Below are 57671 nucleotides of genomic sequence, written 5' to 3'. Positions count from 1 at the left end.
ACAGCCGATGTGGCATTGCTTGGACAAAAATTAAAACAGGCCTTTGATGCGCATCCATTGGCGAATAATAAAAAATTGCAGATCTGGTTTGAGCCGGGGAAATTTTTAGTAAGTGAATGTGGTTATTTACTGGCTGAAGTAAATGTGCTGAAACAAAATGGCGAAACGATCATTGCAGGAGTAAATACCGGATTGAATCATTTGATTCGACCCATGATGTATGATGCGTATCATCACATCAGCAATTTATCGAACCCAACAGGCGAAGAAAAAAAATACATGGTCACCGGGTATATCTGCGAAACAGATACGTTTGCGAGTGATCGTTTATTACCTGAAATAAAAGAAGGCGACTTGCTTTGCTTCCATAATGCAGGTGCTTATGGCTATGAAATGAGCAGTAATTATAACTCACGATACCGCCCGGCAGAAGTGTTGTTGAAAGATGGCGAAGCGATCTTGATCCGCAAACGGGAAAGCTTTGAGGATCTGTTGAAGAATATAACTGACTAATATTCACGTATTATTTTCTCCATTTTTTCTTTGACCTGCTTTGTTACCGCAGATGGAACTTTTTCTTTTAACCGCAACGTTTCATTTGCCCAAAACTTTGCCTTATTTACACTTCTTGTTGAAACATAAAAATCTACAAGCATTTCACGACTTTTAAAGCGGTTGGGCACTATGTAAACAGCCTTTAGTAAATGGTTTTCAGCCAGACTATCCAAACCATTCTCATGGTATAATTGACCTATTTGTCGATGCAGTTCATAATCGTTCTTAAACGTTACCGATTGTTTATAATAATAAAGTGCTGAATCAATTTGATTAACGGACTGGTATGCGTTACCCATTGCAAATAAAAAATCTCCATTATCCTTTAAAATTGAATAGCCCGAAAGCATTGAAGATAATGCTGCTCTTTTGTAGCCAACCTGTTGTAACTCTACAGCTTCTTTCCATTTCGTACGGGCACTGTACTGTTGATAAAATATAAACCCAATTAACAGCACTAAAATGCAAACTAATATAGTCTTTACCATTTTTGGCACTACTGCCCAACTCTGAAAATTTGCTAATTTAAACACCCAAGCATATAAACACCCAAAAAGTAGTAAAGAAGGTAAATAGAAAAAAGGATAAGAGAATAATGTAGCAATAAATAAAGCCCCGAAAGCAGCAACAATTCTTTTTTCGGGCAGTGAATCACTATCCCGGCTATTTTTATGTGCTTTTAAAAACGTATAAACAATTGCTAAAAGGATGCAAATAGTCAGCGGCACTCCAATTTCAATAGCCAGTTGAATCCATTCGTTAAACGCATAATAAACATTGTCTGCCAGCATAGTTTCCTTATTATCAAATCCATGTTGACGAAACCAGTTTGCCTGTTGCTCGTTGTAAGCAAAACGAAACTTACCCCACCCAACACCTTGTAACCAGTTGTTTGAAAGAACAGCCATACAATTTTTCCAGATAAACCAGCGCCCTTCTGTTGATTCAAATTTATAATACGAGAGAACCAAAAAAGAACTTGCTAAAAGCGCAAAAAGGAACAAAAGCGGCTTTACGTTATAACTTCGCTTTCGTGTAAAAAACAGTAAGTAACCTGCCCCAAATGAAAGAAGCGCTGTTCTGCTTTGCAGAAGAATGATTGTGATTGCTGCAAACAAAACCCATACTGCAAAAAAGAAACGCCTGTCTGTATTGGGTATAAATAAAAATAATATAGCCGCTACGGTAATCGCAAATAGAGCGCTATTGTAATTAATAAAAGGCGAGGTGGCAGGGTTTAATTGAAATGAATAATAGCAGCATATAATTACACATGCTGCTATTAAAAATATATTGCCCTTTTGGAGACTTAAACCCTTCACTTCTAAAGGCTATGAATTTGTACAATTACATATGTATATACAAGATGATTTCTACTACTTATTTAACCTTCTCTAATTCTTGAATGATATTTTTCATAACGATACTTAATTCAGGATATTTATTTATCGCCATTTTCAAGTTAGATATAACTTCTTCCTTATCGTCAATTCTATTAATTTTTAAGAGCCGACCAAATAAAACTTTTCCTTTATCTCCGCTAACAACTTTTTCACTAATGACAATCGGCTCTATATATCTAAAGCATTCTTGTCCTTTTTTTTGAAGCACTTTGATCTCAATATTATGAAAATTAAATCCCTGCAATAATTCTATTTTTTGTGAGTAGTACCCAATTGAACTAACGTTTAACGAAATTGGACGATAAGTAACAGGAACTGATATACTCAAATTTTGGCTATTCGAAACTGGTTTTACTATTTTTTTCTTATTACCAATTGTATCTAATTGAATTTCTAAAAACCAACTATTAATACTATCTGAAACCTTGCACTGGATGTACACAGAATCCCTACTTATATAGTTTTTTACATTATAAATTACTTCTGACCTCAACCTTAAATAATCGTAAGTAGTTTTTCCGAAAGATAATATTAACTCATTTGTTTTGCTAATCATCCAACGGCCTTCCCCAAAATAATTAGGGTTTACGTCCATAGCGTCACAATCAATTACAGATTGCCATAATGGCGAAAAGAAAATAAAAGTAGAATCTTGTTTAAGTAGATAATAACCACCTCCTACCCACTCAGAAACAGTTTGGCCAAAAAAATAAAAACCTGGTTTAAGCGAAGCTGATCTGTTTTTTTGAGCTACACATGCAGTCGAAAAAACAAAAAAGAATAGAATTACAACATAAGGTTTGATATGCTTCATTTCAAAATTTTTTATTTATAACTATTAATTGCAGGGTTTACCTTTGGCAGAATTATTAGAGGAATTTATTCCATTGATATTATTTGGATCCTTTTCGGCTGCGATTCTGTCTATAATTCGTCCTTTTTCACTTCCAGACAAACTCTGAAAAGCCTGAGAATCGGAACACCCAGACCATGCAAGATCATTAGCATAGCCAGATGGCAAATTAATGCCATTTTGAACTGCGAATGTGTTTATTGCATCCGCAATGAGCCCTCTATACATCGTTGCTATTGCTTGGTGATGAGCTGTATTTGTAGGAACTCCAGAATTATTTTGCAACCAATCAGCAAAAACGGTTGGGAAAAGATACCCATAGTTATCATAAAGTTGCCGTACATAACCTGAATCATTATTGTAAGTTCTAACTTCATTCATTAAATGAGCATGAAATACCTCATGAATAATGGTAGTTACAGTTGACAAATCAGTGGCATCACTATATAATGAGTTTATGTAAATACTAAAAGTTGAACTTTGCAAGTTTGAAATCGTCCAACCACCAGGAGCCGGAATAATGTCACCATTATTATTAGAAGTGTGATTTCGAAGCCCTGAACGTATAATGGGACTAAATTGAGGGTTTTTCCCAAAAAAGTCCCTTACTAACTTAGGGAGCGAACTCTGCATAGCTGACAAATCACTAAGAACAGAGTCAATGCAAGGTTTATTTGTGCTATCCTTAATCTCGTCATTCCAATTATCATCGAAATTACCGCCATCCCCAGGTGGATCATCTTCGCCTTGGCATCCAACACCGTAAACCAGACAATTACAGTAATCATTATCATTCCCCATTTGGATACATTCTGTAAAAGGATCAATTTCTTCCTCTTCACATGGTATATACTCCCAATTTTCGTCTGTGTACTCTTGCCATTCTGTACATGTCGGATCGCCGGGAGGCACATCACCCGATGACCCGTTGGTAGAAACACAATATTGTACAACTGTAGTTGTTATTACCCACCCACATTCAGAGGAACTACTCAGCAATTCAATACCAGTGTCGTTGTTTGCAGTCTTCTTAAACTTACTAATTTTAATTTTTCGGGTGTACTTCGCATTTTTAATTTCGAACAGATTGATCAGTCCGCCCTGCCAGTCCTGAACCATTAAAAAACCTTCAAAACTTCCATCGGGCTTCTTTAGATTATTGTCACTGATATCAAATTTTTTTGCTTTAAGATATTGTAAAGTGGGTATAAGAGTCACTATTCGTGTTGTGATAGCCCCATCTGTCTGTTTGAAAAAAAGCAATTTTGTTATGCTTCCTTCAGCAATCGTAGTTTTCTCCAATTTTGACAAATGCTGCATTCCTGGTAAAACGAGTGCTTTCTCTTCAAGCTGCAATGGCATTTCAACAACCTGTAAACTTCCCAAGCTATAATTGATTGCCTTATTCCAGTAGGGGTATTTTTTGTAGAAGGTCTTAGAAGTTTGTTGGCGTCCTATATACACCCCACTGGTAACAAACGGAGCTATTGCATTTTTATCACTTACAATAGTAAATGCATCACTTTTCTTAAATACACCATAATACCATTCTTTAGCATCCTCCACTTTAAATTCTTTCGAGGTCTTTCCAAAAAAATCATATTTCCGGCAAGCCTGAATAATAAAAATCATGGTAAGAAAACTAAGAATAAGCAGGAGTTTTGTTTCAGTTGCATGTTTTGATGTTTTCACAATTATACAGTAAACATATTAAAAAAAAATACTACAAAGCGGGTATAGCCGGATTCTTAACGTACAGGTAACTTATAAATCCACTTTTCATTCTTTTCGTACCTTGCCGCACTTAGCAAGGCTAAAAAACGATTGTTTGATTAACTATTACGTATGAACAAAGAAGAACTACGCCGGCAACAGGCATTGGAATATCATGCCAAAGGAAGACCGGGGAAAATTGAAGTAATTCCTACCAAAGAAGCCAAAACACAGCGTGATCTATCACTGGCATATTCGCCAGGTGTTGCGGTGCCCTGCATGGAAATTTTTAATAATCCCGAAGACGTTTACAAATACACAGCGAAGGGAAACCTGGTTGCTGTGATCAGTAACGGTACTGCCGTTTTGGGCTTGGGCGATATTGGCCCCGAAGCTGGTAAGCCGGTGATGGAAGGAAAAGGAGTACTCTTCAAGATCTTTGCAGACATTGATGTGTTTGATATTGAGATCAATGAAAAAGATCCGGAGAAATTCGTGCAGATCGTTAAAGCGCTTGAACCAACCTTTGGTGGTATCAATCTTGAAGACATTAAATCTCCCGAATGCTTTTACATTGAACAGCGGTTGAAAGAGGAAATGAAAATTCCGTTGATGCACGATGATCAGCATGGCACAGCCATCATCAGCGCTGCTGCTTTGTTGAACGCATTGGAAATACAAGGAAAGAAAATTGAAAAAGCAAAGTTCGTTGTAAATGGCGCAGGCGCTGCTGCTATGGCTTGTGTATTGTTATATGAAAGCTTGGGTGCCAAACACGAAAACTTTTTAATGTTCGATCGCAAAGGTGTGATCCATGATCAACGGGATGACCTTGATGAGAACAAGAAAAAATTTGCAGCCCATGTAAAACATCCTGACATGACATTGGCTGATGCCATCAAAAATGCGGATGTATTTATTGGTTTAAGCGTGGGCAATGTTATTACCGGTGAAATGGTGAAGAGCATGGCCAAGAAACCGATCGTGTTTGCTATGGCCAATCCTGATCCTGAGATCAGTTACGAAGAAGCAACAGCTGCTCGTGCTGATGTAATTATGGCAACAGGCCGCAGCGATTATCCCAACCAGGTGAATAATGTATTGGGCTTCCCGTACATTTTCCGTGGTGCATTGGATGTGCGTGCCACCAAGATCAACGAAGCCATGAAACTGGCGGCTGTAAAAGCATTAGCTGAATTAGCAAAAACGCCAGTACCGGATATCGTAAACATGGCGTACAACGAAAAGAATATTTCGTTTGGTGCAACTTATATTATTCCAAAACCACTTGATCCACGTTTGTTGAGTTATGTAGCTCCTGCTGTTGCAAAAGCGGCTATGGAAAGTGGCGTAGCACAGCACCCCATCACCGATTGGGAAAAGTATGAAGACATCCTCAATCATCGGTTAGGTATCGACAATCAATTGATGCGTGCAATTGGCAGCAAGGCACGCAAAGATCCCAAACGTGTGGTGTTTGTAGATGCCGAAAATGTGAAAGTGTTGAAAGCTGCACAATTGGCGTATGAAGAAGGAATCGCTTACCCGATACTGTTAGGTGATGAAAAAACGATTCGTGAAAAAGCAGACGCAAATGCGATTGATCTGGAAGGAATTCCTGTATTAGATCCAAAGAGCAAAGAGCAGGAAGAAATGCGCCAGAAGTTTGGTGAACAGTTTTTTCAGAAGCGCCAACGCAAAGGATTGAACCGTTACGAAGCGGCAAAAGCGATGAAAGAACGTACACATTTTGGCTGTATGATGGTGGAAACCGGCGAAGCAGATGCTATGATCAGCGGATTGAGTCGCAAGTATTCCGATACCATTCGTCCGGCATTACAAATTATTGGCAAAGATGAGAACGTTCGCAAAATTGCCGGTATGTACATCATGCTCACCAAGCGTGGACCGTTGTTCCTGGCTGATGCAACGGTCAACTTTAATCCACGTGCCGATGAACTGGCTGATATAACCCAACTCGTAGCAAAAGAAGTGCGTGCCTTTGGTATTACTCCACGTGTTGCTATGCTGAGCTATTCAAACTTTGGCAGCAGCGACAGCAGCGAGGCCAAGTTAGTAGCAAGAGCCAGAGAGATTGTGAAAGAGCGTGAGCCCAATCTTGTGTGCGATGGCGAAATACAACCGCTTGTGGCGTTCAACCGGGAAATATTAAAAGAAAATTATCCGTTCAGTGAATTGGTGAATGGCGAACCGAATGTGCTCATCTTCCCTAATCTTGCCAGCGGCAATATTGCCTACAACCTGTTGCAGGAAGTAGGAGATGCAGATGCCATTGGCCCGATTTTGTTGGGATTGAAAAAACCGGTGCACATTCTGCAGTTGGGAAGTTCAGTCCGCTCCATCTTTAACATGGTGCTCATTGCTGTAGTGGATGCACAAATGAAAAGCAAAGGCAACACACAGGAAACAGTAAAAAAATCACCGTGGTGGAAACGGTTTCGCAAGGTGAGCCATGAAATATAACTGGCAATAAGCAATTGCCAATAGGCAAATTATCAAAACAGTCAAATCTCAAGTTTGGGTTAACTTACAGTCCTGAACTTGAGATTTGCATTTTGAATTGTATCTTCAACGTCTGTAAATTTTATTGACTATTGACTATTGACTATTGACTATTGACTATTGACTATTGACTATTGACTATTGACTATTGACTATTGACTATTGACCATTGATATCACGCTATGGATTTTTTTACACACTTCGGCCGTTACCTTTTAATGATCAAAGGCATGTTTTCCAAACCGGAAAATATGCGCCTGTACTGGAAAGAGCTCATGCACCAATGCAACGAGATCGGTATCCGGTCGGTTGGTATTGTGGTCATCATTTCTGTATTTCTTGGAGCGGTAACAACGGTGCAAACGGCCTATCAGCTCATCACACCATTAATTCCAAAAACAGTTATTGCAGTAATTGTAAGAGATAATATCATTCTTGAATTAGCACCTACGCTTATTTGTGTGGTATTGGCAGGTGTTGTTGGTTCACGTATTGCTTCAGAGCTTGGCAACATGCGCATCAGCGAACAAATTGATGCGTTGGAAATTATGGGCATCAATACCAAAGCATACCTCATTATGCCAAAAATTATTGCCGCCTTATTGGTAGTTCCCTGTTTGGTTATTCTGGCGGCTGTGTTAGGTATCTGGGGTGGTAAAATGGCCGGCTCTATGTCGGGCATACTTCCTCCTGAAATTTATAACGATGGTTTGCTGGAAGATTTTATTCCATACAATGTATTTTTTGCGTTGAGTAAAACGTACACTTATGCGTTTATTATTTCCAGTATCCCGGCTTACTATGGTTATCATGTACAAGGTGGCTCATTGGAAATTGGAAGGGCCAGTACAAAATCAGTAATTGTAAGTTGTATTTTAATTTTATTGGCGGATTACGCATTGGCCGCTCTACTATTATAACAACATGATAGAGATCAAAAACATACACAAAGGCTTTGATGGCAAAACAGTAATTGAAGACGTATCAGCTTCGCTGGAAACGGGCAAATGCAATTTGATCATTGGCGCCAGCGGCAGCGGTAAAACGGTATTGATGAAATGTCTTGTTGGATTGTTTGAACCCGACAGTGGCGAAGTGTTGTACGATGGTGAAAGTATCACCAACATGAACGAAGAAGACAGGAAGCAATTACGTCAACAGATCGGCATGTTATTCCAGGGATCAGCATTATTTGATTCAATGACGGTGGAACAAAACGTAATGTTTCCGTTGGATATGTTCACCAAACTCAATCTCAAGCAGAAGCACGAAAAAGTAAATGAAGTGCTGGCAAGAGTAAACCTGACAGGCGCCAATGATAAATTTCCGGCAGAGATCAGTGGTGGTATGAAAAAGCGTGTAGGCATTGCACGTGCCATTGTATTGAATCCTAAGTTTTTGTTTTGTGATGAGCCGAACTCCGGTCTTGATCCCAAAACCTCGTTGGTCATTGATAAACTCATCAAAGAAATTACTATTGAATATGGCATGACGACGGTGGTGAATACACACGACATGAACAGTGTTATGGAAATTGGCGATAAAATTATTTTCATGCACAAGGGCCGTAAAGAATGGGAAGGCACCAACAAAGACATCATCTTCAGCAAGAATGAAGAATTGAATCAATTCATTTTTGCTTCCGACTTTTTACAGGATGCCAAAGACATGCGCATGCTCGAAGCCAAAGGAAAAATAAGCGACGACAGAGATATGGATAAACTGTTGAAGTAAACAGCCAAATCACTTGCGGGAGAGAAATAACAGAGCTTTTTTAATTGAATGATATGAAGTTAAAATACAAGCTTACTTATTTACTTATTTTACTTCTTCTTGCACCCGTACTTGCACATGAGTTTTGGCTGGAGCCGCAGCAATACATTTTTTCACGGGCCGAAGAGATCAATATCCGCTTCAGAGTTGGGGAAGCATTTACAGGCGACAACTGGAAAGGCAACCGTGATAAAGTGAATGAACTCAAATTATACTATGCCGATATTGTTGATGATCTGTCCGATGCATTAACGGAAGACGAAGGCGACTCACTTCAATTTTCCATACATGAAGAAGGAACGGCCATGGTTACGTTCAACAACATCAATTCGTTTATTGAACTGGAGGCAGAAAAATTCAATGCATACTTGGCTGAAGATGGTTTGCAATCAGCTATTGATTACCGTAAGCAACAAAACGAAACGGATTCCATGGGCCGTGAGTTATACCAACGTTCTGTAAAAACCATTGTGCAGGTTGGAACTTTAAAAACAGCCGTATATAAAAAGCAAACCAATCTACCGATCGATATTATTCCCCTCTCCCATCCCTATCAATTAAAAGATGGCGACACGCTCACTGTAAAAATTTTATTCAAAGGTGAGCCCTTGCAGAATACCAAAATCCGTACCTGGCATAAACTGCCAGGCACTGTAACCGATATTTCGATGATGAGTAATGAAAAAGGTGAGATCAGTTTTCCTGTAACTACAAGCGGCGAATGGATGGTAAGCTGTGTTACTATGATTCGCCTTACCGATGATCCCCATGCTCAATGGCAAAGCTATTGGGGAAGTGTAACCTGGGGTTATACAGGAAAGAATAAGAGTACGTCGGTGGCAAGATAATTTTTGATTGCAGATATGCGATTGTAGATTTTCAATGATCAAGCGTTTCAAATAGTCAATCAAGTTACTTTAACAAGCATTTACACTCCCAAATAAACCAATGGCATAAAGTATGAGGTGATATAAGAAACACTTTGCTTATGCTAAAACTATACGCTATACTTCTTTTAATTCTTAGCTCCTGTGCAACAAAGATCAGTTACGTTGGTGCAAAAACAAACCCGGTTGCTGCAACCGATGTATTCGTAACTGAAACGAATATTCAACGACCTTATAAAATAATGGGTAAGGGATTTGTAAAGCCTGGCAGCTTTGATCGAAACTTTGAAGAAACCATGCAGCGCAAATCAGTGAAGCAAGCAAAAAAGATTGGTGCAGATGCAGTGTTGTTTCTTGACTACGCTGTTCAACATCCTGTTGGAACAATCAGCTCAGTAATCAGAACCGATTCTATTGCCAATGGCAGTTATAGTGTTGGACAAACAACACTTGCCCCAACTATTTCATACGGATTTACAATTCTCTTTTTGAAGTATCTCGACTGAAATTACCGGATGACAGGAAGGCAAAAAAGCTTCAGCATAAAATGAGTTTTTATTCCAACCTTTCGGGGTTTAGATTTTTTTGTACCACATTTATGCTACCATCCCTTAGGGATTTTAAAACTTCGAAGATGTAACAGAAATCGCTGATCTATCTAATCTAATGCTGACGGGCTGCCGGATTGAAGCGGCACCGCAGCGAAGCGGAGGTATAGCGAAAAGCCGGAACAATTGTTCGTTTTTGTACTGCCGTTAAAAGCCCCAAATCTTACGGTTTAATTCCAAAATCCTAAAGCATCATCCCTTATCTTTGCGGCCTACTAAAGTATTTCACATGAGCATCCTCGTTAATAAAAATTCTAAAGTAATTGTGCAGGGTTTTACGGGAACAGAAGGCACGTTCCATGCAACACAAATGATCGAATACGGTACCAACCTCGTTGGTGGTGTTACACCGGGAAAAGGTGGTACAACCCATCTCGATCGTCCGGTGTTTAATACAGTAGAAGAAGCTGTACAAAAAGCAGGTGCGAATGTGAGTATCATTTTTGTACCACCGGCATTTGCTGCTGATGCAATTATGGAAGCTGCGAATGCAGGTATTGAACTGGTGGTTTGTATTACGGAAGGTATTCCCGTGCAGGACATGGTGAAAGCAAAAAACTATTTAGTTGGAACGAATACACGTTTGATCGGGCCAAACTGTCCGGGTGTAATTACAGCTGGTGAATGTAAAGTAGGTATCATGCCGGGCTTTGTATTTATCCCTGGCCGTATTGGTATTGTATCAAAAAGCGGAACGCTTACTTACGAAGCTGCTGACCAGGTTGCAAAAGCCGGCTTGGGCGTGAGCACTGCGGTTGGTATTGGTGGTGATCCTATCATTGGCACTACCACCAAAGAAGCATTGGAATTATTTATGAACGATGAGAATACAGATGCAGTTGTAATGATCGGTGAAATTGGTGGTGGTATGGAAGCTGAAGCTGCACGTTGGTACAAAGAGAATGCAAAGAAACCGGTTGTTGGTTTTATTGCCGGACAAACAGCGCCTCCCGGTCGTCGTATGGGACATGCGGGTGCAATCATTGGTGGTGCTGAAGATACGGCTGCTGCAAAAATGCAGATCATGACGGAGTGTGGTATTCATGTAGTAGCAAGTCCTGCTGACATTGGTAAAACAATGGCGGCGGTGTTGAAGAAATAATCGGAAGCAGATGTGTTTGTTCACCAGCAAGGTAACTGACACATAAGTATATTTTATAGCCCCGCAATGCGGGGCTTCTTTTTAGTAGTAACAGCACTGAGACAGACCTGAAAAGAGAACGATAAACTTTTATTACTTTAGTTTCATGGAAAGAGCGTACGAAGAAGACAAGCAGTTTGAAGGCGTTGATTATACCATCAAAAAATTACCCGTTGGTGATTACGAGAACTGCCACTTTACCAATTGCAATTTTGCAGAAACCGATCTTTCAAAGATCACCTTCATCGATTGTGTATTTGATAACTGCAACCTGAGCGCAGCAAATATCAACGGTACTTCTTTCCAGGAAACAAAATTTGTGAATTGCAAATTACTGGGATTGCATTTTGAAAACTGTAACAGCTTTTTGTTTACGGTACAGTTCGATCATTGCCTGCTCAACCTGTCGGGATTTTTTAAAATGAATTTGAAAGCATTTCAATTTATCCATTGCAGTTTACAGGAAGTTGATTTTACAGAAGCTGATCTTTCAGGTGCAGTTTTTCATGAATGTAATTTATTGGGAGCCATGTTTGACCAAACCAATCTTGAAAAAGCCGATCTGCGAACCGCCATTAATTTCTCTATCGACCCAGAACTAAACAAACTGAAAAAAGCAAAGTTTTCAATGACAGGATTGATCGGCCTGTTACACAAGTATGATCTTACAGTTTCATAAATCATTTATATGAACGAAGTACAACAAGCCTACAACAGTTGGGCGCAACAATACGACAGTAACGAAAATAAAACACGTGATCTGGAAGCAAAATCATTGCGGGAGACGTTAGCACCGCTCACATTTGCACATTGTTTGGAAATTGGTTGCGGCACCGGCAAGAATACGGTATGGCTTTTAGAAAAAGCAGCAACTGTTACGGCTGTTGATTTGAGTGAAGAAATGCTGAGCAAAGCAAAAGAGAAGATTACCGGATCTAATGTCAGCTTCGTACAGGCTGATATTATGCAGCCATGGACATTCGCCACCAAAGCCTACGATCTGGTTGGCTTTAGTTTGATTTTAGAGCATATCGAAGAACTGCAACCGGTGTTTGCAAAAGTTGCTGCTGTGTTGAAATCCGGCGGTTATCTCTACATCAGCGAATTGCACCCTTTCAAACAATACAACGGCAGTAAAGCAAGATTTGAAACAGCCAATGGAACACAGGTTGTAACCTGCTTTAATCATCACATTAGCGATTTTATAAATGCCGCAAAAACAACAGGTTTCGAATTAATTACACTTACAGAATATTTTGATGATGTTGACTCTAATAATCTTCCAAGATTGCTGACATTACTCTTTACCAAAAAACCTTAGCTGCAAAGGCTTGAATTTGGCAAAAATAATTTCTATCTTTTATAAAACTATTTCAATGCCACGGCTCCTGCTCATTCTTACATGTACTCTTCTGCTTCATTCAGCAACCCAAGCACAAACTTTCTGCTACTCGTCTTCTTTAATTGTAACTGAGCCTGTGAATGGCATGATTAAACAGCCACAATTAAAAAAACCGACATTCAAAGAGGTTCTTCTTAAAAAAATACTAGACCGTAAAATCAGGAAAGCAGCAGATGACGACAAAGCAAAACGTTTGGTTAACAAACTTGGCATCATGTCGCTGGTAGCAAGCATAGCGGCACCTCTTATACTAATCCTTTTGTGGGCTATCGGAAATTATGCGATCGTTCAGGTACTATTTATTCTTGCATTGGCCCTCATGGTCACTGCAACCATAACAGGAATCATCAGTCTTTTAAAAAGAAAAAAACTTGCCGATAAAAAAGGCACTCACAATATTCCGGCTATTCTGGGTATTATTTTTGGTGGAGGTTTGCTTCTGCTGCTTATTCTCATAGCAGCAACTTTTTCATTCAACTATTAAATAAGAAATCCCCCGGAATTGCCAGGGGATTCTTGTAATAGATGCTTCTGCTTAGTAAGTTTCAACAGGGTTAATCTCTGTACGTAGAAATATATCGTGTAAGTTCTGTTTTGCTGCTTCCGAAGTTAAAGACGTCGTTCACTACAAAATAGTTGCCTCTGTCGGAAGTATATCTGTAAGCGAACTTTGCCAACTCTAATCTTGCATTTTCAAAGCTGATGAGATAAGCCAGTTCACGCACCTGTTGTGCTGTAACACGGTTGTTGGGCAATATTGACCGCAGCAGATCCATTTTGTTTTTATCGAAGCTTTCACGTTCAATAGATTGTTTCAGCTGTTGAAAACGTTCATAGTTCATCGGTTGTCCCCAACTGTTGTTGTTGTCACGATTCCAATTATCATTGTCCCTGTTCCAGTTATCATTGTTACGATCGTTGTTCCAGTCATTGTCGCTCCAGGTATCATCATAACGATTATCCATGCGTTGCTCATCTGTAAATACTTTACCGAAACGGTTGATCACAATATCGGTATGTGTTCCCCTGCGGAGATTCACATTGCCGTTGTAGATCATTTCATCACGGTTGTTTCTGAATACACCTCGTCCTTGCTTTTGATTGATCCTGTAGATCTGGATGCGGTGATTACCCGGGCTGAGATTGCTGATACGGTACTCTTTGTTGGCCTGTTGTACCTGACGTCCATCGATCAGTACCCGGATGGGTGTGTTGCTCATGCTGGAAATACTCAACCTTGCTTCGTTGAGGTTGGCAAATGTTGCAGCACTTAAAAAGAGAAGAGAAATGAGGGTAAAAATTTTCTTCATAGAAACCTCCTTTGTTTTATTTAACTGATAGATGCCAAACAAAATGCCACGGCAATAAAAAAGCTGATAAAGATTCGTTAAAGGATTTTTGGTATCGGGACATCGCAGACGTCAGATACCTTGATTGGTGTACGTTAAAATGTCTGACGTCTTCGACGTCCTGACACTTCTTTATGCAATAACCTGTTTCTTTGCATCAAAGCATCACAGTAATTTTTTACCTTACATAAAATGAAACGCACATGTTGCTGAAACGTATTTTACTTGTTAACCTTTTTCTACTTTCATTCACAAGCATGTTACAGGCTCAAAATAAGTTCAACTATACAGCTGCCTGGAAAAAGGTAGATGATCTTGTTACAAAAAAAGGATTGACCGAGTCTGCATTGAAAGATGTGCAGCTGATCTATACTGCTGCAAAAAAGGAGAAGAACAACGGACAATTATTAAAAGCACTTCTCTTTCGTTTAAGTCTCCAACAAATGAAAGAAGAAGATGCAGATATCAAAACCATCAACGACATTGAAAAAGAAATCAGCACTGCTGCTGAACCGTTGAAATCAGTGCTCACCAATTATGCAGCAGAAGCATACTGGCAATACTTTCAGAATAACCGCTGGAAATTTTACGACCGCACCAATACTGTTGGTTATAAAAAAGACGATGTAAGCACATGGACCATTGATGATCTGCATAAAAAGATCAGCAGCTACTATCTTGCTTCGCTTCAAAACAAAAAAATCTTACAACAAACCAGGCTGGATGCATACGAGCCCGTGATCAACAAAGGCAATGCACGTCACCTGCGACCAACTTTATATGATCTCCTCGCACACCGTGCCATTGATTATTTTCAAAACGATGAACGCAGCATTACAAAACCTGCTGAAGCATTTGAATTGAATATGGCAGCAGCATACGATCCTGCTGCAGATTTTGTAACACGCAAATTTCCAACGAGCGATTCCATGTCGCTTACACAAAAGGCTTTACTGCTTTACCAGGAACTGATTCGCTTTCATCTCACTGATAAAAAAGCAGATGCCTTGATGGATGTTGACTTGTTGCGTTTGCAATTTGTACACCGCTATTCAACCCATGAAAATAAAACAGCGTTGTACAGGATGTCGTTGAATCATTTGCTTCATCAATACAATCAGCAACCCATCGTTTCGCAAGCTGCTTTTTTGCTGGCAAGAGACTATGCTGATTATGCTGCTACGTACGATTTTAAAAAACATAAAACAAACGATTCACTCAACCCACGCTATTATTATCAAAAGGCTATTGCGATCTGCAAACAGGTAATTGCACAAACTACTTTAACGGAAGGCAGAGCAAACTGTAACAACCTGTTACAGGAAATCGAATCAAAATCAATTTCTGTTACATCTGAAAAAGTAAATATTCCTAATAAACCTTTCCGCTCCTTGTTGCAATACCGCAACACTCCAAAAGCATGGTTTCGCATCATAAAGATTGATCCGAAAGCGTGGACCGATATGGAGAACCAACGTTGGGAAGATGCGTATTGGAAAAAATTAACCGCTTTACAACCTGCAACTTCATTCGCTTACAATCTGCCCGCAACAGACGATCTGCAAACTCATAGCACCGAAATAAAAGTAAACAGTTTACCGGTTGGCAGCTATTTGTTATTGGTGAGTGCTGATGAAAAATTCACACTTTCCAAAAATGTATTGGCGGTGCAGTTTTTTCATGTGAGCAATATTGCATGGATGAATAATGGAAATGCATTTTTTGTAGTGAATCGTGAAAGCGGTCAACCATTGCCGAAAGCCAACATCACATTGTGGGAGCAATCGTACAACTATGACCAGCGGAAAAATGTGGCGGTGAAAGCAGACAGCTATTCAACTGATGCCAATGGATTTTTCCGCATAACAAAAGCACCGGACAAAAATGCATACAACCGAACGATTGAAGTGACGTATCAAAATGATCAGCTTCATCTCGACGACCGTGCATACGCTTACGTGTATCGTGGTGAAAAAGAACCCATTGATGAAACAAAAACACGCCGTACATTTTTCTTTACAGATCGTTCGATTTACCGTCCCGGTCAAACATTGTACTTCAAAGGAATTGTTACAGCAAAAGATGCTGCAACCGGAAAACCTAAAACGGTTGTTGGTTTAAAAACAACGATTACACTGTATGATGCCAATCATCAGAAAGTTGATTCCATCAACGTAAGCAGCAGTGAGTATGGTTCTTATTCGGGAACCTTTGTATTACCTGTTGGCCGCATGACCGGTACTTATTATTTACAGGAATCTGCAACAGGTGGCTCAGTATATGTTTCAGTAGAAGAATATAAGCGACCGAAATTTTTTGTAGAATATCAACCCATCAAACAAAGCTTCCGTGTAAACGATCAAATTGTTGTTACCGGAAATGCAAAAGCCTATGCAGGCAATAATGTAGATGGCGCAAAAGTAAAATACCGTGTTGTTCGTCAGCCCCGACTCTTGTATCCATGGCTTAGCTGGAAATGGGGATGGCCGGTGATGCAGGAACAGGAAATTACACATGGCGAAATAACCAGTAAAGCAGACGGCAGTTTTGAAATTTCGTTTACAGCTATTCCTGACAAACAGGTACGTAAGGAATTAGAACCTGTGTTTGATTACAGGATCATTTCTGATGTAACTGACTTGAATGGTGAAACAAGAACCGGTGAAACAACCATAACGGTTGGTTATACTTCACTACAGCTACAAATCAGCTTACCGAAAGGTGAATTGCAAACAACAACGCAATTCAACAGCATCAATCTGCTTACACAAAACATGATGGGTGAGTTTGTGAAAAGCAGCGTTACAGTTCGCATGTATCAACTCAATGCACCCGACAGGTTAATACGGGATCGTTATTGGGAACAGCCTGATCAATTCATTATGAACGAAAAAGAGTACCGTGCTGATTTTCCCAACGATGAATACAACAATGAAACAGAGAAAGAGAGTTGGGAGAAAGGGAAACTGGTTTATGAGAAGAAGGATAGCTCGGGCAGCAATGGGCAATGGGGAATAGACAATAAGCAATTGCAGCCCGGTTGGTATATAATAGAAGCGTCTACAACTGATAAAGATGGCAAGGAAGTAAAGAACCAAACCTATGTACAGTTAACGGATGAAAAAACAAACCGTCTTTCATCGCCGGAATATGTTTGGCAATTGCCGTCAGCCGTTACAGCAGAGCCTGGCACTAAAGCCACTATAGGCTTTGGCAGCAGCGCCAGTGATGTGTATGTGGTGCAGATCGATCCCAATACCGAAAACAAAAATCCTGTTTACCATCAGCTCACGAATGAACAGAAACAATTCAATGTTCCGGTAAGTGAAGAGCAGCGTGGTGGATTTGGTTTTGCATATTCGTTTGTAAAACACAATCGCTTTTACAGTTTTACAAGATATGTTGGTGTACCATGGACCAACAAAGAACTCAAGATCAGTTATGAAACTTTCCGTGATAAAACATTACCGGGTAGTGAAGAACAATGGAAGATCAAGATCAGTGGTTACAAAGGCGATAAAGTAGCAGCGGAATTATTGGCGAGTATGTACGATGCATCATTGGATCAATTCAAAGCACATCAATTGAGCAAGCCTGATTTGTTTCCTGTGAACTATTTGCAGAGTAATTGGAATGGTGGCGGGTTTACAACAATCAATACATGGGAAAAGAGATGGGAAAAAGAATCTTTGATCTCGTTTGAGAAGGAGTATGATGAATTAAACTCGTTTGATATCGAATATGACAATCCACGTCATATGAAAATGAAGACAGAGGCGGTTGCGTTAGCAGCTCCGGCGCCAATGCAAGATGACGCACTCAATGAAGTTGTTGTTACCGGAGTGGCAGATTCAACTTCTATGACAAAAGAAGAAGAAAAAAAATCAGTAACAGAAAGCGGAGATATTCAAGTCCGCAAAAATTTTAATGAAACCGCCTTCTTCTTCCCCGATCTCAAAACAGATGCGGAAGGAAATATTACGTTCAGCTTTACCATGCCTGAATCGCTAACCAAATGGAAGGCACAGTTGCTGGCACATACTAAAGATCTGTCGCTGGGATTGAGTGAACAAAGCATCATCACACAAAAAGATCTGATGGTACAACCATTTGCACCACGCTTTTTACGTGAAGGTGATCGTTTTGAATTTACTGCCAAGATCAGCAACCTGACCGATAAAGAAATTACCGGTACCAGCAATCTTGAATTGCTGAACACATCCACCATGCAATCAGTTGATGGATGGTTTCAGAATACATTTTCGGTACAACACTTTACTGTGGGCGCCAATCAAAGTACCGTAGTGAAATTCCGTACAGAAGTGCCTTATAATTTCAATGAAGCACTTACCTATCGCATTACAGCAAAAGCTGACAATAAAACTGATGGTGAAGAAGCAACATTACCTGTCCTTACGAATCGTATGCTGGTAACAGAATCGCTTCCATTAAATATGCGTGGTGATGGCACAAAGAATTTTACATTCAGCAAATTACTCAACTCCGAACAATCGGAAAGCTTAACGCATCATCGTTTTACCATTGAGTTTACAAGTAATCCTGTTTGGTATGCAGTACAGGCTTTGCCTTACTTAATGGAATATCCATACGACTGTGCCGAGCAAACATGGAACAGGTTTTATGCAAATGCATTGGCATCACATATCACCAATAAACTTCCACGTATTAAGCAGGTAATGGAACATTGGAAATTGAAAGACACGGCTGCTTTGATGAGCAACCTGCAAAAGAATGAAGAATTGAAAGCGGCATTACTGCAGGAAACACCGTGGGTATTACAGGCAAAGAACGAAGAGCAACAAAAGAAAAACATTGCTTTGCTGTTTGACATGGTGAAGATGAATAGTGAACTCAGCAAAACACTTGCGCAGTTGCAACAAATGCAATCATCGAACGGTGGATTTGTATGGTTCAAAGGCGGGCCTGATGATCGTTATATTACACAATACATTGTAACAGGGATTGGCCATTTGAAAAAGCTCAATGCATTGCCAGCAGAACAGGAAAAAGCAATTAATCAAATTGTAACAAAGGCCCTCACCTATCTTGACAAAAAACTGAAAGAAGATTATGACCAACTGTTGAAATACAAAACACCGTTAAAGAATCAAAACATCAGTTCGATCCAGATCCAGTATTTGTACATGCGTAGCTTCTTTCCTGAAACGGTGCAAACAAAAGGAACGGAAGTGGCATATAAATATTACTATGGTCAAAGTCAGCAGTTCTGGATAAAACAAAGCCGTTACATGCAGGGAATGATCGCTCTGGCATTGCATCGCAGTAGCGATGTAAAAACAGCAACAGCCATTGTAAAATCGCTGAAAGAAAATGCATTGACGAGTGAAGAGATGGGTATGTACTGGAAAGAATTCAATGCCGGTTATTACTGGTACCAGGCGCCGGTACAATCGCAGGCCTTGATGATCGAAGTATTTAATGATATCAGCAAGGATCAACAAACCGTTGCCGATTTGAAAACATGGTTGCTCAAACAAAAGCAAACACAAAACTGGAGAACAACCATCGCCACTGCTGAAGCCTGTTATGCATTGCTCTTGCAAGGCGGCTCATGGATCGCTGCAGAGCCTGTTGTTGAGATCAAAGCAGGCAATCAGTTGTTCAGTACATCAACTGAAAAAACAGAAGCAGGTACAGGTTATTTCAAACGCAGTATTGATGGCAATTTCGTACAACCTTCGTTTGGAAATATCAATGTGAGTGTCAGCAAATCAAATGGGCAACAGAGTTGGGGTGCGGCTTACTGGCAGTATTTTGAAAATTTAGATAAGATCACTTCAGCAGAAACTCCATTGAAATTGCAGAAGAAATATTTTGTTGAACGCAATACAGCCAACGGACCGGTACTTACTCCGGTAAATGAAGGCGACGAATTAAAAGTGGGTGACAAAATAAAAGTGCGTATTGAATTACGGGTTGATCGCAGCATGGAATATGTGCACATGAAAGATATGCGCCCAAGCTGTATGGAGCCGGTGAATGTTATCAGCCAATACAAATGGCAAGGCGGACTTGGCTATTATGAAACCACCAAAGATGCCAGCACCAATTTCTTCTTTAGTTGGTTAAACAAAGGCACTTACGTATTCGAATACCCGCTGTTTATTACCCATGCCGGCAACTACAGCAGTGGTATTACAAGTATTCAATGTATGTATGCTCCTGAATTCACGAGTCATAGCGAAGGAGTGAGAGTGAAAGTGAATGAATGATGAGTAACGAGTGATGAGTATAGGAAACGGGCAGCTTCGCTGCCCGTTTCCATTTTATGCTAGATGGGAAATACAGATATACCAGCCATCCACCGCTCATCCATTCCGTTCGGTGGACATGCCGATGCTGCTTATCTTTAAAGCATCAGCATGAGAAGCCGGGCATTACTGTCTCTTCTCCATTATTTACATCAAAACTTTCTGCATGAGATCCGTTTTTGTTTCACTGCTGTTGCTCATCGGCACTGCCCTTTACGCACAGAATCTTCCTTCGCCAAAACAACATTTTGGTTTCAACATTGGCGACAATTATCAGTTGGCCACGTACACACAAACTGAAGCCTATTTCAAAAAGCTTGCTGCTGCATCCGACAGAGTGAAGCTGGTTGATATTGGCAAAACAGAAGAAGGGCGTACGCAATACATGGTGATCGTTTCTTCACCTGCTAACCTCAAACAACTTGAAAAATACAAGAGCATTTCACAACGGTTGGCACGTGCAGAAAATTTGACTACTGCACAAGCACATGATCTGGCAAAAGAAGGAAAAGCAATTGTGTGGGTTGATGGTGGTTTGCATGCAACTGAAACAGTTGGTGCACATCAGTTGATTGAAACCATCTGGCAGTTTGTTAGTCGCAATGATGAAGAAACGCAACGCATCCTCAATGATGCCATCATTCTGTTTGTGCATGCAAACCCTGACGGACAGGAACTTGTTTCAAACTGGTATATGCGCAATGCAGATACGTTGAAACGCTCACTCAACAATCTTCCACGTTTGTATCAGAAATATATTGGTCATGATAACAACCGTGATTTCTTCATGAACAACATGAGCGAAACAAGGAACATGAGTCGTCAACAATACATTGAGTGGATGCCGCAGATATTATACAATCACCATCAAGCCGGTCCGGCAGGTTCTGTTGTTGCAGGCCCTCCTTATCGTGATCCATTCAATTTTGCGTTTGATCCGTTATTGGTAACAGGCATCGATGGAGTTGGTGCAGCAATGATCAACCGGTTGAATGTGGAAGACAAACCAGGTTACACACAACGTGCAGGTTCTGTTTTTTCAACCTGGTGGAACGGCGGATTACGCACCACCGCATATTTTCATAACATTATTGGTTTGCTTACGGAGATCATTGGTAATCCAACTCCTGCAAGAGTTCCATTGGTAACTGCACGACTTATTCCGAATGCAGCAACACCAAACCCGGTAACGCCACAACGTTGGTTGTTCCGCCAGTCGATCGATTATTCTGTTTCATTGAACTATGCAGTACTTGATTATGCAGTACGTAACCGTGAACACTTGTTGTATAATATTTACAAGATGGGAAAGAATTCGATCGATAAAGGAAACAGAGATCATTGGTCATTATCGCCCAACAAAGTAGAAGCGATCAAAGAAGCATTCCAAAAAGATCAACGTCCATCACAAAACAACAATCAGAATTTTGTTGATACCATTCCGTTGAAATATTATGATGCCGTATTTAAAGATCCGGCCAAGCGTGATCCAAGAGGTTTTATTATTCCTGCTGATCAGCCCGATCTCAGTTCTGCAGTGAAGTTTGTGAATGCATTGATTCTTTCGGGTATTAAAGTTGAAAAAGCAACTGCAAACTTTACTGTTGCCGGTAAAGAATATCCAGCAGGTTCGTATGTGGTGAAAGCAAACCAGGCTTTTCGTCCGCATGTAATTGATATGTTTGAACCACAGGATCATCCGAATGATTTCTTATACCCCGGTGGACCTCCTGTTCGTCCGTATGATGCTGCAGGCTGGACTCCTGCCTTTACCATGGGTTTCCGTTTTGATCGCATCATGAACGGATTTGACGGACCGTTTGAAACCATTGCGTATGGCGCAGAACAAATGGCGCCGGGCAAATTTAGCAACAGTGCAAACGGTTATGTATTGAATGCTGCAGGTAATGCATCGTTTATTGCGGTGAATGATCTGTTGCAGGCTGGAGTGGAAGTAATACGTATTACCGATGCTACTGCAAGTGGTGCAGCACAAGGTTCATTCTTTATAAAAGCAAATGCAAAATCAAAATCAATTCTTGAAAAAGCAGCAAAGGAATATGGTGCGCAGGCAATTGCTGTAAACAAACAACCTGCCGGCACTGCAAAGAAAATAAAATCATTGCGTGTTGGTTTGTGGGATGTATACGGCGGCTCCATGGCTTCAGGCTGGATGCGTTGGATCTTTGAACAGCATCATTTCCCTTACACACTTATTTATGCAAAAGATATTGACGCAGGCAAACTCATTGATCAGTTTGATGTGATCGTATTTGTAAGCGAAGCAATTCCCGGCGTTAGTAGCGGTGGTCGTGGTGGTTTTGGCGGTCGTGGGCCAACAGCTGCTGAAGTACCTGCTGAATATCATAAAACATTAGGAAGAATTACACCTGATACTTCGATAGCCCAATTAAAATCATTTGTTGAAGCAGGTGGAAACATTGTTACGATTGGTAACAGTGCCAACCTTGCATATCATTTCAAACTACCGGTAAAAAATGCATTGGTTGAAATGAATAACGGTGTTGAACGTACGCTACCCGGTGAAAAATATTATATCCCCGGCAGTGTATTGCGTGTACGTGTTGATTCAACCTTACAATCAGCATGGGGAATGAACAGTGAAGCAGATGTATTTGTATCGAGCAGTCCGGTATTTAAATTATCGCCTGCTGCCATTGCAAGTGGTGAGGTAACTCCTATTGCCTGGTATGCAGCTGCCAAACCATTACGCAGCGGCTGGGCATGGGGACAGGAATATTTGCAGGATGGCATTGCTGCCTTTTCTGCAAAAGTGGGTAAAGGAAATTTATATGTATTTGGACCGGAGATCACTTTCCGATCGCAAACACACGGCACATTCAAATTCCTGTTTAATCACTTAACAGGAAGTAAATAAAAAACAAGAAGGGCAGCGATCGCTGCCCTTCTTGTTTCTATACAACTCGTCACTATGTTTTCTTAGAAAAGAATGATCTCTTCTTTCTTTTCCTTTTTCCTGAACCAACGCTTCCGTTGCTTCACCGGCTTGTATAATTCTTTTGCTGTTTTTACTAATTGTAGCATTTCGCTTTGCAGATAATCAGCAGGATCAACACATGTTTGCAGCAGATTGATCAACACATCCCAGTTATTTACTTTGATATACGAGGACTGCTTCAACATCAATCCAAACATGGCAACTCCCGCAGCAAAGCGATAAGTACTGTCAACAGCTAAAATAGAATTGTAGTTATTCGCTAACGAAAATTTTTCCGTGATACGATCTTTATTTTCAACGGGATGATAACTCAACTCTGCATCTGCCAAAACAAATGAACGCTCAACAGTTGTGTTTACCTCCACCTCAAATACAGCCGTAACAGTATGCCCGGTGCCAATCTCCCCTCCTTCCAATATACTGTTGCTGTCGGCCAATACATCTTTACGATTGTCGAAACCGATCAACCGGTATTGCTTTACATTCGATGGAAGAAAATTCATATTCAGGTACGCATCATCCACTACAACATATAACGTCTGCATTAATTCCTTCACCAATACTTTTTCTGCTTCCATTACATTGTCGAGATAGGCAAAATTTCCATTACCCTTTTTTGCCAATGCTTCCAGCTTTGAATCTTTATAGTTACCCATCCCAACACCAAGACAGGTTAAATAAATTCCTGTCTGCTGTTTTTGGGTGATGAGTTGAATCAACGCTTCTTCACTTACTTCACCCACATTAAAATCACCATCAGTTGCAAGTATCACACGGTTATTCCCGCCAACAATGAACTGGCTTTGTGCCAATCGATATGCCTGTCGCAAGGCTGATTCACCCGGTGTATCACCACCTGCACCCAATGAATCAATTACCGCCATGATCTTCTCTTTTTCATTACCTGCAGTTGGTTGCAATACAATGCCAACTGTGCCGCCGTACACCATCATCGAAACAGTATCAATGGGACGAAGATTCTCCACCATCATACGGAATGCAGTTTTTAAGAGTGGTAATCGGTTTGGCAGATCCATCGAACCACTCACATCAATGAGGAATACAAAATTGCTCGGCGGCAAAAAATCGTAGTTGATCTTTTTTGCCTGCAATTGCAAAAACAATAATTTATTTGTAGGATTCCATGGGCAATCTGTTAATTGCGATTGTACATGAAAGGATTTATCAGCAGCCGGCGCATTATATTTCTGCGGAAAATAATTCAGCATTTCTTCAATACGTACCGCATCAACCGGCACACGTGATCTCATATTTATAAACCGACGGATATTACTGTACGATGCTTTGTCAACATTCATTGCAAAACCAACTGATGGATATTCACCTGCCACATTAAAACTATTCTCTACCTGCGAAGAATAGGTTTCACCCGAAACTGTATTCAACCTGTTTCTGTCTTCCGTTTTATTCTTTGTTACAGATAATAATTTTCGTTTCGGATTACTGATAGCTGAACTGGGCTTTAGTACAACGGTGTTGTATTCATTGCTGTTAAGCACCACTACTTTTTCTTCATATCCATGCAGAAAAAAACTCACGGTATCTTTTGTAATGGCAGAAGGAATTCCGAAGCCGCCGGTAGAACCTGAATAATAAAATGAATTGGAGGAATACACATGAATTCGAACCAGCGATAAGGTAACATTGGAAGCATCTCTCACTTCACCACGAAAATAGAATTGTGCATCCGCTGTTGCAGCGCATAGAAGCAAGCATACCAAAGCAATGCACCTTAGGTTCATAGTTGTATCCTGCTTTACCGGGTTAGTAAGTGGTAAATCAGGAAGGAGATTCCGTCAACTGGTAAATTTCTTTCAGGTTACGGCCTAATCCATCGTAATCTAATCCATAACCCAATAAAAATTTATCCGGTACCGAAAAACCTAAATAATCAATCGTGATAGGGTACGCTGTAGCTTCCGGTTTGTGTAACAATGCAGCGATCTTTAGTGAAGCCGGTTGCTGATTTTGTAATTGCGGTAAAAACTCACTCATGGTTTTACCTGTATCGATAATATCTTCCAACACCACCACATGCCTGTCAACAATATCTGTATCAAGTCCAATGGCCGTGATAACTTGTCCGGTTGATTTTGTGCCTTTATACGATGCCAGTTTAATAAAACAGATCTCTGCTTCAATGCTGATGTATTTAAACAGATCGGAAGCAAACATGAACGAGCCGTTTAAAATGGCAATGAACAAAGGCTTCTTTCCCGCATAATCTTTATCGATCTGTTCTGCCAGTTGAGCAATTCGCTCCAGCACGGTTACCTCCGTCATATAAGGAACAAAATACTTATCGTGGACTTTGATGATGTCTGCCATTCGTTTTATTTATTGATGATGAGCTCTGTTCCTTCCTTTAATTCTGTACCGGCTAATTTATTCCATTGCTGAATCTGCTCTTGCGATACCGCATATTTTTTTGAAATACCGTACAATGTTTCCTTTGGTTGTACCAAATGTACAATTACAGCATTTGATGCAACAGCATTGTGTTCAACAACTGTTGATCCGTTTGCTGCACCAATTGATACCGTGTTTAACTTAGGTGCAACAGGTGCAGGCGATTGTAAATACAATTGCTCACCTGCCAGCGGTTGTTTATTGACAGGAATCTGATTCAACTTCAACAACGCTTCCAAACGAATACCTTGCGCCTGCGCAATATCATACAGCGTTTCGCCGGTTGCTACTACATGAAACGGATTGGCACCAACAAGACGTTTGCGTTGCAGAAAAATGAGTTGATCCTGTTCGAGCACTTCTGCTTCTTTGAGATCATTAAAATCAAACAACCATTTCAACTGCACGTTATATTTTTGAGCAATCGCAAGAAATGCCGTGCCCTGTTTTGCATACACCACTTTTGTTTCGTTGATCTTAAACTCACCGGATGGATAATTTACAACAGGCTTCTTGATCGTTTCTTTTACAACATCGCTTGTTTGTTGAATCTGAGCTTGTGTTATTGGTTGCTGTACCTGTGTTGTAACAGGTTGTTCTGTTTTCGCAAAAATCGGTTCCTCTGCTTTTTTCTTACCGAGAGCGATCAATGAATATTCGTTGAGATTGTATTTTTCAATGTACCTGATCAGCATTTGCGGATAAGCAGGATTGGTTGCATAACCGGCTTTCTTCAACCCATATGCCCATGCTTTGTAATCAGCCGGGTCAAGACCAAAGAGAAAATCATAATGTTTGCGTGTGCGCAAGAAATCAGAATGATCAACATATGATTGTTCAGCATTTTCATACTTCCGGAAACACTCACCCCGTGCATCGTCATCATGACTTACTGTTGGGCCTGTCCATGTTTCCTTACACTTGATACCAAAATGATTGTTTGATTTTTTTACCAGCTTACTGTTACCGCTTTCTGTTTCTACAATTCCCTGTGCCAGGGTAATCGAAGCAGGAACGCCGGTGCGGATCATTTCCTTAATGGCAATTTCTTTAAAGGTGTTGATATACTCTTCAATCGTAATGTTCTGCGCATGCAGTGCTGTTACAGACAAAAGGGTAATGAACAAATAAACCAGTCGCTTCATATGATATTTATTTTTTCCGGATGAGAAACAATCCGTCTCTCAACGTTAACATGATTTTTTCTACTTCATCATCAGCACTCACCATTTCATTAAATGCATGAATGGCCTTTGCATTTTTTCCTTTAATGGGTTCGTCCAGCACATCGCCATGAAAGAGCACATTATCGGCTAGTATCAATCCACCACTTCTTAAACGAGGTTTCACTATGCTGTAGTATTGATCGTAGCCTGTTTTATCGGCATCAATAAATACCAGATCCCATGTTTCATTCAACTGCGGAAGAATATCCAATGCATTCCCAACGTGCAATTGAATTCTATCACTCAACCCAGCCCGGATAAAATTGTTTTTTGCAATAGCTGCATCCTGTTCACGCATTTCAATGGTATGTAATATTCCATCGGCAGCCAGTCCTTTTGCAAGACAAATACTGCTGTAGCCAACCATGGTACCAATTTCTAAAATGCGTTTTGGCTGAATAAGTTTGCTGATGATTTCAAGGAACTGACCCTGGAGCTGTCCGCTCAACATGTGTGGTTGTGCGTGCGATTGTTCCGTTTCCGCAGCAATGTTTTTGAGTACGTCATCTTCCTGTGTAGAAAAGATGCTTGCATATGCTTCGGCCTTCGGATGAATCAGCTCCAAGTAAAAACGTTTCGGCAAAGATAAAACAGATGATTGGAAAATAGGCAATTAGCAACGGGCAATTGGCAAAGCTTTAATGAGCATTTCATTTGTCTATTGCCTGCTGCGTATTAGATATTGCTTATTACCTATTGGCTGTTGCCTGTTGATTCTCTTGTTTATGCGAGATCAACCACAGCCCAATAAAGGTTAAAAGTCCATTGATAATGAGTAGTTCGAGACCTACTTCAAATGAACCAAACAATTGCTTTTGAAATTTATCAATGAAGAAGCAAATGACGGGGGCGATGATACAAACGAATGGAACAAACTTATCCTTAACCGCCCGTTTGGTAATAATGCCAAATGTAAACAAGCCCAGCAAAGGACCGTATGTGTAGGCTGCTACTTTTAAAATAACGCCGATCATGCTTGGCTCATTCACCCATTTGTACACCATCACCAATACTAAAAATACAGCAGCGAATACCAGCTGCACCCTTTGACGCATTTTTTTCTTTTCTGCATCCGTTAGATCTGCTCTGCGTTGCATTCCAATGATATCGATACAAAACGATGAAGTGAGTGCTGTTATGGCACCATCGGCACTCGGAAACAACGCTGATATTAATGCAATGATAAAGATCACCGATACAATAGGCGGCATGTGATTCAACGCAATTGCAGGGAATAGTTTATCGCCAACAGCAGTAATTCCTTGCTGCTCTGCATACAATAACAATACGCCTCCAAGAAACAGGAATAACATCAACACCACCATTAATATCACACCAAGTGTAAGTACATTTTTCTGCGAATCCTTTAATGTTTTTACGGAGATATTTTTCTGCATCATTTCCTGATCCATACCGGTCATGGTAATAGTGATGAAAGCACCCGCCAATATCTGTTTTAGAAAAAATAATTTACTGCCCGGATCAGTAAAAAAGATCTTTGAATACCCTTTTTCATTCATAGCAACAAGACTGTCGCCAAAACTCAAATCCATTTGATTGAGAAGATAACCCACACAAATAACAAGTCCGGCCAGCATACAAGTTGTTTGCAATGTATCGGTCCATACAATTGTTTTTACACCACCCTCGTAGGTGTAAAGCAGGATCATAATAAGGATCACCAGTGTAGTTACCCAAAACGGGATACTTACCGATGCAGGTAATGCATCCTGCAAAATCTTTACCACCAGGTATAAGCGTGCAGTTGCACCTAAGGTTCTTGAGAGAATGAAAAACGAAGCACCTGTTTTATATGATTTGAAACCGAGCCGTCCGCTCAGGTAATTATAAATGGATGTAAGATTGAGTTTGTAATACAACGGCAGTAATACATACGCAATGGTGATGTAGCCGATGAGATAACCGATCGTGATCTGGAAATAAGCAAACGATTCTTTTGCTACTGCACCGGGTACGCTCACAAACGTAACACCGCTCAACGAAGTACCGATCATACCAAATGCCACCAGCATCCAGTTGCTGCTTCGGTTACCTATAAAAAAAGATTCGTTGTTTGAGTTTTTAGATGTGTACCAGGCTACTACAAGCAGCACTAAAAAATAGCCAAACACAAATGAGAACAGCAAGACTGGTGACATAAGGACTTGTTTAAAAATGAAGATAAAGAATTAATCGAACGGTGAACCAGTTTGCTTACTTTGCGGCATATTTTATCGTTATGCAATTTTCTTCGTTAGCTGTTTTTTGCGGTTCAAAAGCCGGCGCTGATCCCATCTTTCTGCAACACGCAAAAGAGTTGGGCCATTTGCTGGCAGAAAAGAATATTAAACTCATTTATGGAGGCGGTGGCAAAGGCATTATGGGTGCAGTGGCTGATGCAGTGATGGAGGGAAAGGGCAACGTTGTGGGAATCATTCCTGAAATACTGTTAGAATGGGAAGCACAACACAAAGCCATTACGGAATTGCATGTGGTAACGGATATGCATGTACGCAAAAAAATGATGTATGAATTATGTGATGCAGCTGTTATTCTATCCGGCGGCTATGGTACGTTGGACGAATTGTTTGAAATGCTTACCTGGAACACGTTGAAGATCCACAGCAAAAAAATATTTCTCGTAAACAGCAATGGCTTTTACGATCATTTAATTGCACATATACGACACATGTACAAAGAAGATTTTTTGTATGAAACCTTAGAGGATAGAATTGTAGTGGTTACGGAACCTTCTGCTATTTTTACTAACGTTCCCGTTTAGGCTTCAAATAAAAAAGAAAGGTGGTGCGAAAAACCGGCTGCAGGCGGTTGAACTGATCAATGTAGGGCGACTTCGGATCACGCAATACATCCACCATAATACTTGTATAGAATTGTGAGCGGCCAATCAATCGGTTTCCATACCCGCCTCCAACTAATATACTTGGTGCCGTGTAATTTGTTCTGCCCATAACAGTTCCGTTGTCTTTTACACTGAAAGCAATTCGATTGAATTCAAATTGACCTCCCAGAAAAATCATATTCACCGGCCACACTCTTACGAAAGGTCCGCCACCAATAACAAACTGTCTGTAGGTGATCGGTGCATTTATTTCGTTTTGCGTAATATAATTCACATTAACACCTACACCCACATCTACAAAACGGTTTAAACTATATCCTACTTCAGGATTTAATCCCAAAATAAACCCATTAAAAAAACCGAGGTTGATACCGGAACCGATGAATAGTTGATCCCGTTTGAATCCTTTTTCCTTTTCTTCTTCTTCGTACTGTGCAAATACAGCAACAGAACTGATGAGTAACGTAAACAGCAACAATGATTTTTTCATGATTAACAGGTTTATTGCAGATCAAATATTTTGCCCGGGTTTAAAATATTATTTGGATCAAAGGCTCGCTTAATATCACGCATCAAACGAAGGTTGGCTTCTTTCATCACGATGTTCATGTAGCTTTTTTGAATCAAACCAACACCATGTTCGCCACTGATGGTTCCGCCAAGCTGATGCACTAATTCAAACAAAGCTCGCAAACATTGGTTCATGGCTGCATCACCGTAACTATTGGGCGTTCCTTCTTTATAAATGCGGATGTGCAGATTACCATCGCCTGCATGACCATAGCACACCACATTAAAATCGTATTGCTTACCCAATGCTTTTACTCCTTTTATCAAGGCTGGCAATTCAGCTCTCGGAACCACCGTATCTTCTTCAATTGTGTAGCCAACTAACTTCACAGCCTCTGCAACACGTCGACGCAGTTTCCACAACTCCGCTTTCTGCTGTGCATCATCTGCAAAGTACAATTCGCCAATATCATATTTCGTTAAGAGTTCGCTAATTGCTTCCATGTCTTTCATCAACACATCCACATCATTCCCATCTACTTCAATAATAAGATGTGCCGCTGTATCATCTGTAACCGGTACAGCTGAACTATCCACCATTTTACTTACGATCTTCAATGCATCGATCTCCACCAACTCCAATCCACTTGGTACAAATCCTGCACGGAAAATTTCACTCACCGCTTCACCTGCCTGTTCTAAATTCCTGAACGGCACCAACATCAGCAAATCATATTTCGGCAATGGAATTAAACGCAAAACAATTTTTGTAACAATACCCAGTGTTCCTTCGCTGCCAACTATGAGATGTGTAAGATTATATCCGGTTGAATTCTTCAACACATTCGCACCTGTCCATATCACTTCTCCATTAGGCAATACAACTTCAAGGTTCAATACATAATCACGTACTACACCATACTTCACTGCTTTGGGTCCGCCACTGTTGGCTGAAATATTTCCTCCAATAAAACAACTGCCTCTGCTGCTTGGGTCGGGCGGATAAAACAATCCCACTTTCTTTACTTCTTCCATCAACACTTCTGTAATAACACCCGGCTCTGTTGTAACCTGGTGGTTACGTTCGTCTATTTTCAAAATGGAATTCAACCGTTCGGTCGAGAGTAATACGCCGCCTTTATCGGCCAATGCAGCACCTGCTAAACCGGTACCTGCCCCACGTGGTGTTACGGGAATGAGTGCATCGTTACACAATTTCATGATCCGGCTGATCTCTTCTGTTGTACGTGGCTTTACCACTACCTCTGGCGGAAAATGCAGATTCTCTGTTTCATCATGTGCATAGTTGCTGAGTGATTCTTCATCAACAAAAACAAACTGTTCACCAACAATGGCTTTCAGTTGCTGTACAATTTCCAGATCAACTTTTGCATAATTATCAACAGAGGTCATGTGCAGTATTTTGGGCGAAATTCGGAAAGGATGGGGAGGGCGCAAAATCTAATCAATCTTTACTTTAGAAGGTAGGTTCCCGCTAACTTTGGACTTTGAGTGAAATTTGAAATCAAAAAAATACTATAAGCACACGATCAATAACAACCGCTGTTGCACTAAAACCTCGGACACAAACTCTGCCTCCGCTGGCTTTTATCGCCAAAGGACTCGTTATAATATCCATTCTTGATCAGTGAAAATTCATATGCACCATTTGCTCCGTTGAAGCGGGTTAAGTTGCTCATCGTAGCATCGTATGTAAATGTAAACCGGATGTCTTTCCACTCCAGCCCGATCATTGCAATGGCAGCATCAGACCAGCGATAATACGCTCCTCCAAATACAACTACACTTCCATCGCCCATTGCATTGTAAGCCAGATTTCCACCTAACACAAATTCATTTGCTTTGGCCTGTGATGAGAAATATGCATTTGGATTTACGATCCAATCATCATTCACCTTAAAACTGCCATTGAGGAAGCCGATATACCGGCGTGGTACTTCATTAGTTCCATTTGTAAAGAATGTTTCTTTCGGTTGATTGATATGATGTACAGAAGCACCTGCATTGATGTACGTATTCTCGGTTGGAAAGTATGCATAGTTTAAGCCCACCTGCAAATCAAAATAAGAAGAACTGGGGTTGGTCAACAAGGCTTCACCATTGGGCGCACCTGCATCAAAGAATTTTCCATTCCATTGATTATCGAATGTAAACTTGGTTACATCGATCCGCTTATTCGCATAACCTGCATTAAAACCTGCACTCAGCAAACTGCTCAACCCGATCATTTGATGATACGCAACCGATGCATATACTTTATTGGAACGCAGATTACCACGGCCTGCCACATCATTCAACAACAAGGCACCAACACCTACCCAGCCATTATCGATTTTGTTGCGGAGTATCTGCACATCGCCCCACACACTGGCCGTCTTATACGGCACAGGGATCGATGTCCACTGGCTGCGGAAGTTGCCGCCGATCCTGTAATCAGCTTCCGGAATAAAACCTGTGTTCGCCGGATTGGTTGTTAACGGCGAATTCATGAATTGAGAGAAATGCAGATCCTGTGCGGCAGCAGTTTGTTGCAGCAGCAATAAGATAAAGACAGCCCCAATGATACGGTTACACTTCATAGCTCTTCGTTTAAGCGTTTAGTACAAGCTGATGGTTCTGGTTCTTTCAAACAGGATCGATCGGGTATGGTATAAATAATGTGATGATTATCGTATCAACGTAACATCACCTTTCTTTTTAAATTTCTCTCCGGTAAAATATTCTACATCCAACGTCCATGCGTAGGCATCCATTGGCTGTGGTATTCCTTTATAGGTTCCGTCCCATCCAATGCTTTGAGAACGGCTTTCAAATACCATCAATCCCTGTCTGTTAAACACACGCAAGGTCATTTTTGTTATGCCAAATCCACGTACAAAGAACAGATCATTCACACCATCGCCATTTGGTGTAAAGGCCGACGGAAGATCATTCACTACATTGATGATCGCTTCTACCGGAATACATATTGAATCAACACAACCTGCCTGGTTAGTTACTGTTTGACAAACAGTATTACTGCCCGGTGCTGTGTATTGATGAAGCGGATCACGTTGTGTTGATGTGTTACCATCACCAAAATCCCAAAGCCATGACACAACATCTTCAGACGCTGTACTGGTAAACCGTGTAGGTGTATTTTCCTGCGATGGGTTTGGATTGTAGAAGAACCCTGCGGTAGGTGGACCCACTGCCTGGAAAAACCGGGTAGTAGAATCTACAAGATTACAGCTATTGGGATTATAGATATACTGTGTAATACTGTATGGACCTGCAGTATTATAAATGAACGCCGGAACAGGATCGGTTGATGTTTGCCCATCGCTGCTAACCCATAAATAGGTAAGAGCACCCCTTGACGTATCAACAATAGGAATGGTATCGGGCACGCACACACTTCCTACACTGAAGCCTGCACGTATGTTGTCAATTACCTGGAAGTTGATGATACTGTCTGCATCGCCAAGGTTACAATAATTTGAATCGATCAAAACCAAACGAACATTGTATGAACCAATGCCAGGGAATGTATGCGATATAGGAGGCGCAAAAGCCGGAACGGTATCATTCCTTGAACCATCGCCCCAAACCCACATAAACGAACGTGGACCGAATGGTGTGGATGAAGTGAGAATATTACTGGTGTTAGTAAATTGAAATGTAAGACTGTTACAATCCTGCCGTGCAAAATTGAAATCAACATCCACCGAATCGGTTGTAACACGAATACGCATCATGGCAGAATCTTTCACGTTACAGGAGTTACTGTCGATACCAATCACTTTTACATCAAAGAAGCCAACACTGTTGTACGTATGTGCGAAGGGATTGATTGTTGTAGTATCATTCGGAGTTCCATCGCCCCATATCCAAATGTATTGTTTTGCTTCCCGAATGGTATCTGTAAACTGTACCGTTGCCGGTAAACAAAAATTCAATTGCCTTGCTCCCACTGCCCGAAGTGATACATCAATACCTGACAGATCGAAATTTATTTTTACCATACCGAGGTTACAACCGCTGCCGCCTGCCGGATTTGTATTTCCATACACACCCGCAGTAATGGGAAATGGTGCAGAGAGCGGAACATTACTTGCCACATTTTTACAGTTGGCACACATGGCCTGATAAATTGTACCGGTAGCATCAAAACGACTTGTACCTCCATCCACATGTTCCAAAGCACCGCCACCACCTAACTGGCCGAAGAAGCTTCCATATAATTGAGATGCTGCATTTTTCTGCAATACGAAAAAGTAAAAATCACTGCCATCTGTATTCCGTTGAAATGCATCGGGCGTTACAGGCATACCTGCGGTGCCGGCAGAAGGATAACCGCCACCGAAATTATTTGCACCACCACCCCAACCGGATACATAAACATTTTCGCAATTATCAACCAAGAATGCAACAGGCGAAATATTTGGATTAAGTGCACCATTTGTGCCAAACGTTGTAGAGTAAACATAACCACTGAGATCGGCTCGCAACTTCGCAATAAACTGTCTTGAATTGGCAACTGAATAAGCTGCATTTATTACAGGCCAGTTACCCGTTGTTGTTCCCATTACATAGGGGAAACCCATCGCATCGAACTGCACACCATACACCATATCAATGTTTCCTGTTCCAAGGTATGAGGAACGAACCATTGACACCGAAGCTCCATTATCCCGCACATGTGCAATGTAACCGTCTGCAAGTCCACCGCTAAATGTTGGTTGCAATACACCTGCTCCGGTTCCCGGAAAATCTGCGCTGGCAGTACCACCACCCACATAGATATTGGAAGGGCTTGTTGGATTTATAGCTAACACAAACCCGGCATCGTTCGCCGCACCACCCATATATGTACTCCAGATCAAAGCGGTTGCATTAGCGTTAAATTTGAGTAAGACCGCATCCTGCAAACCACCACCAGAACTAGCCTGAAATCCACCTACTGTTGGAAAATTTGTTGATTGAGTAGACGATGCCACTAAAATATTCCCTGCTCCATCGAGTATTACTTCGCTTCTTCCATCATCACCATAAAAACGTTGTAATGAGTTGGCACCTCCTCTTGTATCTGTAATATTAACACCGTCATTTCCTGCGCCGCCAATACGTGATGAACCAATTATGGCTGTACCGGTTGCGTTGATCTTTGTTACAAAAATATCATACCCTCCACCGGCACTACCGGCGGGAACTAATGAACCTGGAAAAGAGGAACCTGAATTTGTACGACCAGCGATCACCAGATTTCCTGCACCATCCGCTACCAGACTATGCGGCTGATCTAAACCATTACCGCCAAGGTAAGTGGCGTAGATCCGGTTTCTTCCATCGGGTGATAATTTGATGATGGCGATATCGGGAGGCACGCCTCCTGTTCCACTACCGCCACCACCTGTGCTTTGAATGGCACCGGCAGTTACAGGAAAACCTGTTGGCTGTGCAATACCTCCACCAAAAAAACTACCATCGGCTCCGTATGTTGCTGTAAAGCCCCAGTTATCGGCAGTACTTCTGCTGAACGAAGAAAACACCAACGAAGGATCGATGACCAACGTGGTGGACTTGTTATATGCTTTTACATCAAAGCTTACGGTATTACCCGTGATCTTATATTTATTTCCAACAGTTTCACGCTTACCGTTTACAAATTGATAGGTATAAGGCCTTAACTCACGGGCTTCCCCAACCGAAGTTGATACCACCAGTTCGTTATCACGGATGCTTAATTTTTCTGCCCCTTCGTAGCGCATTTGAATTTTCGATATATCTGCGCCGGGATAAACTACCAGATCGTATTTCAACTGATCGTCCTGGACGTAATAACGTACATCCACATTTGGATATACATTCTTATAAGTGATCGCCTGGTACAGGCGAACATCACTTGCCCATTTTGAAGGATCGTTTCCAATGAAATAATTCTCTACTCCCGGTATGGGTTTTTCCACAATTGGTTTTGAGTTGAAGTTGCCACCGAGGAATTTTACACGAAACGCATGTGCCCGCATTTTTTCGGGTAGCGCAACTCTTGAATTACGTCGTACAGTTGAATCAAAGCCATGACCATGATTAAATTCTGCAAGCCGCATATAGTCTTCGGGATGATTCATGAGAATGGTGTAACCATCCTTTGTAAGAAAAAAAGCACTGTTGCCCGATTCTGTTTTAAAATGTACCTGCTGATCCCATTGGCCTTTATTCTCTGCAAAAGAGAGCTGACCAAAACCAATCAGTGGAAAAGCTATCAGCAATGCTGGTACGAGGAAGATTCGGAGTACTTTCATGTGATTTTTTTCTGTGCTACGGGACTTTGAATTTAGTCAATTAAAACGGAAATAACTACCGCTTATTATCACTATGCTACCTTACTCCACACGGTTTTACCTTTTTTTGACAACAGGTAGTTTTTTAACAGCAAATTTTCGGCCGAAGAAAGTTCAGGATCATCCTGCAGCAACTGATCACTGATTATTTTCGCCGTTTCCAGTAATTCTCTATCCTGAACAATACTTGCCAGCTTAAAGTTCAGTAATCCACTCTGCCGGGTACCTTCAATATCGCCCGGGCCGCGGATCTCCAGATCTTTTTCTGCTATTACAAAACCATCATTTGTTGCACACATTATCTTTAACCGTTCCCGGGCATCATTCGTTAATTTGCTCCCTGTTAAAAGAATGCAAAAACTCTGTTCACTACCTCTTCCTACTCTTCCACGGAGCTGATGCAACTGCGATAAACCAAAGCGCTCTGCGCTTTCCATCACCATTACACTTGCGTTTGGCACATCTACTCCTACTTCAATTACAGTAGTTGCTACCATGATCTGTGTATCATTTTTTTTGAAGCGCATCATGTTGGTATCTTTTACCTCTGCTTTTTGTTTTCCATGCACCATACTTATGTAAAACTTCGGTTCCGGAAAAAAAGCTTTCACTTCTTCATATCCTTTCATCAGGTTTTCAAAATCCATTTTTGAACTTTCTTCGATCAATGGATAAATAAAATAAGCCTGACGTCCTTTGGCTATTTCCTGTTTTACAAAATCCATGACCGATGGCCGTGCCGTTTCATAACGATGAACGGTTGTAATGGGTTTACGACCTGGTGGCAATTCATCCATTACACTATAATCAAGATCACCATAGGCCGTCATCGCCATGGTGCGTGGAATAGGCGTGGCCGTCATTACCAGTACATGCGGCGGTATGGCACCCTTTGTTTGCAATTCGGCCCTTTGCGCCACACCAAAGCGATGCTGCTCATCTACAATGGCTAAACCTAAATTTTTAAATTGTACCACTTGTTCGATCAACGCATGAGTACCTACGATCATCTGGATGTCGCCAGATTGCAAACCACTCAGTATCTTTTCCCGTTCTGCTTTTTTGGTTGATCCGGTGAGCAGACGGATACTTATATTCATCTCTTTCAACAAACTTGATATACTGTTGAAATGTTGTTGTGCCAATATTTCGGTTGGCGCCATTAAACAACTCTGGTAATTATTATCAGCCGCCAATAACATCGTTAACAATGCCACAATGGTTTTACCACTGCCCACATCGCCTTGTAACAAACGGTTCATCTGGTGGCCACGTGCTGTATCCTGCCGTATTTCTTTCAGCACTCTTTTCTGTGCACCGGTCAATTGAAACGGAAGATGATCGTTGTAAAATGTATTGAACAGATCGCCTACTTTATCAAACACAACACCTTTTGAAAAACGGTGACGGTTACTCTTGATCATACCCATACGCAGTTGTGCGAAAAATAATTCCTCAAACTTCAGGCGTTGCAACGCAGCTTCGTATTGAGCAGCATCCGCAGGAAAATGAATGAACCGATATGCTTCATAGCGAGATGGAAAATTCAACTGAGCAATTATTTTCTCCGGCAAATTTTCAGGAAGATCTTTGGGGTGTAATTGCGGCAATAACACAGCGGTCAGCTTTGCAATACTTCTTCCATTCAATCCTCTTGCCTTTAATTTTTCTGTTGTAGGATAGATTGGTTCCAGCAACGATTTACCCTCTGCGTTTTCATGCGTACGTACTTCCAGTTCGGGATGTACGATCTGCGGCTTCCCCATAAAAAAACCAAGCTTGCCAAAAACAAGAAATTCCTGTCCGATCGCTAATAATTTTTCCACCCAGTTAATTCCCTGGAACCATGTAAGCTCCATGCTGCCGCTTGCATCACGGATATGTGCCACCAAACGTTTTCCTCTTTTTTCACCGATCAGTTCAAAATCTGTTAAGCGTCCGGCCACCTGCACATAGTCCATCCCCATGTTCACCTGTGCAATGGGCGTTACTTTTGTTTTATCGATGTGCCGGTAGGGGAAATGTTCCAATAAATCACCAAACGTAAAAATGTTGAGTTCTTTTTTCAACAGATCAGCACGCAGCGGACCAACACCTTTCAGGTATTCAACAGGACTGCTTAATATGGTAGAGGAAGATTGACTCAACGTAATAAAAACATGAAATTATTGAAGAAACGAGTAACAATGTTCAACGCTTTGCTTTTTCCCAGAGCACCGATTGTTTACCGGATGCATAACCCATCATTCCCGCCAGCATCGCTGCATGCATAAACACAATGTAAAACGGAATGTTGAATAAAAAGAAAGATCGTTTTTGTTTCACCATCACCCAGCCTGCAAATGCCAACATGTAAAAGAGCAATTGCAAAATTAACAGCCATGTGTATAGTTCGCTTGTCTGTTGGTTAACAAGCAGCATGTTTATCAGTAACAAAAAAACAAATGCAGGTGCGCATGCGATCCAACGCATTACCCTGTGCGAAAAAAATTGGAACGCAAGTAGTGGATACCGAAATGGATCGAGCGCTGCACGTAACACAAATAACGATTGTATTCCACCTGCTGCAATTCGAACTTTACGTTTCCATTCATCAGTAAGTGATAACGAAGCAGTTTCAGAACTGATGGCATCCGCTACATATGCCAGCTTACGATGTTGCAGGTTGATCGATAAGGAAATAAAAAAATCATCCGTTATGGTTTTCTCAGGTATTGTTACAAACAATTCTTTTCGGAAAGCAACCAATTCGCCTGCCGCACCTACAACGGTATAAAATTTTGTTTCCTGTTGTTTCAACCATGATTCGTATCGCCAATACAATCCTTCACCCGATGCTATTGCACCTTCGGTCGATACTACTTTCTTTTCACCTGCCACAGCTCCCACTTTTTGTTGCGAAAAAGGTGCGACCAGTTGATCGATCGTTTGTTTCGATAACGTACTGTTTGCATCTGTGAGCACAATAATCTCATTTGTGGCAAATGTGACGGCTTTATTAATGGCTGCTGCTTTTCCCTTTCGTAATGGTTCATGTAAAACCAGAACAGCGGAGAACGATGATGCAATACGTACCGTATCGTCGGTTGATCCATCAGCTGCTACAATGATCTGGAGTTTGTGTGCAAGATAATCAAGTGAAAGTGTATTGTGAAGTTTGGCTTCTATTACACGCTCTTCATTAAATGCCGCAATGATGATGGTGACTGATGGCAGGTGGGCAGGTGCATCTTTTTTATTTACCCGTTTGTAAAAAGAAAACAGGTACAACAATGCCGGATAGCCGACATACGTATATAAAATTGCCCCTGCACAACAATAAAACAGAACAGCCCACATGCGTTAAAAATAGAAAGAATGACGCAATCAGCCGAATTAAGAATAAACAAGTAAAACTGAAAAATACCTTCAAGTGGGTATAGAAACTTTTCGCCCGTCATCTTAATATTGCTACTGTAACAGGAATCATTAACTTCCTGCTCCCAATATGAAATCAATCCTGCTTTTTGTTCTTGTTCTACTGCTGCAGCAGGCATCCGCCCAGGTCCCTGAAAAGTATGCGCTCATTGTAGCCATATCCAATTATGCGCCGAGCACCGGATGGAATAAACTCAATTCAGCAAACGATATCCCATTAATTAAAGAATCGTTGAAACGGCAGGGATTTAAGGAAGAGAATATCCGCATCATGCGTGATAAAGAAGGAACCAAAACCGGAATTCTTACAGCCATGCAACAACAGTTTCTTGGCAAAGCAAAGCCGGGAGATATTTGTGTGTTTCATTTTAGTGGCCATGGTCAACAGGTAATGGATGATAATGGTGATGAAGCGGATGGCTATGATGAGGCATTGGTTACGTACGACTCACCCATGGACTACGAACCCGGCGTTGAAAAACATTTACGGGATGATGCATTTGGAACAGAGCTGGAAAAAATAAGAAAACATCTTGGTAACGATGGTAATCTGTTAGTGATCGTAGATGCCTGCCATAGCGGCACCAGCACACGATCAGGCCTTGGAAATTACAGAGGCACTACCAACAAATATGCGCCGAAGGGTTATAAACCTGCAGCGAATTCAAAGATCATTAATGAAGGTTTGTTTAGTTTGGGTGAATCAAAACCCGGGCTTGCACCCATGAGTGCCTTCTTTGCTTCAGCAGCATCGGAACTCAACCAGGAATGTGGTGATGAACATTGCGGAAGTCTTTCGTTAGCTTTTTCAAAAGCATTGGCCAAAGCCGACAGCAAAACAAGCTACCGTGGATTGTTTGACAACATCCGTTTAGAAATGAGCAAATCAGTACCCGGACAAACGCCGAATGCAGAAGGTGATCTTGACAAAGAAATTTTTGGCGGCAAAGCATTGGGTAAGCCAAACTACTATGTAATTGAAAAAGCAACTGATAAAAAGAAAGTAACCATTGCCTGCGGAAAAATTTATAGTGTATTTGCAGGAACAACTGTATCGGTTTATCCATCCAACACCTATAATAAAGAAACTGCTAAACCAATTGCAAAAGGAACAATCATTACAGCAGGTGATTACAGTAGTGAAGTAGAATTGGATACTGAACTGAATGCTGATCAATTAAAAACAGCATGGATCTTTTTGGAAGAAGTAAGCTTTGGCGATTTGGTTGTACCGGTTACAGTAAAAGCAAAAGATGCAACATTGTTTACTACCATGAAAGGAATTGTAGCCAATAACAAACAGGCAAAATTGACCGACGCACAAGGCGATGTTTTTATTGAACAGGGAGCAGATGGTTTTAGTGCTGATTCGATTTACATTTCTACATCCGGCGATTACCGATTAGGAGTTTGCAGTAAGTCCTTAGCACCTGATCAACTGGCATCATTTATCGGCTCAAAAATTGCCGGATATGGTCGTGCCGCTTATCTTCGTAATCTCAACATGAAGAACGAAGAACTGAATGTGGTTTTTGAATTTGTACCAATTGATTACAAACCTGCTGCCGGAAATAACAATGCGATGATCACTGATCTCCCTGAAAAAACGATCAAAGATCCATCGGGCAATATCAGCTTCCAGCATAACGACCGGTATAATCTCCGTGTGATCAATAATGGACAGGAGCGCCTGTATTACAACATTCTTGAAATTCAGCCCGACAACTTAGTGAATGTATTATTCCCTGCCAGTAATCAGCAGCCAATGGATTGTTTTATCAATCCCGGTGATACTGTGCGGCTCACAAGAATTTTCCGGATCGGACCACCTGATGGAATGAATGTAATTAAACTTGTTGCTGCAAAAGCTCCATTAAATCTTCGCCAGATATTTGTTGTACAAGGTAACAGCCGGGGAGAACAACCCAAGGCAAACAATCCGTTTGAAAAACTGATGCAGGGTATTAACCGTACCGATGGCATTCAAACAAGAGGCAGTGGTGAAGAAACCATTCAGCCAGATGCAGTAAATATTTTTTCAGTCCCTTATAAAATCGTTCCAAAAAAACAATAAACTTTTAACCATCATTTTTCACAAATCAACAAAAACAAACAGTATGAAAAAGTTAGTATTCCTTACTCTGACTATCATTGGTTTAACCGTTGCTTTTGGCAACAAAGCAACCGCACAAGCTGCACCTAAAAAGAAAGTAGCAGTAGTTGCACAGGAAGTAAAAGAAAAGAAAGACCTGCCTGGTCCTGATGGCGGTCCCCGTGAAAAGAAAACACGTGGCTATTGCTATGCTTACTTCGACAACTATACTGGTCACTATGTAGACATCTGGGTAGAAGGTATTTATCAAGGTCGTCTTTCTCCATATGCTACATCAGTTCGTATTGATGTATGGGTACCGGGTAACTGGACAAAATGGTATGCTGAAACTACAGACAAAAGTCTTTACTGGAGCAACAGCAGCTATTGCAACGACAGCCGCATCTTTACGCTTAACCTGAAGCGTTAATCGAATATGTATTTACAGAAAGGGTATAAACAAATGTTTATACCCTTTCTTATTTTTATGCATCTTTACCCAACTACTGCATGCGATCACTCAAACGTTTTTTTGGCGAATACCTGCTGCTCAATTGTTTTATTTTTGGGTGCGTATCACTGCTTAGCTTAGTGATCCTGAATGTTTCCTTCTTCGATCCGTTTACCGAAGCATTTCATGATTTTACACTCACCGATCTTTACTATACAAAAGCAAAAGACAGGAACACGATCTACAAAGACAATATTGTATTGGTAAATCTTGAGAACAGGAACCGTAAAGAAATTGCCTTGCTGTTGCAGCAACTCCAAACAGGAAAACCAAAAACCATTGCTATTGATGCAGTATTTGCCGGTCGGAAAAATGAAGCCGACAGTTTACTGCAGCAAACCTTTCAGCTAAACAACAATTACATAGTGAGCTATATTGCTGATTTTGAAAAACCGGAACAAAGCATCTATTCCGATTCGTTCTTTACGAACCAGAAAGATGGGTATGCAAATATTGTTGGTGATGCTGCGGAATTTTCAACCATTCGCTATTACTATCCTTTTTCGAATGATCAGGAAGCCTTTTCAAGTTCCATCCTCAAGCACTACGATTCCACAACGTATCAAAAATTAAAAAAACGTGCTGGTCAAAAAACCGAGATCCATTATTTTGGTAACCTGTCGAATTTTCAATTCTATGATTTTGATGAAGTGATGGACCCTGCATTTGCAGTTGAACTTGTAAAAGATAAAATCGTATTGATTGGTTTTCTTGGACTGCCTTCGAAGCGAAATACGGTGCAGCTTGATGAAGACAAATTATTTACGCCACTCAACCCCCGACTGTCCGGCCGAAGCTATCCGGATATGTATGGTACAGTGATCCATGCAAACATTCTGCGAATGGCATTGGAAGATGATCATATCCGTGTAATACCATCATGGCTTACTGCCATCATTTCATTTCTCTTGATCTGGTTTATTCTTCCTTTGATCTGTGGTTTGTTTTTTAAAGGCGACCTGTGGTTCAATTCTGTTGGCACTTTGCTGCAATTGATAGGTGGTGTTGTGATTGTTTTTATTACCCTTATCAGCTACAGCAGCTTTCGATTAAAATTTGATCCGGGATTGGTGCTTGCCTGCCTTGTATTATTGCCAACTTTCATAAATTTATACGAAGTTTTGCTTAACTTTTTACGGCACAAACTAAAGCTCCGCTTTAATTCTGCTTTCCTTGGAACAAATAAACATGACTAAACTACTTTTTTTACTCCTGCTGTTACAACACGCTTTTGCCCAGGCTGCTGAACAAAAGTACCTGCTGTATAATGTAAACAATGATGTACACTGGGTGCATGATGGTAAAAAAGAAAAAGCAAAAAGAGGCATGTTCCTGTTGGCATCCCAAAGTATTATTCTTCCGCAAAAGGCTGAAGTAATGCTAATTCAACACGACGGGCAATCACTGCTGCTAAGTAAATCCGGCACCTACAGTTTTACACGTATTCAACAATTATTCAGCAGTTCAGAAAAAAGATCGGTATCAACTGCATTCTTCAGCTATGTATTTGAAAAATTTTTAAGCAACGATGATGCGGAAGAAAAACAAAAAGTAAGTGCCTCTGTATTCAGAGGGAAAAAAGCCATGCAATTACCGGCCGACAGTACATTCATCCTATCGTTTCCTATCTCACTGCAATGGAAACCTGAGCAAAAAAATATTCCGTACAAACTAACGGTTCATTACAAGCAAATAAAGATCGATACTGTTCTTCTTTCAAAAAATACCTTTACGTTACCTGAGAGTATTACAGCTGATAGCACTGCTGCATTGCTGAGTTGGACAGCCATACCATCGGACAGTAAACAAAAGCCAACTTTTTTTCTTGCCATTATTCCTGCCGTTATTGACATGGATATTATTCAACAACAATTAAAGCAGCTGCGGCTTGCTTACAGTAAGCAACCTGATATGCTTCGGCTGATGGAAAAAGATCTGTTTGAACGATGGATGGAACTTTACCAACTTCAACCGCCAACCGAAAAACTACCGGCCCAATAAAAATGTAATTGGAATGTGCAGACGCTTTTGCCATGCATTTTCAGAATGATCTTCGCCGGGAAATTCTTTAGTGATCCAGTTCTTGTTGTTGTATCCCTTCGATCTCATTACTTCATCTGCCTGCAATTGAAAAGGCTTGTACAACGAGTCGAGTGTGGCAGTACCATAATCGAAATAAATTTTGTGTGTTGCGGGATCAGGTAAACGTTGTTTCAGGTAATTTATAAATGCCTGAGGTATGAGATTATTATCTGCAGTAAATATTCCCGGCCAATGAGTAGATAAACAGGCGGCTCCGCCAAAAACAGCAGGGTATTCACAAACTGCATACATGGAAATAAGTCCGCCCATACTCGACCCGGCTATGAATGTATTTGAACGATCGGTTGCAACTGAAAATGTTGAATCAATAAATGGCTTCAGTTCTGTGACCACAAATTTCAAATAAGCATCTGACTGAACAGGAACCGGAAACAATGCATAGTCAGTTCCTTTTGTTACAGCATAAATTGAATCCTGCTGTTTTGTTGAAAGAGAAAGAAATGGTTTTTGCGGAAAATAATCTGCATGCCGTTCAGCTCCTGTGTTCCAGACGGCTACTACAATGCAATCCTTAATCTTTTTTTGTTGCAGCAACAAACTCATGGTTTCATCTACACCCCACTCCTGTTTATTCCATGTGCTGTTTCCATCAAACAACATTTGCCCGTCGTGCATATAAAGAACGCTGTATTTTTTTGCAGAAGAATAGCCAGCCGGAAGCCATACATCTACGTTCCTTGCTTTTACAAAAGCCGATGGGAATGCAGTAAACCGTTGCAAAGTACCGCTACTTACGAATGGCAACGATTCCTGCGCCTTTACGTTTGCAGTTAGGAACAAGAGAATGAAAAAAATTACTTGCCTGACCATAAAATAAATGTACTTACTTCAGGTCAATTTGAAAACGTTAATAAGAAAGGGAAACGGCCTGCAGTATTAATTCGAAGGACCGATCATATTGCCGAGAATAGCTGAAATTTTTTCAAAGTCGGAGCTTTTATCAAGGAAATATTCTGCCCCCAATTCAATGCATTTTTTCCGATAACTGTCGAAGGCATGATTGGTGATCATGATCACGCGGCAGTCTTTATTTTCCTTTTTGATATAATTGAGAATATCAATGCCGCTTTTGCCGGGCAAATTAATATCGAGCATGGCAACCTGTGGATTCAATTCTTCAATGAGTGTGGTTGCTTCATCATAAGAACCGGCGGTGTGAAAACTTGCTGTACTAAAATCCTCTGAGAGGATAGAGACTATCCGCTCAACATAGCTAACATTATCGTCAACAATGAGGACCAAAGGTTTCAAGATGAATTAATTATGTAGCAAATTAAGTCGATTAAATTCGGCAGAGTATAGGTCTTTTCACATACTCTTTGTAGAATAATTAAATGTAGAAAGTAGTAAAACGACTACAAGATTTACCGTTACAGGCTAAATGAGTTTCTTTTCCAGTGCGTAACGGGTAAGGTCTGCATTGGACTTCATGCCCATTTTTTCGAGTACACGTGAACGGTAGGTACTAACCGTAGTTACGCTTAATGCAAACTGATTGGCAATTTCGCTGACGGCTTTTCCGCTGGCCAGCATTTTGAACACATCAAACTCCCGATCAGAAAGTTTTTCGTGAAGCTGATCAGTGGTATCTACTTCAAAAGCTTTCGCTAATTTTTCTGCAATGGTGGGTGTAATGAATTTTTTACCCAGTTGAACGGTCTGGATAGCTTTTACAATATCATCATGAATGGTTTCTTTTCCAAGGTAACCAGCCGCTCCTGCTTTTAACACACGCAGGGCATATTGATCTTCGGGATACATACTCATGATAAGTACGGGCAATTTCGGTGCAATTTGTTTGATCTGCGACAACGCATCCAAACCACTACGGCCAGGCATACTGATATCACATATCACCACATCCCATTCCTGCTGAATGATCTTATTCACAAGAGTTTCCGCATCTCCAGCTTCTCCAATTTCAGCCGATGGGTATTCTTCGAGCAAGAGTAAACGCAGTCCTCTCCTTACAATGGCATGGTCGTCAGCAATTAAAATTCTCTTCATAAAGAAATTTCAAAGTAGTGAACATAGATTTAACTTAATGGAACCCGCACTTTAACCATAGTTCCGCTATTCGGCTTGCTTTCAATCAGAAACTCACCCTTCATCATCAAGGTACGCTCTTTCATGCCTAACAACCCAAGTGTTTTTATTTGTGTTGATTGATTCTTATCAAAGCCAACCCCATTATCCTCAATGTACAAAATAAATTCTTTCTTATTATTTTCCAAATGTATAACTATTTGACTTGCATTAGCATGGCGTGCAATATTGGTAAGTGACTCCTGGATGATCCGGAACAAACCTGTTGTATGCTCGTCAGGAATTTGAAGATCGTTGGCAATTTCAAGTTTAATTGGTATGCCGGTTCGTTTTGTAAACAACTCCGCTTGCCATTCAATTGTTGCGATCAATCCAATATCATCCAGCAAGCTTGGCCTTAACTCGGTTGATATGCGTCGTACCGATGCAACTGTTCCATCCAACAGTTCCATTAACTCATCCATTTTAGGAGGAACCACTTCTGTATCTCCTGCATTGATCTTCTTTTTCATCCAGGAAATATCCATTTTCATTACAGTCAGCTGTTGCCCCAACTCATCATGAATTTCACGGGCAATATGTGTACGTTCTTCTTCCCTCACATTTTGCAGATGCGCTGTTAATCTGCGTATTTGCTCATACGATTCCTGCACTTCTGCTTCTGCACGTTTGCGTTCTGTTATGTCTCTTATAATTGTATTCGTTCTTGTTTCACCACTGGCATTTCTGAATTTTACAGATGCAACCTCAGCTAAAAAAACTGTTCCGTCTTTCCGGAAATGCCGAAGCTCCGCCTTTGCTTTTCCGGTACGGCTACGCTCTTCAAAAAATACTGCCCAGTTAGGATCCGATTCATCAAGAATTGCTATTCGCCCACCTGTGCAAATTTCTTCCTCCGTCATTCCAAAAATTTCACATGCTGCAGGATTGGCTGCATATATTTCACCTTTACTGTTGGTAAGCAAAATACCATCTAAACTATTTTCAAAAAATAAACGATACTTCTCTTCGCTGGAATGCAATTCCAGCAATGCATTTTTTCTTGTACTGATGTCTCTTAGATAAACCGACAACCCTGATGCCGACGGATAAATATTTAACTCAAACCATTTTTTAAATTTATCTAACCAAGCTTCGAGGTACACATATTCACGTGTTTCAAATGCCTGGCGGATGGCAACGGCTGCCTCACCATCCTGATCAGAAAAAAGATGATGCACTTCACTGCCTAAAAGCTGTTTTGCATCGTTCCCAAATAACAGTTCGGCTTTTTTATTGGCATACACGATCTGATACTGGTTATCGACACCTAAAAACGCATCGGAAATACGCTCAAACACCTCACGGAGTTCGGTTGTTTTTTCCAACACTTGCTGTTCAAGTTGTTGATTAAACTCACGAAGCTGCTGTTCTAATTGCCTACGCTCCGAAATATCCCGATGCACAGCCACATAACCGGTAATACTTCCGAATTTATCTTTTAATACTGTAACAGATGCCTGCACATAAATTGGCTGATTATACTTATCATAAAAAACATATTCAGCATTATAATAACCTTTATTATTTAAATCGATCAACAGGCGTTGCGATGTTTCAGGATCGAGGTCGCTTTTAAGAAAAGAGCCTAACGGTTTGCCCAGAATCTCTTCTTTTTTAAATCCGTAAATTTCTTCAGCCCCTTTGTTCCAGCTTTTAATATTCAATGAAACATCTGTTGATAGCACAGCATCGCTCGTTTGCTCAACAAGGTTGGCCAGGTAATTTTTTTCTGCTACTATTTCTTCCTGGTTAAATTCACGCCGGTTGAGTAATAATGTATTCATCCAGATGAGTGCAAGGAAAACGAGGATCATACTGGTTACAAATAAAGCGGAACCAAATTCAAGGTTATACAACCCCGAACGCTGACCCCATAACCGAAATAAGCCAATGAATATTGGTAATAAAAAAGCAGGTATCAGTAAACGCCATGCTACAAAACTACCACTGTAAATACTGGTAAACTGCTGCATAATGCCTTGATCGGGTACTGCAAAGAACAATGCCAACGCCAGCATAAAAAAACAGATGGCCGAATGAATGGCCATTGGTATAAAATTCTGCACCTCATAAAACTCTTCTGCCCCAAACACATAACCTAAAATAGAAAATACAGCTACCAGCAGCACCAATACATTTGATAATTGTGATAGCAATATTGCGAAACGATGGCGGTTATATGTACATATGATCGCCCCGGCACACATTAAAAAACAAAAAGCGGTGTTAGGTGCCATATTATTAGTAAACCCACCTGTTACATCTGTATTTACTTTTTGTGCAAATAATAATTGATCGAGAATATAATTTGATTGTTGCGTTAGTGCCAGTATTTTCCAACCGCTAACAACCATTACCGACAGACAGATAATAGCAGCTATCCGTTGAACAGCAACATTTGTTTTGTTTCGCTGTTTGGCTATAAAAACAATTCCCAATAACAGAAAACAAATACAGGTAAGGGGATTCATTGCCACATAACCGGGTACAGGATGTTTCAACACTTCAATAGAAAAAGCCCATCCAAATAATACAAGCGTAGCAATTCCTATAATGGCAATCAAAAAAAGTTGCGACCAGTAGATGAGTTTTTTTTGAAATGGAATGTCGGGGGTAAATCGAATCATTTTATTCGGCAATTTTTTTTGGGTTGGTATTTCTTCATAGTTTATTTAATATGAAAACAATATCAGAATATATCACTCGTATCATCCTGCAACAACGGCACGTTTACTTCTACCTTCATTCCACGATCGGGGTTGCGGCGTATTCTGAACTTTCCTCCCATCATTACGGTTCTTTCCTGCATACCTAACACACCCAATGTTTTTTTGCGCCCTACGGACGTAACATCAAAGCCCTTCCCATTATCGGTTATGGTCATTGCAATTGCATTTTCCTCAATAAAAAGTTCTACAACTACTTCTGTTGCTTCAGAATGCCGGGCAACATTGGTTACACTTTCCTGGTAAATACGAAACAAGCCGGTTGCCAGTGGTTGCGGAATTTCAATGTTTGTCTCTACTGTAATAAAATCGGTTTTGATACCGGATCGTTTCCCAAACTCGATCAAATGCCATTCAACAGCTGCAGCTAATCCAAGGTCGTCCAGAAGACCGGGGCGCAGATCAGATGATATCCGTCGTACTGAATTCACAGTATCGTTCAGCATTTGTACGATCTCTTCTGTTTTAACCACCAACGTTGGCTGATCGAGTGCTTTAATTTTTTTATTGAGCCATGAAATATCCATTTTCAATACGGTCAGTTGCTGACCTAATTCATCATGTATTTCACGTGCAATATGGATACGCTCCTCTTCTCTTGCATTTTGCAAATGAGAAGTAAGTTTACGAATGGCCCTGTACGAGTTATTGATTTCTTCTTCAGCCTTTTTACGTTCTGTTATATCACGAATAAATGCAAGAAAGCGACCATCTGATAAAAATTTTGCATTGATCTCGATATCAATTGCTGATCCATCTTTTCTCTTCAGCTTACGTTCCGAACGTGCGCCCTGTTCACTTTTCATTGCTTCAAACTGAAAGGGATTTGTTTTCAATTCTTGATGGTCGGCTAAATCGTAGATGGTCATCTTCGCCAATTCTTCATGACTGTATTGAGAGAGTTTTGCACCGGCTGAGTTGACAATAATGAACCGGCCTGTATGATCCGCAATAAAAATTCCATCGTTCGCCTGCTCAACAAGTGTGCGGTATTTTTCTTCGCTTTGCTGTAATGCCTTCTCCGCTTTTTTCCGTTCTGTAATATCCATCATACTACCCATCATACGAATAGGTTTCCCATGTTCGTCCCGCACAATATAAGTACGGTCATAAATATCGATGATCTCACCATTTCCTTTAATGAAACGATATTCAGTTACCCAAATATTTCGTTTTGATTTCAAGGTAGCATCCAGGCTTTTCAGAATTTTCTCTCTATCGTCGGGATAAAGATGGTTACACCAATCATCATAGGTAGGCACAGGGTCTTGCATGGTAAGACCGTACAACGAATGATTCATTTCGTTACCCCATGACTCATGTGTGATAAGATCGTTTTCCCACACGGCATCGTTGGTGGTTTTTGCAATCAACTCAAAGCGTTCATTGGAATGTTTAATGGCTTCATCCGCTTGTTTTTGAGCGGTTACATCCATCATACTACCGAGCATGCGGATTGGATTCCCCTCAGCATCCCGTTCAATATAACATCGGTCGAAGATATTTTTATAAGTACCGTTTGATTGAAACCTGTATTCAGAAATAAATACATTGGTATCGGATGCCAACGCATCGTCCTGCAATTGGAGAATGGATTGCCGGTCTTCCGGATGCAACCTTGCTGCCCATTCCTGTGAACTTGGCACAGGATCATTGATGGTAAGTCCATAAAGTTGTTGATGCATTTCGTTACTCCACAACTTTCCGGTTTTTAATTCCCATTCCCATACAGCATCATTGGTAGTGCTTGTAATGCGAAGGAACCGCTCATTAGAATGCTTTAATTCTGTTTCGGATTTAAGCCGCTCTGTTACATCACGCACATACGTGCATAAAAAATCTTCACCATCATTTTTGATTTCCCTGATCACCAGTTCAGCCATAAATTCTTCGCCATTGGCACGAACGGCGGGCAAATGCATTACATTATTCAATACAATACTCTTGCCTGTGGTAAGATATTTTGTAAACCCCGCAGCATGCTTAGTATGATAACGTTTGTGAATAACAAGTTCAGATAATTTTTTACCGATCGCTTCTTCTTGCTTCCATCCAAATATTACTTCGGCTTGCGGGTTCCATGTGAAGATGACTTCATCCCTGGTAACACAAATAATTGCATCGAGTGCCGAATCCATGATCAGCTCCCGAATATCTTCACTGCGACGGAGTTGTTCTTCATTTTTTTTGCGTGCCGTAACATCACGTGTAACTCCCAATGCATTGCTGATGTTGCCTTCTGTATTTCTGTAAGGAACAACGTTGATCTCGCACCATCTGTGTGTTCCTTTTAAAGTGCGCATTTCAAATTCAAGCTGTCCCGATTTACCTTCAAACGCAAGCCGCACAAGTTCAGCTGCCTTTGTTCGATAAGGAATTTCGACAACGCTCAATATCGATTGTCCTTTTATTGCTTCAAAATCATCGATGTCCATCATGTCCATTCCCGCCTTGTTTACTTCATACAATTCACAATTGGGCCCAAGGAGTTTAATGCATTCGGGATCTGTATTTAAGATGGTGCGTAAACGGTGTTCACTTTCAATAAGGGCCATTTCATTTTTCTTACGTTCAATGCTGTACTGAATACTGCGGCTGAGCATACGTTCATCAAACTCACCTTTCACCAGGTAATCCTGTGCACCTGATTGCAACGCTTCGAGTGCCAGTTGCAGATCGTTCATACCACTCAGTACAATAATTGGAGAAGAAGGAAACAGCCCATTGATCTCAGCAAGCGACGAAAGCCCGAAACTATCCGGCAACATAAGATCAAGAAATATGAGCGAGGGATGAAGTGATCCTTTTTGTTGATGTACCAGTTGAAGATTGGACAGATTGATGATTTTTTCGATTTGCAGGTCGCCATGTTCAAGCACATCTTTCAGCAAAAAGAAATCGCCTTCATTATCTTCTATCACCAATATGGATTCAACATTTTGCATAGTGTCAACTTTCACGATAAGGGACGTTTGCTCATTCTAAAAAGCATGTCCGGCTCAGGTTGTATGCCTCTTCACAAATCCATCTTCACTGTCCGACTGACGTACAAATTCATTAATGACTGCTGGTTCTAATAATAACTGTTGGTAGTATGCTGCAACAGGGTTTTCAGAGGTTATGTTATTTCCGTTAGCTGAAACCGTTCCTGTAGCAGTGTTTGGCTTAACTGTACCGAACAGAACCTGAGTTCCAAAATACTGATTTTATTCGTCTGCTTTTCTACTATTTCAACAAATTTCAATTCGAAAACAAACAGGCGTTGCTAAAACTAATGGTTTCTACTCATCTGTTCTAAAGAGAGTTCGCAAAAAGAGCATATCACTTGATGAAAAATTATCTATGTAGATATCCTACTACATGTTGTCCACAGGAAGTATGACCTTAAGTTGAGGCGTGGCTCTATTGCCCGCACGGCTTAAAAATTGTCTCTTTGTATCAACAAACAAACGAGATTTTTGAAAAACCTCAACCATAATTTCAGAACCCGATGAGCTCAATATTCATTGTCACTTCTGAAACCACAATTGATCCAAGCCTGTGAAAAATGTTGAAAATTTTTGATGATGTTTAAGTTTGATGATTGATGATGATCCTATCCTTGAAAACCACCGAATCCAGATCCTATTGAAAACAAACCTATTGAACCCGGCAGCAGTGTTTTAAAACATTCGTTTCCGGGTTTTGTTTTTCCATTATTATTTTATTTACAGGTTACAAGCTGTGAAAAACTACATTAAGCTGGCAGCCCTTGCCGGGTGCACTTTTTATTGTTACAGCACCATTTACAAGCGAAGCTCTTGTACGGATGTTCAGTAATCCCACACCACCTGTTTTCTGTGTTACATCAAAGCCAATTCCATTATCAGTTATTTGTAAAACGACACGATCTGCCACCTGTTCAATTTTAAGTTGAACATTACTGGCCTTTGCGTATTTCAGAATATTATTCATTTGCTCTTGCAAAATTCGATAGATCGTCAATTTCAACTGTTCAGACATGATGGAGCTATCCATATTATCAAGTTGCGTTTCCACTTCCATGCCACTGCCTTCCTGCACAATTGTAATGAGCGAAGCGATTGATTTTTCTAGGCTCGCTTCTGTCATAGCCGGAGGAATTAATGAGTGCGACAGCTGACGAATTTCCCTTATAGCGCTATCGATCAGCAGATCCGATTCTTCAATATAGGATTTGTATGCAGTACCGTTTGATTTTACAAGACCGAGATACAAACGGGAGCTGGCTAATATCTGGTTTACATTATCGTGCAGCTCTCGTCCTATTTCTTCACGTTCTTTTTCCTGAGCACTTATCACGGCCCTGGTAATTTCCAATTCACGCTGCTCCTGTTCTTTGATCAGTTGTTTTTCAAGTTTGATCTTTTCTGTTATATCAATTGAAATGGCCATGATAGACGGATGCCCTTTATAATTTATGCGGGTCGAAGAAATTTGCATAAACAACTCTTCGCCGGTTTTTGAAGTATGCCGCCATACTTTATTCATGGAAAACCATTCGTCAGCCAATGCTTCCTTTACAAACTCTTTAATGTATTGGTAATCCTGCGGAGGGCGAAGATCAAGCGTTGTAAGTTGCAGCAATTCTTCTTTTGTGTAACCGTATGTTACTGCTGCCACATCGTTTATTTCAAGTATCTGGAAGTCGTGCAGTCGCCAAATAAAAATACTTGCCGGGATGCTGTTAAAAAAGGAACGGTATTTTTCTTCTGAAATACGAAGTTGCTCCTCTGCCTTTTTTTGTTCAGTAATATTGCGAAGCGCCCCAATGATACGAATAATTTTTCCTTCCTTATCCCGTACTACATAGCCTTTGTCTGAAACATAAATGTATTCATCTTCGCCGGTAAGAAACCGGTATTCTTCTTCAAATTGATTTTTTACTGAATCTCCTTCCAGCTCATTCAACAACTTACTGTTTACGTATTGATCTTCCGGGTGGATACGGCTAAGCCAAAACTCACTTCCGCCATCTTTTAAATGAGCGGGCAGTTTCAGAATTTTTACAAACTGTTCTTCATTACGATATACTTTGTTGTTTACATAATCCCAATCCCACACCATATCGTTGGTGGCTTTACTTACCAATTCATACCGTTCATTACTAAGCCGTAGTTCCTGTAAATTCCGTTTCCGTTCAATACTATACAAAATAGTTTTTTCAAGCAATCGTTCATTAAACTCTCCTTTGAGTAAGAAATCCTGTGCACCTAAAGAGATGGCATCGGTGGCCGTGGCTGTATCGCTTAAACCGGAAAGTATAACAATGGGTAACGCCTTTGCATAATGATTGACCCGGAGAAACGATTCGATCCCATATGAATCCGGCAGCGAAAGATCGAGTAATATCAAATCTACCCGCTTCTGTTGTAATATGTCAATTGCTGCTGCAACTGTATCGGCTTTCTCAATGGCACGGATATCCAGCATGGTATCACGCAACAGCTCCTCTACCAGAAAAAGATCGCCCGGATTATCATCTACTACTAAAATATGTAATGAACTATCTGTCATTTATATAGCTTTTTTGTAGGATGTCCAGAATTGTTCAATGGTATACACCGCATCGAAATAATGTTGCAACTCAGCCGGCTTTTGTAAGTATAGATCAGCCTTTAGTTCTCTTGTTTCATTTACATCTTTATCGTTAACGGATGAAGAAAAAATAACCACAGGTAAATGTTGCAGATCGACATCAGACCGAATGAGCTGTAACACTTGTTTACCATCCAGCTTTGGCAAGTTAATATCCAGTATTATAAGATCAGGTAATTGGCTGATGCATTTCTTTGCTATTGCTTTGAGATAACGGATGGCTTCTTCACCATCGCCAACTGAACTGATCCTGTTTTTAGTATCCCAATTGAGCAACGCTTCCTGCGTGAGCAGCACATCGCCGCTATTATCTTCTACTAATAAAATTTCAACTTCTTTCATAGGAAAAACCTGATTTTTCAGCAACTAAATGTTTACTGATGGTAAAATAAAAAACACTTCCTTTTCCGGTTTCTGATTCAACACGGATGTTACCTCCATGCCTGTCAACAATTTTTTTACAAATTGCAAGACCAATACCGGTTCCGGAATATTCCGCTTTATTATGCAGCCGTTGAAAGATCACAAAGATCTTTTCAGCAAACTTTTGATCAAATCCAATTCCATTATCTTTTACAGCAAACAGCCATTCATCAGTTCTTTCCTCAGCAGTAATTTGTACTACCGGGGTTTCATCACTTGAATACTTCAATGCATTGCCCACAAGGTTTTGTAACAATTGCGCCATCTGTGTTTTATCGGCCCAGGTTAGCAGAGGCATTGCGCCCACATCAATTGTTGCATGTTTCTCCTGAATTTGTAACCCCAGGTTTTGCAACACTTCCTTCACCACCTCCTGCATATCCACTTTTTCCAATTCCTGTTTGCGGGTAGTAACTCTTGAATAGTCTAACAGATCGTTGATCAACCTTTTCATACGAACAGAACCATCCACTGCAAAGCGGATATACTCTTGTCCCTTTTCATCAATTGAGTTGTTGTATTTTTTTTGCAACAGTTGTAGAAAACTGCTTACCATCCGTAAAGGTTCCTGTAAGTCGTGTGAAGCAATGTAGGCAAACCGTTCCAATTCCCTGTTCGATACTTCCAACTCAGATGCCCGTTGCTCCAATTGCGTAAACAATTCTTTTAATTGGAGCTCTGCTTCTTTTTGCAGTGTAATATCTTTTGCAATACCATATACACCTGTAATGATTCCATCAACTACAATAGGCATATTACTGATCGACAAATACCTGCTGTTTCCTTTTTGCGTAATAGCTCTTACATTGTAGGTTTGCGGGTCGCCTTGCAATACGTTTTGAAAATGCCCCATCGTTTTTTCCAGATCGGCCGGATGGCAGAATGGGATAAATGTTTTTGCCTGAAACAACTCATACCGATCACATTCCAACAGCTTTTCAAGACCGGGATTAAAACTTATAAAATTGCCATCTTTATCAAGCGAATAAACTGCATCCGGATTTTGATCGAACAATGATTTATATTCCTGTTGGCTGATGGCTAATGATTGTTCAATTGCTTTTAGCTCGGTAATATCATTTACAGAACCCACCAGCCTGATACAATTTCCTTCACTATCAAAAATGGGAGTGGCGGTTACTATGCCTACTTTTACACCGGTAGGATACGCTGATGTTTCCTGCCATACAACAGACTGCTTTGTTCGTATTGCTTCTTTATATTTTTCAAGCACAAGAGATAATGAAGGCTCTGGAATTACTTCTTCTACATATTTGCCAAACACATCATCAGCAGCTACGCCAATCGTTGTAAGACCTGCGTTATTCATAGAAATAAAACGAAACTTATGCTCATTCTCAACTCCCAGCAGAAAAATAATGCCTGCCGTGGAATTATAAATAAGATTCAACTGCTCTTCATTCACTTTCAGCGCAAGTGCTGCATTTTTAGCTTCGGTAATATCCTGTATAGTACCCTCTACAAGCACGGGTTCGTCTTGTTCGTTAAAAATAACAGTGCCTTTTTGAATAACGTATTTTATATCTCCATTTGGCAATACTATTCGATGTTCGTGATCCAGAGGTGCATCTCCTTTGAGAATACGTTGTTGCCCTTCAAGAAATCCTTGCTGATCTTCGGGGTGTACCCGACGGAAAAAAGAATTAAAATCTCCATTGAATGCTTGCTCTTCCAATCCAAAAATTGTGTACACCTCCTTTGACCAGAATAAAACATCGTTCTTCAAATCATGCGACCAATAGCCCAGCTTTGCAATTTGCTGTGCCATTTCCAACTGGTTATTGATGGTCAATAACTCCCGTTGATAATTTTTATTTTGTG

40 protein-coding genes (2 of these 40 running past the window's edge) are annotated in these 57671 nt (G+C 40.7%); 17 read left to right on the top strand and 23 right to left on the bottom strand.

Annotated elements, in window-relative coordinates:
• A protein-coding gene (gene lysA, locus WG989_RS09225) for a diaminopimelate decarboxylase (RefSeq protein ID WP_340428901.1) crosses the window boundary here: on the top strand, nt 1-513 show its end. 696 nt of this gene lie to the left of the window's left edge; the window shows 513 of its 1209 coding nt (coding positions 697-1209); its start codon lies beyond the left edge, outside the window; its stop codon occupies nt 511-513.
• Here the strand turns inward: lysA and WG989_RS09220 are convergent.
• Genes WG989_RS09220 through WG989_RS09210 form a run of 3 tightly spaced genes read right to left on the bottom strand, consistent with a single transcriptional unit; the run spans nt 510 to nt 4503 of the window.
• Nucleotides 510-1877 (bottom strand): O-antigen ligase family protein, encoded by a 1368-nt coding sequence (locus WG989_RS09220; protein ID WP_340428898.1) that lies wholly within the window; start codon nt 1875-1877, stop codon nt 510-512. The two genes, lysA and WG989_RS09220, sit on opposite strands and share 4 nt — an antisense overlap.
• Before the next feature lie 58 nt (nt 1878-1935).
• Nucleotides 1936-2772 carry a hypothetical protein gene (locus tag WG989_RS09215; protein WP_340428897.1) on the bottom strand — a complete coding sequence of 279 codons (837 nt, stop codon included), beginning with the start codon at nt 2770-2772 and terminating at the stop codon, nt 1936-1938.
• A 24-nt stretch (nt 2773-2796) separates the two neighbouring features.
• Entirely contained in the window at nt 2797-4503 is a 1707-nt protein-coding gene (locus WG989_RS09210; RefSeq protein ID WP_340428894.1) for a hypothetical protein, read from the bottom strand.
• 153 nt (nt 4504-4656) lie between these two features.
• On the opposite strand from WG989_RS09210, the gene WG989_RS09205 reads away from it, so the two are divergent.
• From WG989_RS09205 to WG989_RS09165, 9 genes are all read left to right on the top strand, one after another.
• A complete protein-coding gene (locus tag WG989_RS09205) occupies nt 4657-7008 on the top strand; it encodes an NADP-dependent malic enzyme (protein ID WP_340428892.1) in 2352 nt (783 codons plus the stop codon).
• Nucleotides 7009-7298: 290 nt separating this feature from the next.
• Nucleotides 7299-7967 (top strand): MlaE family ABC transporter permease, encoded by a 669-nt coding sequence (locus tag WG989_RS09200; protein WP_340428890.1) that lies wholly within the window; start codon nt 7299-7301, stop codon nt 7965-7967.
• 4 nt (nt 7968-7971) lie between these two features.
• Nucleotides 7972-8781, top strand: coding sequence for an ABC transporter ATP-binding protein (locus tag WG989_RS09195; RefSeq protein ID WP_340428887.1), 810 nt, complete (start codon nt 7972-7974; stop codon nt 8779-8781).
• Between the two features lie 53 nt (nt 8782-8834).
• Nucleotides 8835-9668 carry a DUF4198 domain-containing protein gene (locus WG989_RS09190; protein ID WP_340428885.1) on the top strand — a complete coding sequence of 278 codons (834 nt, stop codon included), beginning with the start codon at nt 8835-8837 and terminating at the stop codon, nt 9666-9668.
• Nucleotides 9669-9808: 140 nt separating this feature from the next.
• Nucleotides 9809-10213 carry a hypothetical protein gene (locus tag WG989_RS09185; RefSeq protein WP_340428884.1) on the top strand — a complete coding sequence of 135 codons (405 nt, stop codon included), beginning with the start codon at nt 9809-9811 and terminating at the stop codon, nt 10211-10213.
• A 331-nt stretch (nt 10214-10544) separates the two neighbouring features.
• Nucleotides 10545-11417, top strand: a complete 873-nt coding sequence (sucD, locus tag WG989_RS09180) for a succinate--CoA ligase subunit alpha (RefSeq protein ID WP_340428882.1) — start codon at nt 10545-10547, stop codon at nt 11415-11417.
• A 145-nt stretch (nt 11418-11562) separates the two neighbouring features.
• Nucleotides 11563-12135, top strand: a complete 573-nt coding sequence (locus WG989_RS09175; protein WP_340428881.1) for a pentapeptide repeat-containing protein — start codon at nt 11563-11565, stop codon at nt 12133-12135.
• 9 nt (nt 12136-12144) lie between these two features.
• The gene (locus tag WG989_RS09170) at nt 12145-12777 is read left to right on the top strand and encodes a class I SAM-dependent DNA methyltransferase (RefSeq protein ID WP_340428880.1); all 633 of its coding nucleotides are present in this window, start codon (nt 12145-12147) and stop codon (nt 12775-12777) included.
• 16 nt (nt 12778-12793) lie between these two features.
• Complete coding sequence (locus tag WG989_RS09165) at nt 12794-13342, top strand: hypothetical protein (RefSeq protein WP_340428879.1); 549 nt, start codon at nt 12794-12796, stop codon at nt 13340-13342.
• Between the two features lie 70 nt (nt 13343-13412).
• Here the strand turns inward: WG989_RS09165 and WG989_RS09160 are convergent, their stop codons facing one another.
• A complete protein-coding gene (locus WG989_RS09160; protein WP_340428877.1) occupies nt 13413-14168 on the bottom strand; it encodes a proline and serine-rich protein 1 family protein in 756 nt (251 codons plus the stop codon).
• Nucleotides 14169-14410: 242 nt separating this feature from the next.
• Between WG989_RS09160 and WG989_RS09155 the strand changes: the two genes are divergently transcribed.
• Nucleotides 14411-20461, top strand: a complete 6051-nt coding sequence (locus WG989_RS09155) for an alpha-2-macroglobulin family protein (protein ID WP_340428875.1) — start codon at nt 14411-14413, stop codon at nt 20459-20461.
• A 205-nt stretch (nt 20462-20666) separates the two neighbouring features.
• Nucleotides 20667-23399 carry a M14 family metallopeptidase gene (locus tag WG989_RS09150; RefSeq protein WP_340428873.1) on the top strand — a complete coding sequence of 911 codons (2733 nt, stop codon included), beginning with the start codon at nt 20667-20669 and terminating at the stop codon, nt 23397-23399.
• 62 nt (nt 23400-23461) lie between these two features.
• Here WG989_RS09150 and WG989_RS09145 read toward each other — a convergent pair whose 3' ends face one another.
• The 5 genes from WG989_RS09145 to WG989_RS09125 all read right to left on the bottom strand — a co-directional run bounded on the left by WG989_RS09145 (nt 23462) and on the right by WG989_RS09125 (nt 29295).
• Nucleotides 23462-25243, bottom strand: a complete 1782-nt coding sequence (locus WG989_RS09145) for a vWA domain-containing protein (protein WP_340428871.1) — start codon at nt 25241-25243, stop codon at nt 23462-23464.
• 37 nt (nt 25244-25280) lie between these two features.
• The gene (gene hpt, locus WG989_RS09140; RefSeq protein WP_340428869.1) at nt 25281-25829 is read right to left on the bottom strand and encodes a hypoxanthine phosphoribosyltransferase; all 549 of its coding nucleotides are present in this window, start codon (nt 25827-25829) and stop codon (nt 25281-25283) included.
• A gap of 5 nt (nt 25830-25834) precedes the next feature.
• Nucleotides 25835-27055, bottom strand: coding sequence for a glucosaminidase domain-containing protein (locus tag WG989_RS09135; RefSeq protein WP_340428867.1), 1221 nt, complete (start codon nt 27053-27055; stop codon nt 25835-25837).
• A 7-nt stretch (nt 27056-27062) separates the two neighbouring features.
• Entirely contained in the window at nt 27063-27701 is a 639-nt protein-coding gene (locus WG989_RS09130; protein WP_340428865.1) for an O-methyltransferase, read from the bottom strand.
• Nucleotides 27702-27825: 124 nt separating this feature from the next.
• Nucleotides 27826-29295, bottom strand: a complete 1470-nt coding sequence (locus WG989_RS09125) for a sodium:solute symporter (protein ID WP_340428863.1) — start codon at nt 29293-29295, stop codon at nt 27826-27828.
• Between the two features lie 80 nt (nt 29296-29375).
• Here WG989_RS09125 and WG989_RS09120 point away from each other — a divergent pair, with 80 nt between their 5' ends.
• The gene (locus tag WG989_RS09120; protein ID WP_340428862.1) at nt 29376-29918 is read left to right on the top strand and encodes an LOG family protein; all 543 of its coding nucleotides are present in this window, start codon (nt 29376-29378) and stop codon (nt 29916-29918) included.
• Here the strand turns inward: WG989_RS09120 and WG989_RS09115 are convergent.
• The 6 genes from WG989_RS09115 to WG989_RS09090 form a co-directional block, all read right to left on the bottom strand.
• The gene (locus tag WG989_RS09115; protein WP_340428860.1) at nt 29902-30489 is read right to left on the bottom strand and encodes a hypothetical protein; all 588 of its coding nucleotides are present in this window, start codon (nt 30487-30489) and stop codon (nt 29902-29904) included. The two genes, WG989_RS09120 and WG989_RS09115, sit on opposite strands and share 17 nt — an antisense overlap.
• Nucleotides 30490-30500: 11 nt before the next feature.
• Entirely contained in the window at nt 30501-31922 is a 1422-nt protein-coding gene (locus tag WG989_RS09110) for an FAD-binding oxidoreductase (protein WP_340428857.1), read from the bottom strand.
• A gap of 158 nt (nt 31923-32080) precedes the next feature.
• On the bottom strand, nt 32081-33109 hold the full coding sequence (locus WG989_RS09105) for a PorP/SprF family type IX secretion system membrane protein (protein ID WP_340428855.1): 1029 nt from the start codon (nt 33107-33109) through the stop codon (nt 32081-32083).
• 87 nt (nt 33110-33196) lie between these two features.
• Nucleotides 33197-36814, bottom strand: a complete 3618-nt coding sequence (locus tag WG989_RS09100) for a DUF7948 domain-containing protein (protein WP_340428853.1) — start codon at nt 36812-36814, stop codon at nt 33197-33199.
• 71 nt (nt 36815-36885) lie between these two features.
• The gene (gene recG, locus WG989_RS09095; RefSeq protein ID WP_340428852.1) at nt 36886-39000 is read right to left on the bottom strand and encodes an ATP-dependent DNA helicase RecG; all 2115 of its coding nucleotides are present in this window, start codon (nt 38998-39000) and stop codon (nt 36886-36888) included.
• 43 nt (nt 39001-39043) lie between these two features.
• Nucleotides 39044-40192 carry a glycosyltransferase family 2 protein gene (locus WG989_RS09090; protein WP_340428850.1) on the bottom strand — a complete coding sequence of 383 codons (1149 nt, stop codon included), beginning with the start codon at nt 40190-40192 and terminating at the stop codon, nt 39044-39046.
• 148 nt (nt 40193-40340) lie between these two features.
• Here WG989_RS09090 and WG989_RS09085 point away from each other — a divergent pair, with 148 nt between their 5' ends.
• From WG989_RS09085 to WG989_RS09070, 4 genes are all read left to right on the top strand, one after another.
• Nucleotides 40341-42344 (top strand): caspase family protein, encoded by a 2004-nt coding sequence (locus WG989_RS09085; RefSeq protein WP_340428848.1) that lies wholly within the window; start codon nt 40341-40343, stop codon nt 42342-42344.
• Nucleotides 42345-42387: 43 nt separating this feature from the next.
• The gene (locus tag WG989_RS09080; protein ID WP_340428846.1) at nt 42388-42792 is read left to right on the top strand and encodes a hypothetical protein; all 405 of its coding nucleotides are present in this window, start codon (nt 42388-42390) and stop codon (nt 42790-42792) included.
• Nucleotides 42793-42872: 80 nt separating this feature from the next.
• A complete protein-coding gene (locus WG989_RS09075; RefSeq protein WP_340428844.1) occupies nt 42873-44069 on the top strand; it encodes a CHASE2 domain-containing protein in 1197 nt (398 codons plus the stop codon).
• Entirely contained in the window at nt 44062-44874 is an 813-nt protein-coding gene (locus tag WG989_RS09070; RefSeq protein WP_340428841.1) for a hypothetical protein, read from the top strand. The genes WG989_RS09075 and WG989_RS09070 overlap by 8 nt, the downstream gene beginning before the upstream one ends.
• Here the strand turns inward: WG989_RS09070 and WG989_RS09065 are convergent.
• From WG989_RS09065 to WG989_RS09030, 8 genes are all read right to left on the bottom strand, one after another.
• Nucleotides 44860-45786, bottom strand: coding sequence for an alpha/beta hydrolase (locus tag WG989_RS09065; RefSeq protein WP_340428839.1), 927 nt, complete (start codon nt 45784-45786; stop codon nt 44860-44862). The genes WG989_RS09070 and WG989_RS09065 overlap by 15 nt on opposite strands.
• 66 nt (nt 45787-45852) lie before the next feature.
• Nucleotides 45853-46227 carry a response regulator gene (locus tag WG989_RS09060; protein ID WP_340428837.1) on the bottom strand — a complete coding sequence of 125 codons (375 nt, stop codon included), beginning with the start codon at nt 46225-46227 and terminating at the stop codon, nt 45853-45855.
• A gap of 126 nt (nt 46228-46353) precedes the next feature.
• The gene (locus WG989_RS09055; RefSeq protein WP_340428835.1) at nt 46354-46983 is read right to left on the bottom strand and encodes a response regulator; all 630 of its coding nucleotides are present in this window, start codon (nt 46981-46983) and stop codon (nt 46354-46356) included.
• Between the two features lie 29 nt (nt 46984-47012).
• Nucleotides 47013-49691, bottom strand: a complete 2679-nt coding sequence (locus WG989_RS09050; RefSeq protein ID WP_340428833.1) for a PAS domain S-box protein — start codon at nt 49689-49691, stop codon at nt 47013-47015.
• A gap of 62 nt (nt 49692-49753) precedes the next feature.
• Nucleotides 49754-52735, bottom strand: a complete 2982-nt coding sequence (locus tag WG989_RS09045) for a PAS domain S-box protein (RefSeq protein ID WP_340428831.1) — start codon at nt 52733-52735, stop codon at nt 49754-49756.
• A gap of 769 nt (nt 52736-53504) precedes the next feature.
• Nucleotides 53505-55325, bottom strand: a complete 1821-nt coding sequence (locus tag WG989_RS09040) for a hybrid sensor histidine kinase/response regulator (RefSeq protein ID WP_340428829.1) — start codon at nt 55323-55325, stop codon at nt 53505-53507.
• Complete coding sequence (locus WG989_RS09035) at nt 55326-55748, bottom strand: response regulator (protein ID WP_340428828.1); 423 nt, start codon at nt 55746-55748, stop codon at nt 55326-55328.
• Nucleotides 55735-57671, bottom strand: partial view of a PAS domain S-box protein gene (locus tag WG989_RS09030; RefSeq protein WP_340428826.1) — the 3' portion only. It continues 2662 nt past the right edge of the window; the window shows 1937 of its 4599 coding nt (coding positions 2663-4599); its start codon lies off the right edge, out of view; the stop codon is at nt 55735-55737. Before WG989_RS09030 ends, WG989_RS09035 begins: the two co-directional genes overlap by 14 nt.

This window comes from Lacibacter sp. H407, assembly GCF_037892605.1.
Lineage (GTDB): Bacteria > Bacteroidota > Bacteroidia > Chitinophagales > Chitinophagaceae > Lacibacter.
Note: the sequence above shows the minus strand (reverse complement) of the source record. Positions and strands in the feature narration are given on the sequence as shown.

Excerpts from the sequence above, each read along its gene's own strand:
- WG989_RS09045 (WP_340428831.1), bottom strand. The coding sequence starts at position 52,735 with ATGCAAAATGTTGAATCCATATTGGTGATAGAAGATAATGAAGGCGAT.
- WG989_RS09050 (WP_340428833.1), bottom strand. The coding sequence starts at position 49,691 with ATGATTCGATTTACCCCCGACATTCCATTTCAAAAAAAACTCATCTAC.
- WG989_RS09150 (WP_340428873.1), top strand. The coding sequence starts at position 20,667 with ATGAGATCCGTTTTTGTTTCACTGCTGTTGCTCATCGGCACTGCCCTT.
- WG989_RS09110 (WP_340428857.1), bottom strand. The coding sequence starts at position 31,922 with ATGACCTCTGTTGATAATTATGCAAAAGTTGATCTGGAAATTGTACAG.
- WG989_RS09040 (WP_340428829.1), bottom strand. The coding sequence starts at position 55,325 with ATGACAGATAGTTCATTACATATTTTAGTAGTAGATGATAATCCGGGC.
- WG989_RS09135 (WP_340428867.1), bottom strand. The coding sequence starts at position 27,055 with ATGAAGCGACTGGTTTATTTGTTCATTACCCTTTTGTCTGTAACAGCA.
- WG989_RS09195 (WP_340428887.1), top strand. The coding sequence starts at position 7,972 with ATGATAGAGATCAAAAACATACACAAAGGCTTTGATGGCAAAACAGTA.
- WG989_RS09070 (WP_340428841.1), top strand. The coding sequence starts at position 44,062 with ATGACTAAACTACTTTTTTTACTCCTGCTGTTACAACACGCTTTTGCC.
- WG989_RS09185 (WP_340428884.1), top strand. The coding sequence starts at position 9,809 with ATGCTAAAACTATACGCTATACTTCTTTTAATTCTTAGCTCCTGTGCA.
- WG989_RS09120 (WP_340428862.1), top strand. The coding sequence starts at position 29,376 with ATGCAATTTTCTTCGTTAGCTGTTTTTTGCGGTTCAAAAGCCGGCGCT.
- WG989_RS09200 (WP_340428890.1), top strand. The coding sequence starts at position 7,299 with ATGCGCCTGTACTGGAAAGAGCTCATGCACCAATGCAACGAGATCGGT.
- WG989_RS09100 (WP_340428853.1), bottom strand. The coding sequence starts at position 36,814 with ATGAAAGTACTCCGAATCTTCCTCGTACCAGCATTGCTGATAGCTTTT.
- WG989_RS09055 (WP_340428835.1), bottom strand. The coding sequence starts at position 46,983 with ATGAAGAGAATTTTAATTGCTGACGACCATGCCATTGTAAGGAGAGGA.
- WG989_RS09075 (WP_340428844.1), top strand. The coding sequence starts at position 42,873 with ATGCGATCACTCAAACGTTTTTTTGGCGAATACCTGCTGCTCAATTGT.
- WG989_RS09105 (WP_340428855.1), bottom strand. The coding sequence starts at position 33,109 with ATGAAGTGTAACCGTATCATTGGGGCTGTCTTTATCTTATTGCTGCTG.
- WG989_RS09065 (WP_340428839.1), bottom strand. The coding sequence starts at position 45,786 with ATGGTCAGGCAAGTAATTTTTTTCATTCTCTTGTTCCTAACTGCAAAC.
- WG989_RS09090 (WP_340428850.1), bottom strand. The coding sequence starts at position 40,192 with ATGTGGGCTGTTCTGTTTTATTGTTGTGCAGGGGCAATTTTATATACG.
- WG989_RS09170 (WP_340428880.1), top strand. The coding sequence starts at position 12,145 with ATGAACGAAGTACAACAAGCCTACAACAGTTGGGCGCAACAATACGAC.
- WG989_RS09125 (WP_340428863.1), bottom strand. The coding sequence starts at position 29,295 with ATGTCACCAGTCTTGCTGTTCTCATTTGTGTTTGGCTATTTTTTAGTG.
- hpt (WP_340428869.1), bottom strand. The coding sequence starts at position 25,829 with ATGGCAGACATCATCAAAGTCCACGATAAGTATTTTGTTCCTTATATG.
- WG989_RS09205 (WP_340428892.1), top strand. The coding sequence starts at position 4,657 with ATGAACAAAGAAGAACTACGCCGGCAACAGGCATTGGAATATCATGCC.
- WG989_RS09085 (WP_340428848.1), top strand. The coding sequence starts at position 40,341 with ATGAAATCAATCCTGCTTTTTGTTCTTGTTCTACTGCTGCAGCAGGCA.
- WG989_RS09035 (WP_340428828.1), bottom strand. The coding sequence starts at position 55,748 with ATGAAAGAAGTTGAAATTTTATTAGTAGAAGATAATAGCGGCGATGTG.
- WG989_RS09145 (WP_340428871.1), bottom strand. The coding sequence starts at position 25,243 with ATGAACCTAAGGTGCATTGCTTTGGTATGCTTGCTTCTATGCGCTGCA.
- WG989_RS09160 (WP_340428877.1), bottom strand. The coding sequence starts at position 14,168 with ATGAAGAAAATTTTTACCCTCATTTCTCTTCTCTTTTTAAGTGCTGCA.
- WG989_RS09190 (WP_340428885.1), top strand. The coding sequence starts at position 8,835 with ATGAAGTTAAAATACAAGCTTACTTATTTACTTATTTTACTTCTTCTT.
- sucD (WP_340428882.1), top strand. The coding sequence starts at position 10,545 with ATGAGCATCCTCGTTAATAAAAATTCTAAAGTAATTGTGCAGGGTTTT.
- WG989_RS09175 (WP_340428881.1), top strand. The coding sequence starts at position 11,563 with ATGGAAAGAGCGTACGAAGAAGACAAGCAGTTTGAAGGCGTTGATTAT.
- WG989_RS09215 (WP_340428897.1), bottom strand. The coding sequence starts at position 2,772 with ATGAAGCATATCAAACCTTATGTTGTAATTCTATTCTTTTTTGTTTTT.
- WG989_RS09155 (WP_340428875.1), top strand. The coding sequence starts at position 14,411 with ATGTTGCTGAAACGTATTTTACTTGTTAACCTTTTTCTACTTTCATTC.
- WG989_RS09115 (WP_340428860.1), bottom strand. The coding sequence starts at position 30,489 with ATGAAAAAATCATTGTTGCTGTTTACGTTACTCATCAGTTCTGTTGCT.
- WG989_RS09080 (WP_340428846.1), top strand. The coding sequence starts at position 42,388 with ATGAAAAAGTTAGTATTCCTTACTCTGACTATCATTGGTTTAACCGTT.